Origin of the sequence: Methanoculleus oceani, assembly GCF_023702065.1 — an archaeon.
GTDB classification, from domain to species: Archaea; Halobacteriota; Methanomicrobia; order Methanomicrobiales; family Methanoculleaceae; genus Methanoculleus; species Methanoculleus oceani.
Genome location: NZ_QFDM01000001.1, coordinates 724,283 through 780,090 on the forward strand (window position 1 = coordinate 724,283; position 55,808 = coordinate 780,090).

The 55,808-nt window shown below is 61.3% G+C and carries 55 protein-coding genes, 2 tRNA genes and 1 pseudogene (2 of these 58 running past the window's edge); 24 read left to right on the forward strand and 34 right to left on the reverse strand.

Going from position 1 to position 55,808, the window contains the following annotated elements:
- On the reverse strand, window positions 1-244 hold the 5' portion of the coding sequence (locus tag DIC75_RS03750; protein WP_250986660.1) for a hypothetical protein. It extends 365 nt beyond the left edge of the window; the window shows 244 of its 609 coding nt (coding positions 1-244); it begins with the start codon at window positions 242-244; the stop codon falls past the left edge of the window.
- 346 nt (window positions 245-590) lie between these two features.
- Between DIC75_RS03750 and DIC75_RS03755 the strand changes: the two genes are divergently transcribed.
- The 4 genes from DIC75_RS03755 (at window position 591) to DIC75_RS03770 (ending at window position 6,457) form a co-directional block, all read left to right on the forward strand.
- Window positions 591-782 carry a hypothetical protein gene (locus DIC75_RS03755; RefSeq protein WP_250986661.1) on the forward strand — a complete coding sequence of 64 codons (192 nt, stop codon included), beginning with the start codon at window positions 591-593 and terminating at the stop codon, window positions 780-782.
- A gap of 234 nt (window positions 783-1,016) precedes the next feature.
- Window positions 1,017-3,041, forward strand: coding sequence for a monovalent cation:proton antiporter family protein (locus DIC75_RS03760; protein ID WP_250986662.1), 2,025 nt, complete (start codon window positions 1,017-1,019; stop codon window positions 3,039-3,041).
- Window positions 3,042-3,266: 225 nt separating this feature from the next.
- Window positions 3,267-3,713, forward strand: a complete 447-nt coding sequence (locus DIC75_RS03765; protein WP_250986663.1) for a CGGC domain-containing protein — start codon at window positions 3,267-3,269, stop codon at window positions 3,711-3,713.
- A gap of 395 nt (window positions 3,714-4,108) precedes the next feature.
- Window positions 4,109-6,457 (forward strand): arylsulfatase, encoded by a 2,349-nt coding sequence (locus tag DIC75_RS03770; RefSeq protein ID WP_250986664.1) that lies wholly within the window; start codon window positions 4,109-4,111, stop codon window positions 6,455-6,457.
- A 103-nt stretch (window positions 6,458-6,560) separates the two neighbouring features.
- On the opposite strand, the gene DIC75_RS03775 is transcribed toward DIC75_RS03770, so the two are convergent.
- The 8 genes and pseudogenes from DIC75_RS03775 to DIC75_RS03805 all read right to left on the reverse strand — a co-directional run bounded on the left by DIC75_RS03775 (window position 6,561) and on the right by DIC75_RS03805 (window position 13,856).
- Window positions 6,561-7,436, reverse strand: a complete 876-nt coding sequence (locus DIC75_RS03775) for a hypothetical protein (RefSeq protein ID WP_250986665.1) — start codon at window positions 7,434-7,436, stop codon at window positions 6,561-6,563.
- A gap of 92 nt (window positions 7,437-7,528) precedes the next feature.
- A pseudogene (locus DIC75_RS12330) lies at window positions 7,529-7,597 on the reverse strand (SEC-C metal-binding domain-containing protein); the annotation flags it as partial.
- A gap of 342 nt (window positions 7,598-7,939) precedes the next feature.
- Window positions 7,940-8,332, reverse strand: coding sequence for a hypothetical protein (locus tag DIC75_RS03780; RefSeq protein ID WP_250986666.1), 393 nt, complete (start codon window positions 8,330-8,332; stop codon window positions 7,940-7,942).
- A gap of 617 nt (window positions 8,333-8,949) precedes the next feature.
- On the reverse strand, window positions 8,950-10,251 hold the full coding sequence (locus DIC75_RS03785) for an anaerobic sulfatase maturase (RefSeq protein WP_250986667.1): 1,302 nt from the start codon (window positions 10,249-10,251) through the stop codon (window positions 8,950-8,952).
- Window positions 10,252-10,428: 177 nt separating this feature from the next.
- Complete coding sequence (locus DIC75_RS03790) at window positions 10,429-10,845, reverse strand: hypothetical protein (protein WP_250986668.1); 417 nt, start codon at window positions 10,843-10,845, stop codon at window positions 10,429-10,431.
- A 221-nt stretch (window positions 10,846-11,066) separates the two neighbouring features.
- On the reverse strand, window positions 11,067-11,618 hold the full coding sequence (locus DIC75_RS03795; RefSeq protein WP_250986669.1) for an HdeD family acid-resistance protein: 552 nt from the start codon (window positions 11,616-11,618) through the stop codon (window positions 11,067-11,069).
- Window positions 11,619-11,842: 224 nt separating this feature from the next.
- Window positions 11,843-12,808: a sensor histidine kinase gene (locus DIC75_RS03800; protein ID WP_250986670.1), complete on the reverse strand. Its 966-nt coding sequence runs from the start codon at window positions 12,806-12,808 to the stop codon at window positions 11,843-11,845.
- A gap of 382 nt (window positions 12,809-13,190) precedes the next feature.
- Window positions 13,191-13,856 (reverse strand): dihydrofolate reductase family protein, encoded by a 666-nt coding sequence (locus tag DIC75_RS03805; RefSeq protein ID WP_250986671.1) that lies wholly within the window; start codon window positions 13,854-13,856, stop codon window positions 13,191-13,193.
- Window positions 13,857-14,028: 172 nt separating this feature from the next.
- Between DIC75_RS03805 and DIC75_RS03810 the strand changes: the two genes are divergently transcribed.
- From DIC75_RS03810 to DIC75_RS03820, 3 genes are all read left to right on the forward strand, one after another.
- Window positions 14,029-14,370, forward strand: coding sequence for a hypothetical protein (locus DIC75_RS03810; protein WP_250986672.1), 342 nt, complete (start codon window positions 14,029-14,031; stop codon window positions 14,368-14,370).
- Window positions 14,371-14,494: 124 nt separating this feature from the next.
- Complete coding sequence (locus DIC75_RS03815) at window positions 14,495-17,638, forward strand: DEAD/DEAH box helicase (RefSeq protein ID WP_250986673.1); 3,144 nt, start codon at window positions 14,495-14,497, stop codon at window positions 17,636-17,638.
- Between the two features lie 40 nt (window positions 17,639-17,678).
- Entirely contained in the window at window positions 17,679-18,563 is an 885-nt protein-coding gene (locus DIC75_RS03820) for an esterase/lipase family protein (protein ID WP_250986674.1), read from the forward strand.
- Here DIC75_RS03820 and DIC75_RS03825 read toward each other — a convergent pair.
- Window positions 18,517-18,807: a hypothetical protein gene (locus DIC75_RS03825; protein WP_250986675.1), complete on the reverse strand. Its 291-nt coding sequence runs from the start codon at window positions 18,805-18,807 to the stop codon at window positions 18,517-18,519. The two genes, DIC75_RS03820 and DIC75_RS03825, sit on opposite strands and share 47 nt — an antisense overlap.
- 126 nt (window positions 18,808-18,933) lie before the next feature.
- On the opposite strand from DIC75_RS03825, the gene DIC75_RS03830 reads away from it, so the two are divergent.
- Complete coding sequence (locus DIC75_RS03830) at window positions 18,934-19,503, forward strand: hypothetical protein (RefSeq protein WP_250986676.1); 570 nt, start codon at window positions 18,934-18,936, stop codon at window positions 19,501-19,503.
- 103 nt (window positions 19,504-19,606) lie between these two features.
- Window positions 19,607-20,398 (forward strand): 4Fe-4S binding protein, encoded by a 792-nt coding sequence (locus tag DIC75_RS03835; RefSeq protein ID WP_250986677.1) that lies wholly within the window; start codon window positions 19,607-19,609, stop codon window positions 20,396-20,398.
- Window positions 20,399-20,417: 19 nt separating this feature from the next.
- On the opposite strand, the gene DIC75_RS03840 is transcribed toward DIC75_RS03835, so the two are convergent.
- The 3 genes from DIC75_RS03840 to DIC75_RS03850 all read right to left on the reverse strand — a co-directional run bounded on the left by DIC75_RS03840 (window position 20,418) and on the right by DIC75_RS03850 (window position 23,875).
- On the reverse strand, window positions 20,418-21,086 hold the full coding sequence (locus DIC75_RS03840) for a mechanosensitive ion channel family protein (RefSeq protein ID WP_250986678.1): 669 nt from the start codon (window positions 21,084-21,086) through the stop codon (window positions 20,418-20,420).
- 147 nt (window positions 21,087-21,233) lie between these two features.
- Window positions 21,234-23,489, reverse strand: coding sequence for an efflux RND transporter permease subunit (locus tag DIC75_RS03845; RefSeq protein ID WP_250986679.1), 2,256 nt, complete (start codon window positions 23,487-23,489; stop codon window positions 21,234-21,236).
- Window positions 23,486-23,875, reverse strand: a complete 390-nt coding sequence (locus DIC75_RS03850) for a hypothetical protein (RefSeq protein ID WP_250986680.1) — start codon at window positions 23,873-23,875, stop codon at window positions 23,486-23,488. Before DIC75_RS03850 ends, DIC75_RS03845 begins: the two co-directional genes overlap by 4 nt.
- 231 nt (window positions 23,876-24,106) lie before the next feature.
- Here DIC75_RS03850 and DIC75_RS03855 point away from each other — a divergent pair, with 231 nt between their 5' ends.
- Both DIC75_RS03855 and DIC75_RS03860 read left to right on the forward strand, forming a co-directional pair.
- Window positions 24,107-24,790, forward strand: coding sequence for a helix-turn-helix domain-containing protein (locus tag DIC75_RS03855; RefSeq protein ID WP_250986681.1), 684 nt, complete (start codon window positions 24,107-24,109; stop codon window positions 24,788-24,790).
- Window positions 24,791-25,184: 394 nt separating this feature from the next.
- Complete coding sequence (locus DIC75_RS03860; protein ID WP_250986682.1) at window positions 25,185-25,940, forward strand: TrmB family transcriptional regulator; 756 nt, start codon at window positions 25,185-25,187, stop codon at window positions 25,938-25,940.
- A gap of 141 nt (window positions 25,941-26,081) precedes the next feature.
- Here the strand turns inward: DIC75_RS03860 and DIC75_RS03865 are convergent, their stop codons facing one another.
- The 4 genes from DIC75_RS03865 to DIC75_RS03880 all read right to left on the reverse strand — a co-directional run bounded on the left by DIC75_RS03865 (window position 26,082) and on the right by DIC75_RS03880 (window position 28,448).
- Complete coding sequence (locus DIC75_RS03865) at window positions 26,082-26,429, reverse strand: HepT-like ribonuclease domain-containing protein (protein WP_250986683.1); 348 nt, start codon at window positions 26,427-26,429, stop codon at window positions 26,082-26,084.
- Window positions 26,422-26,715 carry a nucleotidyltransferase family protein gene (locus tag DIC75_RS03870; protein ID WP_250986684.1) on the reverse strand — a complete coding sequence of 98 codons (294 nt, stop codon included), beginning with the start codon at window positions 26,713-26,715 and terminating at the stop codon, window positions 26,422-26,424. The genes DIC75_RS03865 and DIC75_RS03870 overlap by 8 nt, the downstream gene beginning before the upstream one ends.
- Window positions 26,716-26,850: 135 nt before the next feature.
- The gene (locus tag DIC75_RS03875; protein WP_250986685.1) at window positions 26,851-28,155 is read right to left on the reverse strand and encodes a serpin family protein; all 1,305 of its coding nucleotides are present in this window, start codon (window positions 28,153-28,155) and stop codon (window positions 26,851-26,853) included.
- Between the two features lie 220 nt (window positions 28,156-28,375).
- A tRNA-His gene (locus DIC75_RS03880) sits at window positions 28,376-28,448 on the reverse strand.
- Between the two features lie 361 nt (window positions 28,449-28,809).
- Between DIC75_RS03880 and infB the strand changes: the two genes are divergently transcribed.
- Window positions 28,810-30,591, forward strand: a complete 1,782-nt coding sequence (gene infB, locus DIC75_RS03885) for a translation initiation factor IF-2 (protein ID WP_250986686.1) — start codon at window positions 28,810-28,812, stop codon at window positions 30,589-30,591.
- A gap of 120 nt (window positions 30,592-30,711) precedes the next feature.
- Window positions 30,712-31,110, forward strand: coding sequence for a 30S ribosomal protein S6e (locus tag DIC75_RS03890; RefSeq protein WP_250986687.1), 399 nt, complete (start codon window positions 30,712-30,714; stop codon window positions 31,108-31,110).
- Between the two features lie 77 nt (window positions 31,111-31,187).
- On the opposite strand, the gene DIC75_RS03895 is transcribed toward DIC75_RS03890, so the two are convergent.
- The gene (locus DIC75_RS03895; RefSeq protein ID WP_250986688.1) at window positions 31,188-32,186 is read right to left on the reverse strand and encodes a radical SAM protein; all 999 of its coding nucleotides are present in this window, start codon (window positions 32,184-32,186) and stop codon (window positions 31,188-31,190) included.
- A 443-nt stretch (window positions 32,187-32,629) separates the two neighbouring features.
- On the opposite strand from DIC75_RS03895, the gene DIC75_RS03900 reads away from it, so the two are divergent.
- A complete protein-coding gene (locus DIC75_RS03900; RefSeq protein WP_250986689.1) occupies window positions 32,630-33,130 on the forward strand; it encodes a GNAT family N-acetyltransferase in 501 nt (166 codons plus the stop codon).
- A 16-nt stretch (window positions 33,131-33,146) separates the two neighbouring features.
- Here the strand turns inward: DIC75_RS03900 and DIC75_RS03905 are convergent, their stop codons facing one another.
- Both DIC75_RS03905 and DIC75_RS03910 read right to left on the reverse strand, forming a co-directional pair.
- Complete coding sequence (locus DIC75_RS03905) at window positions 33,147-33,614, reverse strand: DUF2240 family protein (protein WP_250986690.1); 468 nt, start codon at window positions 33,612-33,614, stop codon at window positions 33,147-33,149.
- Complete coding sequence (locus tag DIC75_RS03910) at window positions 33,611-34,033, reverse strand: hypothetical protein (protein WP_250986691.1); 423 nt, start codon at window positions 34,031-34,033, stop codon at window positions 33,611-33,613. The genes DIC75_RS03905 and DIC75_RS03910 overlap by 4 nt, the downstream gene beginning before the upstream one ends.
- 90 nt (window positions 34,034-34,123) lie before the next feature.
- Here DIC75_RS03910 and DIC75_RS03915 point away from each other — a divergent pair, with 90 nt between their 5' ends.
- Window positions 34,124-35,563: a bifunctional metallophosphatase/5'-nucleotidase gene (locus tag DIC75_RS03915; protein ID WP_250986692.1), complete on the forward strand. Its 1,440-nt coding sequence runs from the start codon at window positions 34,124-34,126 to the stop codon at window positions 35,561-35,563.
- Window positions 35,560-35,898: a DsrE family protein gene (locus DIC75_RS03920; RefSeq protein ID WP_250986693.1), complete on the forward strand. Its 339-nt coding sequence runs from the start codon at window positions 35,560-35,562 to the stop codon at window positions 35,896-35,898. The genes DIC75_RS03915 and DIC75_RS03920 overlap by 4 nt, the downstream gene beginning before the upstream one ends.
- Window positions 35,899-35,913: 15 nt before the next feature.
- Here the strand turns inward: DIC75_RS03920 and DIC75_RS03925 are convergent, their stop codons facing one another.
- Complete coding sequence (locus DIC75_RS03925) at window positions 35,914-36,291, reverse strand: 30S ribosomal protein S8e (protein WP_250986694.1); 378 nt, start codon at window positions 36,289-36,291, stop codon at window positions 35,914-35,916.
- A gap of 106 nt (window positions 36,292-36,397) precedes the next feature.
- Complete coding sequence (gene hypB, locus DIC75_RS03930) at window positions 36,398-37,045, reverse strand: hydrogenase nickel incorporation protein HypB (RefSeq protein WP_250986695.1); 648 nt, start codon at window positions 37,043-37,045, stop codon at window positions 36,398-36,400.
- A gap of 55 nt (window positions 37,046-37,100) precedes the next feature.
- On the opposite strand from hypB, the gene DIC75_RS03935 reads away from it, so the two are divergent.
- The 4 genes from DIC75_RS03935 to DIC75_RS03950 all read left to right on the forward strand — a co-directional run bounded on the left by DIC75_RS03935 (window position 37,101) and on the right by DIC75_RS03950 (window position 39,456).
- Window positions 37,101-37,373 carry a signal recognition particle subunit SRP19/SEC65 family protein gene (locus DIC75_RS03935; RefSeq protein ID WP_250986696.1) on the forward strand — a complete coding sequence of 91 codons (273 nt, stop codon included), beginning with the start codon at window positions 37,101-37,103 and terminating at the stop codon, window positions 37,371-37,373.
- Between the two features lie 2 nt (window positions 37,374-37,375).
- Entirely contained in the window at window positions 37,376-38,020 is a 645-nt protein-coding gene (locus tag DIC75_RS03940) for a histidinol phosphate phosphatase domain-containing protein (protein WP_250986697.1), read from the forward strand.
- Between the two features lie 338 nt (window positions 38,021-38,358).
- Window positions 38,359-39,372 (forward strand): transcription initiation factor IIB, encoded by a 1,014-nt coding sequence (locus DIC75_RS03945; RefSeq protein ID WP_011843316.1) that lies wholly within the window; start codon window positions 38,359-38,361, stop codon window positions 39,370-39,372.
- Window positions 39,373-39,384: 12 nt separating this feature from the next.
- A tRNA-Ala gene (locus DIC75_RS03950) sits at window positions 39,385-39,456 on the forward strand.
- A 163-nt stretch (window positions 39,457-39,619) separates the two neighbouring features.
- Here the strand turns inward: DIC75_RS03950 and DIC75_RS03955 are convergent.
- Together DIC75_RS03955 and DIC75_RS03960 are read right to left on the reverse strand one after the other, a co-directional pair.
- Window positions 39,620-41,383, reverse strand: a complete 1,764-nt coding sequence (locus DIC75_RS03955; RefSeq protein WP_250986698.1) for a CotH kinase family protein — start codon at window positions 41,381-41,383, stop codon at window positions 39,620-39,622.
- Window positions 41,384-41,578: 195 nt separating this feature from the next.
- A complete protein-coding gene (locus DIC75_RS03960) occupies window positions 41,579-42,751 on the reverse strand; it encodes a WD40 repeat domain-containing protein (protein WP_250986699.1) in 1,173 nt (390 codons plus the stop codon).
- 136 nt (window positions 42,752-42,887) lie between these two features.
- Here DIC75_RS03960 and DIC75_RS03965 point away from each other — a divergent pair, with 136 nt between their 5' ends.
- Window positions 42,888-43,358, forward strand: coding sequence for a C-GCAxxG-C-C family protein (locus DIC75_RS03965; RefSeq protein WP_250986700.1), 471 nt, complete (start codon window positions 42,888-42,890; stop codon window positions 43,356-43,358).
- On the opposite strand, the gene DIC75_RS03970 is transcribed toward DIC75_RS03965, so the two are convergent.
- Window positions 43,330-44,436: an acyltransferase family protein gene (locus DIC75_RS03970; protein WP_250986701.1), complete on the reverse strand. Its 1,107-nt coding sequence runs from the start codon at window positions 44,434-44,436 to the stop codon at window positions 43,330-43,332. The two genes, DIC75_RS03965 and DIC75_RS03970, sit on opposite strands and share 29 nt — an antisense overlap.
- Before the next feature lie 69 nt (window positions 44,437-44,505).
- Here DIC75_RS03970 and DIC75_RS03975 point away from each other — a divergent pair, with 69 nt between their 5' ends.
- Window positions 44,506-45,288 carry a YhfC family intramembrane metalloprotease gene (locus tag DIC75_RS03975; protein ID WP_250986702.1) on the forward strand — a complete coding sequence of 261 codons (783 nt, stop codon included), beginning with the start codon at window positions 44,506-44,508 and terminating at the stop codon, window positions 45,286-45,288.
- Window positions 45,289-45,343: 55 nt separating this feature from the next.
- Here the strand turns inward: DIC75_RS03975 and DIC75_RS03980 are convergent, their stop codons facing one another.
- The 6 genes from DIC75_RS03980 to DIC75_RS04005 form a co-directional block, all read right to left on the reverse strand.
- A complete protein-coding gene (locus DIC75_RS03980) occupies window positions 45,344-46,417 on the reverse strand; it encodes a hypothetical protein (RefSeq protein WP_250986703.1) in 1,074 nt (357 codons plus the stop codon).
- Window position 46,418: 1 nt separating this feature from the next.
- A complete protein-coding gene (locus tag DIC75_RS03985) occupies window positions 46,419-46,979 on the reverse strand; it encodes a DUF3368 domain-containing protein (protein ID WP_250986704.1) in 561 nt (186 codons plus the stop codon).
- A complete protein-coding gene (locus tag DIC75_RS03990) occupies window positions 46,976-47,533 on the reverse strand; it encodes a UPF0175 family protein (protein ID WP_250986705.1) in 558 nt (185 codons plus the stop codon). Before DIC75_RS03990 ends, DIC75_RS03985 begins: the two co-directional genes overlap by 4 nt.
- Before the next feature lie 194 nt (window positions 47,534-47,727).
- Window positions 47,728-48,588 carry a thiamine-phosphate kinase gene (gene thiL / locus DIC75_RS03995; protein ID WP_250986706.1) on the reverse strand — a complete coding sequence of 287 codons (861 nt, stop codon included), beginning with the start codon at window positions 48,586-48,588 and terminating at the stop codon, window positions 47,728-47,730.
- Window positions 48,581-50,539: a DUF460 domain-containing protein gene (locus DIC75_RS04000; protein ID WP_250986707.1), complete on the reverse strand. Its 1,959-nt coding sequence runs from the start codon at window positions 50,537-50,539 to the stop codon at window positions 48,581-48,583. Before DIC75_RS04000 ends, thiL begins: the two co-directional genes overlap by 8 nt.
- Window positions 50,536-51,393 (reverse strand): serine/threonine-protein kinase RIO2, encoded by an 858-nt coding sequence (locus tag DIC75_RS04005; RefSeq protein ID WP_250986708.1) that lies wholly within the window; start codon window positions 51,391-51,393, stop codon window positions 50,536-50,538. The genes DIC75_RS04000 and DIC75_RS04005 overlap by 4 nt, the downstream gene beginning before the upstream one ends.
- A gap of 49 nt (window positions 51,394-51,442) precedes the next feature.
- Between DIC75_RS04005 and DIC75_RS04010 the strand changes: the two genes are divergently transcribed.
- Complete coding sequence (locus tag DIC75_RS04010; protein WP_250986709.1) at window positions 51,443-52,354, forward strand: TIGR00269 family protein; 912 nt, start codon at window positions 51,443-51,445, stop codon at window positions 52,352-52,354.
- A gap of 73 nt (window positions 52,355-52,427) precedes the next feature.
- Here the strand turns inward: DIC75_RS04010 and DIC75_RS04015 are convergent, their stop codons facing one another.
- Together DIC75_RS04015 and DIC75_RS04020 are read right to left on the reverse strand one after the other, a co-directional pair.
- Complete coding sequence (locus tag DIC75_RS04015; RefSeq protein WP_250986710.1) at window positions 52,428-53,150, reverse strand: glucose-6-phosphate isomerase family protein; 723 nt, start codon at window positions 53,148-53,150, stop codon at window positions 52,428-52,430.
- Window positions 53,147-54,406 carry a COG1361 S-layer family protein gene (locus tag DIC75_RS04020; RefSeq protein WP_352151465.1) on the reverse strand — a complete coding sequence of 420 codons (1,260 nt, stop codon included), beginning with the start codon at window positions 54,404-54,406 and terminating at the stop codon, window positions 53,147-53,149. Before DIC75_RS04020 ends, DIC75_RS04015 begins: the two co-directional genes overlap by 4 nt.
- Before the next feature lie 91 nt (window positions 54,407-54,497).
- On the opposite strand from DIC75_RS04020, the gene DIC75_RS04025 reads away from it, so the two are divergent.
- On the forward strand, window positions 54,498-55,289 hold the full coding sequence (locus DIC75_RS04025) for a TrmB family transcriptional regulator (protein ID WP_250986712.1): 792 nt from the start codon (window positions 54,498-54,500) through the stop codon (window positions 55,287-55,289).
- On the opposite strand, the gene DIC75_RS04030 is transcribed toward DIC75_RS04025, so the two are convergent.
- Window positions 55,283-55,808: the 3' portion of a DUF128 domain-containing protein gene (locus DIC75_RS04030; RefSeq protein ID WP_250986713.1), read on the reverse strand. The gene runs 221 nt beyond the window's last position; only the last 526 of its 747 coding nucleotides appear in the window; its start codon lies beyond the right edge, outside the window; its stop codon occupies window positions 55,283-55,285. The two genes, DIC75_RS04025 and DIC75_RS04030, sit on opposite strands and share 7 nt — an antisense overlap.

The following is a 55,808-nucleotide window of genomic DNA, read 5'->3' on the forward strand; positions in this document are numbered from 1 at the left end:
ATGCGATCACATTTCTCGTGTCCTGCTGAGCGTGAAAGGGAAGCGACAATGAAAGCAGAATTTCAGGATCTACAATACTTAAAAAGGCAATGGATGCCGAAAAGAACAGAATGGAAAGCGATAGACCGCTGGAGATCCATTTATATTTCCTGCACTGGTATGCACAGATTTCCCTGATCAACCCGGCCTTGTCCGCTAACTTGTTAATCTCGTTAACGCAGTCCTCTACTGTTTTCACACCCATTGGAGTTCCTCACAATTAATAATTCACGAAATACGTTCCATATCGTTTTTAAGTGCGCTCTGCCCCGGATCAACGTAAAGTGACGTAACGGCAAAACCTGCCGACAAAAAATGGTGCAACCAGGCAGTGGGATCAATACCTCCGCTGAAGGGGAGCAGGCACCGTTTTAACATTGTTGAACCATTTAAAGAAAATAATCAAATGGATATATACGTTTCGAAACTTCTTTCTTTCCAGATCGTCCAGAAAACGGTTATCCGTTGCACCGAGTTCGAAAGGGTTCACCCCCAAACAACAGGCAATCCAAAAACGGATAACCCATCCCCACCCACCCTGATCCGAAACCATGGCAAACAATATCGGCACACTGGCAATCACCATCTCTCTCCTCGGCATCGCGTTCGTGCTGCACTTCTCGGCAGCACCCTACTACTTCATCGGCTCCCCGCCGACGGGGCTCAGCACCGGGACGCTCGGCCTGGTCCTCTGCGTCATCGGAGTGCTTCTCGCCGGCTTTGCTGCCGCGAAGAAGGAGTGAACCAGAGCGAGATGGCCCCGCCCCTCGACCCGGACCGTTTCGCCATAGCGCTCGACGAGGATCTGCACGAGATACGGCCCGAGCCCCTTGCTTCTACTGCTCGTAGCGGTGAAAGATCTCCTGCTTCTCGTCGTCCGGCACGCCCGGATCGGTATCCTCGACCGACACCGGACAGCCCGATATCTACATGAGGCTCAAACTGAAAACAGGTAGAACGAAGCACGGGAGCCGGAAATGGAACTGCAAATCCTGAACGCCATTGTCCTCATCTTCGGAATCTCCCTCATCGTCGGACTGCTCTTCAACCCGTTGCGCATCCCGCCGCTGGTCGGGTTCATCCTGACGGGCATCATCGTCGGGCCGAATGTGCTCGGCATCGTGCAGTCACTCGAAGAAGTCAACATCCTTGCCGAGATCGGGATCGTCCTGCTGCTCTTCACCATTGGTCTCGAGTTCTCCTTCGCCCACCTCTGGCAGATACGGAAGATGCTCCTCGTCAGCGGGTCGATCCAGGTCTTCCTGACGTTTCTGGTCTCCTTCTTCATCGCGACGCTCATCGGGCTGCCGTTTGCAGAAGCCGTCCTTCTGGGTTTCCTCTTCGCCCTCTCCAGCACCGCGGTCGTGCTCCGGATCCTCCACCAGCGGGGGGAGATGAGCACCCCGCACGGCAACATAATCCTCGGGGTCCTGATCTTCCAGGACATCGTCGCCATCCCGATGATCATGGCCATACCGTTCCTCGCGAGCATCTCCGCGCCCGCGGCGGTGCAGGCGTTCAGTGTAGAGTCCCTCTCGTCGATGCTCACCGTCGACATCCTGATCCTGGTTGTCCTCGTCGTGGCCGCAAAATGGGGAGTTCCCTGGTTCCTTTACCAGATAGCGAGAACGAGGAACCGCGAACTCTTCCTTCTCTTCATCGTGGTGACATGTTTCGGTGTCGCCTGGCTCGTCTCGCTCGCCGGGATTTCGCTTGCGCTGGGCGCTCTCCTCGCCGGCCTCCTGATCTCCCGGTCGGAGTACAGCCATCAGGCCATCGGCAGCATCGTACCGTTCCGCGACATCTTCACGAGCTTCTTCTTTGTCTCGGTGGGGATGCTGCTTGACGTGGGGTTCTTACTCGAGCATCTCGGACTGGTGCTTCTCCTGATCGTGGGCGTGATCGTCGCAAAGGGGCTGATCGCCGCCGCGGTCCCGGTGGTCCTCGGCTACCCCATCCGCACCATCACCCTCGTCGGGCTCGCCCTTGCCCAGGTTGGGGAGTTCTCCTTCATCCTCTCGCGGAGCGGTCTTGATTACGGCATCCTCTCCCCTGAGATCTACCAGCTCTTCCTGGTGACCGCCCTCATCACGATGGCCATGACGCCTTTCGTCATCGGCGGCGGACCGATGCTCTCCGATCGCCTCTGCCGCGTCGGCTTCCTCAACCGGACTCTGGAGGCCCGCCGCCCCGTGGAGGAGCCCGAGCGCCAACCTCTCAGGGAACACGTGATGATCATCGGCTACGGCGTGACGGGGAGGAACCTTGCGCGGGCGGCGAAAGCCGGCGGGATCCCGTACGTCATCATCGAGATGAACCCCGTGACCGTGCGAAAAGAGCGGGCTCTCGGCGAGCCCATCCACTACGGTGACGCCACCACGGAGACGGTCCTGGTGCACGCCGATATCGAGTCCGCCCGTATTGCCGTGATCGCGATCAACGATCCCGTCTCGACCCGACAGATCGTGGAGGCCTGCCGCCGCTTGAACCCCTACCTCTACATCATCGTGCGAACCCGCTACCTCATCGAGGTGGGGCCCCTGCAGGATCTCGGAGCCAACGAGGTGGTCCCGGAGGAGTTCGAGACGTCGCTGGAGATCTTCACCCGGGTGCTGAACAAATACCTCATCCCGAAGGACCGGATCGAGGGACTGACGGCTGAGATCCGCTCGGACACCTACCAGATGCTCCGCAACCCACAAGAACATCCTCCGACGCTCACGGATCTGATCTACCGGCTCTCCAACGTGAGCATCGTCACCTACACGATCGACCCGGCCGCCCCGGTGGCGGGGAAGACGCTCGGGGAGATCAACCTCCGCAGAAGACACGACGTGCTGGTCCTCGCCGTCCTGCGGGGAGAGGAGACGATCACGAATCCGGACGGGGAGACGAAGATCCTGCCCAACGATATCGTCATCGTCCTGGGCACGCCCGAGCCTGTGGCACGGGCGTCCGTCCTCTTCCAGGCGCCCCCGAGAGAGGAGGGGACTCCGGCATAGGGACGTTTTGGGGTGTACCGCGAAGAGGCGATTCGTTGCCTCCGGATCGGATCATCCCCGAACCGTTCCATCCCGTAACCGGCAGGGCTCAAATGTTACCGGTATACGTTTGCCCATTGATACAACAATTGCACTACCGGCGTCATGCAGACGCCCTTCACAGCATATTTCTCTCATGAACCACAGAGTTGCTATCTGAATATCCTGCATCCCGGAGAGACGCCCATGGGAGATCCGATCAGACTGGGAATCATCATCTGCGACCGGTACCGGACCTGTGCCGGGGGAAAGTGCCTGCGGGCACTGCGCGACCGCGAAGGCGCTTTTGAACGCTACAAAGGAAAAGATGTTGAGCTTGTCGGGTTTGCAACCTGCAACGGCTGTCCCGGCGGGAACATCGAGTACGTCCCGCAGGAGATGAAGAACAACGGTGCCGAGGTCGTACACCTTGCCACCGGCATGGTTGTCGGGTATCCACCCTGTCCGCGGATCTCGTACTTTTCCCGGTTCATCAGGGAAAAATACGGCATGGACGTGGTTGTGGGAACTCACCCTATCCCGGAGAAGTACTACGCCACGCACACGAATCTCGGCTCGTGGGATTCGGAACTCTGGAAAGACCTGACCGCCCCCACCCTCACCGATAAGAAAACCCGGTTATCCTACGATTAAACCCCTGTCAGTGGTGCGCCGCCGGCCTCTTCGCGAGCCCGCAGACCGCCTTCTGCTCTTCTTCGCATCATGGATATCACCCTCTGGCTGCCGTCGCCCCCACCCGTACCCCTGCTGTCTCCCCCGAGATTGCCCGACCCGAGGACCGGACGGTAAGAGTCGCCGGGCAGACGGCTGCCTGCGCCAATCACATTAACCGCACATTATACTTACTACGAAATGCAGGCCTGCGGTTCCGCAGGCCGGGACAGGTAGATCTCGCCAGAACGGGCAAGAGCCGTCCAATTATCAATACGCCGCCGGCCGGGCATGATCCTCCGGCAGGGTTCGGGGGATCGAAAGAGATTAATCCATGACGGCACCTGACACGGCGCTCACAACATGGAGAGTGCAAGATGTCCGAGAGATGGAAGGGCACGGTCAATCTCGATATCCGGGATTCGGTGCCTGACTGGGAACCCTACCTGCAGCCGCAGGCACCGGCAGATGCCCCCAACATCCTGATGATCGTCTGGGACGACGTCGGCTACGGGGCCATGGACGTATTCGGCGGCCCTATCGAGACACCCACAATGCAGCGTATCGCCGATATGGGCATACGCTACAGCAACTTCCACACCACGGCGCTCTGTTCGCCCACCCGGTCGAGCCTGCTCACCGGGCGCAACGCAACCAGCAACAACATGGCCTGCATCACCGAGGCGTCCGCCGGTTTTCCGGGGCTTTCCGCCCGCATTCCGTTCGAGAACGGGTTCATCTCGGAGGTGCTCAACGATCGGGGCTGGAACACCTACGCCATCGGCAAGTGGCACCTGACGCCGGGCGAGGAGACCGATATGTCCTCGTGGAAGGGACGCTGGCCGCTCGGGCGGGGGTTCGAACGCTACTACGGATTTCTGGGCGGGGAGACCAACCAGTGGTACCCCGATATCGTCTACGACAACCACCCCATGGACCAGCCCTACCGCCCGGACGAGGGCTACCACTTCTCCAGGGATATCGCCGATCGGGCGATCGAGTTCGTCCGCGACTCGAAGATGATCGCCCCCGAAAAGCCCTGGTTCATGTACTTCTGCCCCGGCTGCGCCCATGCCCCGCACCATGTCTTCAAGGAGTGGGCCGATAGGTACAGGGGCCGGTTCGATGAAGGCTACGAGAAGATACGGGAGCAGATCCTCAAGAACCAGAAGAAGATGGGACTGCTGCCGGAGAATACCGGGCTCTCGCCCATCAACCCCCACGGTGAGCCGGCAACGGCCGGGCCGGACGGCCAGCCGTGGCCGGCTCTGGACTTCGTACCTCCCTGGGACTCGCTGAACGAAGATGAGAAGAGGCTCTTTGTCCGTATGGCCGAGGTGTTTGCCGGCTTTGTCACCTACACCGATGCCCAGGTTGGGCGGATCCTCGACTACCTCGAAGAGTCCGGGCAGCTCGAGAATACCATCATCGTCGTTGTATCCGATAACGGCTCCAGCGCCGAGGGCGGTCCCAGCGGCTCCTTCAACGAGAACAAGTTCTTCAACAACGTCCCCGACACGGTCGAGGCGAACCTGCCGCACATCGACGAGCTCGGCGGCCCCGGCGCATACAATCATTACTGCACCGGCTGGGCGTGGGCGTTCGATACCCCGTTCCCCTACTGGAAGCGGTTTGCCGGATACGAGGGCGGGATTGCGGACATGTGCCTGGTTGCGTGGCCCCGCGGCATCAGCGCCCGCGGAGAGATACGCCGCCAGTACGTCCACGCCGTGGACATCGTCCCGACGCTCTACGACCTGCTGGGGCTTGAGCCGCCGAAGGTGCTGAAGGGCTATACCCAGAGCCCGCTCGAGGGGGAGAGCTTCAGGGCCAGTTTTGATGATCCCGATGCGCCGGGACGGGAGACGCAGTTCTACGCGATGCTCGGCCAGCGGGCGATCTACCACCAGGGCTGGCTGGCAAACACCATCCACCCGCCCCTCTCGGGCTGGGGCAACTACGCACACGACGCCTGGGAGCTCTACAACCTGAAGGAGGACCGGGCCCAGATGCAGAACCTTGCCGACGAGAAGAACGACATGCTTGAGCTCCTCAAGGGGCTCTGGTTCTACTATGCGGGCATTTACCAGGGTATGCCCCTCGATGACCGCAGCGCACTGGAGATTGTCTCGACACCACGTCCCCAGCCATCCAGACCCAGGAACCGCTACGTCTACTACCCGGGGACCGCCGAGGTTCCCGAGTCGGTGGCAGTCAATATCCGGGGGAGATCGTATGCAATCGCGGCCGGCGCCGTCATCGATGGGCCGGAGGCGCAGGGGGTGCTGTTTGCCCACGGAGGTGTCGGCGGGGGGCACAGCCTCTACATTGCAGACGGGCGGCTTCACTACGTCTATAACTGGCTCGGGGACGCGATCCAGAAGATCTCCTCAAGCAGCACCGTGCCCGCCGGCCGTCACGTCTTCACCGCGGAGTTTGCCCGGGACGGAGAGGATACGGAGACGAAGAGCGCCATTGGCACCCTCGCCCTCTACATAGACATGAAGAAGGTGGGCGAGGGACGGATCAGGACCCAGCCCGGATTCTTCGCCCTCACCGGCGACGGTCTCTGCGTCGGCCGGGATAGCGGGTCGCCGGTATCGCCGGACTACTCCGCACCCTTCGCCTTTATGGGTGGGACCATCGACCGGGTGGTGATCGATGTCAGCGGCGAACATTATGTCGACCACGAGAAGGAGGTGGCCGCCTGGATCATGCGGGACTAACACCCCGCTTCCGACATTGAAAGGAGGGCGGATCGGGCGAACGGAGCCATGCCTGCCATGGGATTCTCCCTGATCCCTGCGGTGCCTTCGCAGCCATCTCGTCTCAGGTGGACCCCGATGCCGCCTCCGCCCGCTTGCCCATCTCCTCGCCGATGAACATCAACAGCGTGAGACCGACCATTGCTACGACGAGGATCATGATCATCACATCCGGGTCGGTGAAGTTGAGGGCGGCGATCGCCAGCGCCGCCGAGAGGTTGCGCTGTGCCGTCCCGACGCCGAGCACCCGTTTTACACCGCCGCCCGGGCCGCCGGGGACGTAACCGATGGCAAGCGAGACCGTCACGAAGATGATCGTCACGAGGATCGCGGTTGTGCCGATAGCCCCGACGAGGTCGGTGAAGTAGACCACGAAGAACGCCACACCCAGCGTGAGCAGTGATAGGCTGGTTGCCTGGTTCATCAGGGGCAGAAGCCCTGTGGCAACCTCCCCGTACCGCGCTCTGACGAAGAGGGCGGTTCCGAGCGGTATGAGCATCAGCAGGATGAGCGACCGGGCGATTGCCCAGGGATCGATCGCGACCCCGGGAAGCAGCAGTGGCAGGACGACCGGCACGTAGGCGATCGTCACCACCATCAGGAGCACCATCAGCCCCACCGCAAAGGCAATGTCCCCCTTCGCCGCCTGCGCAAGTTTCGGCAGGAACGGTGCTCCTGCAGCGGCCCCGAGGATGAACAGGCCGATGGAGAGGCCTTCGGAGAGAGGGAAGACGAGCAGGAGAACGAGCGCGAGCAACGGTACCAGGACGAAGTTCGCCACAAGAGAGAGGATGACCAGCCGCAGATTCTTCAACGGTTCGACGATCTCGCGCAGGGTCAGGGAGAACCCCATGGCAAGCATGCTCGAGAGCACGAAGACCACCGTCGCGAGGACGCCGATCGTCTCGAGGAAGACTGTGAACGATACGGTTTCTACCATACGGTTACTCCGTTCCGCCGGATTCGCGTCAGGTAATAAAAGAGTATCTTGAGAAGAAATTGTGCCGGCGAACCTGCCCCGGCAGCGCGTCGTTAACGGTTCCCGTGCCCGCAGCACCTCTTATATTTCAAACCGCTCCCGCACGGCCAGGGGTCGTTCCGGCCGACGTTTTCCGGCCTATCAGACGCCTTCGGCTACCAGTCTGTTCATCCCTGGTATTTCGAAACGCGTATCTTCCGGACATGGGGGATTCCAACTTCGCCGAAAGCCGTATCGTCCCACATGATGTGGATGATGTTGGGGGGACTGCCGTGTTTTTCGCGCAATCCGGGGAGCCTCCTGTCGAGTTCGTCGTCCCCGGCAGCCCCCCCTTCCTCATGGCGCGCCTCAAGGATGCACTACTCGGCGTCGTAGACAATTCCGTTCTTCTTTTTCACTATCCTCACCATCTTTTCTTTTCACAACTCGTCGCATTCCCATCCCTTCTGATGAAAATCCAAGCCTCAATCCGTCCCGAACGCCCTCCTCACCCCCGGCAGCATGATGTAGATCAGGATCAGGGCGCTCAGGAGTACGGCCACGTTATTGTCGTACCATGAACCGCCGGTGAGCATTGTGATGAAACTCATGAGCAGGGTGAAGGTCGTGATGATCAGCAGGAATATCCAGCCCTGGCGCTCAACCTGCCAGAGCATCTGGGCAACCCAGAACCAGATGTAGGCGAGCAGGCCGTAGAGCAGCGCATACCAGAGGTTGAAGATGCGTATGTCCAGCAGTCCCAACCAGGGGAAGAATCCCAGAAACCGCAGCGTGATGATGACATTTATTACCGCTAAAATTCCGGCCAGTATGGCCAGGATGGTGACCCCGAAGGGTCGTTCTACATATTCTGCCATTACATTCTCTCCTTTTCGAAGTACTACTCGGTGTCGGGGACAATCTTCCGGTTTGCCATGATATACCTCCGATTGAAGCGTGATTGAGTCCCGATAGCCACCCCTGCATCTGCCGGAGGTTCGATGCAATGAGAGATGATCGCTTGAGGTGACCATTCAGCTGTCACTGATGTCCTGGCAATGTCTGTTGGCGGCGGATGCGATGCGGAAGGAGGCAGGTCAGTAATATTTAATCCTTTATATATACGTTATCAGATGAGGAAACCGCCAGATAAAATGGTCAAAATTCGCTGGTCTGGCCTTTTATTCCTTCGCATCCTCCAGATCATATCTTTCCGATCGTTCACTCGTCAGCGAAGGACCTCATGCTCACGGTTTGGATCATGGGGATCGGACTGGTCCGAAAACGATGAGAAAGATATCGATAAACCGTTAAATCAGCGAGAGTATTCTCCTTCCGGCTGCAGATCCGGCCTTCAGGACTGTCGGCCAGGCCTATCGTCTTTCTATATCGAATCCGGGAACGTACGCCTGATGGAGAATGGAGATTTACGATATTTTCGCCAAGAAACGTGTTTCAAACCTGATGAAGAGGCAATCGACCTGACATCGCATCGTTAACGGCCCCTGCCCCCGCAGCACTTTTTGTACTTCAGCCCGCTCCCGCAGGGGCAGGGTTCGTTCCGGCCGACTTTTGCCGGCATTTTCCCGGTTCTCTTCTCTTCTGCAGCAAGCATCGGCATCACCTCATCTGCAGACCGCCCCTGCCGGAGCAGGTCGGCCATCATCCGCATCGGGCGGTCGGCATGGGAGAAGAACTTCCGATAGCCTTCGCAGAGGTAGTTCAAACCCGATTCCCCGCCCGGCGTTTCAATGAACCGGTTCTTTGGGCACTCCCCATTGCAGATGGCGAGGAAGTCGCATTCCCGGCAGTACCGGGGAAGCGTATCGCGCTTGGCCATCCCGAACACCTGCTGTTTTTCGGAGTTTACGAGATCAATCAGCGGCGTCGTGAGGATGTTGCCGAGGAAGTGGTCCGGTTCGACGAAGTGATCGCAGGAATAGAGGTCTCCGTTGTGTTCGAGCGCCACCCCTATGCCGCAGGTGGGCCCGAAGATGCAGACCGTCCCCGCTCTACCCAGCCAGCCCGCGAGCGCCCCGTCGAAGTTCAGGACAAACATCCGGCCGACGTCCCTCCTGATCCACTCATCGAAGATCGCGACCAGGAACCGTCCCCACTGGTCCGGCCGGACGGATCGGTCGGTCACCGTATTCCCTTCCTGGAACCCGGTCTCGTTCGCCCGTTCCACGATGGGAATGAACTGGATATACGGCGCACCGAGCTCATCGCGGAAGAACCGGTACACCTCCAGCGGATGGTCGGCGTTCGTCCTGTTGACCGTGCAGAGGATGTTGAATTCAACATGATGCTTCTGGAGGAGGCGGGCGGCTTTGAGAACGCGGTCGAACGTGCCGCGGCCCTGCCTGTCTCTCCTGTAGACGTCATGGAGTCCCCCGGGGCCGTCCATGGAGAGGCCGATCAGAAAATTGTTGTCGTGGAAGAACCGGCACCATTCGTCATCGAGAAGGATGCCGTTTGTCTGAAACGTGTTCTCGATACGGGTTTGGGGCCTTGCATACTTCTTCTGCACCTTCACGGAGCGCCGGAAGAACTCCAGCCCCATCAGGGTCGGTTCCCCTCCCTGCCAGGCAATCGTCACCTCGGGCACGCGATGCCCCTCGAGGGTCTGGCGGATATACTCCTCCATCACCTCATCGGTCATCCGGAAGTTGCTGTCCGGGTACAGCTGCTCTTTCTTTAAGAAGAAACAGTAGGCACAGTCAAGATTGCACCGTGCGCCGGTCGGTTTTGCCATGACATGGAAGGCGAGGGGTACCTCGCCATCATACCTGCGCATCAGGCCACTCCGTTCTCGTACCTGCGATCGGAATTGCCGGATATCTTACAGGCAAAAACTCGGGTAGACCGTTGCAGTGACAGCCGTCATCAGCGCACGGCACCCCCGCGCTTTTCAGTTCAGCCGCTATGTGACACCTCCTGATCTGCCCCGATTCGGTCGATTCCCCTGCCGGTATCACTGTTGCGGGCAGTTCAACTCCGTCGTGAGATTCTGGCGTGCATCCCGCACGGCCTGTACCTGCGGGCGGATGGTCTGGATGGCTTCAACGACGGTCGCATCGTCAGGGAGGTCCTCCACGGACCGGTCGAGATCTTCAGACGCCGCGTTGAGCTCGTCGACCCGGATATTGGCGACCTGGCCTGCGGAGCTCCTGACATTCTCCATGGCGGACTGCACCTGATCCCGTCCCTCCCGGATATCTCCGACAGAAGATCTCAGACTGGTGTTCTCCATACTCTCAAGCGCTACCCCGAGTTCCTCGAGATCCTGGCAGAGCTGCGCCTCCGCCTCTTCCTCGGACGGCTGGACGCACCCGGCACCCGCACAGGCCAGGATGAGGACTATAGCGACAAAAAGGATCCACGTTTTCATACCTCCCTCCCGAGCAGAATGACTGCTCGGGGCCGGATAATAATGGAGATTATATAAAATTATCGTGATGCTTCACGTCGATCCGGGGGCCGGCGCTCCGGGCCGTTGAGCAAAGGCACTCTCGCGCCCATCATACGGCGAAAACAACGTGCAACAATACGCTTCTTTACGGAAAGAGAGGGGTGAGGCAGTGCCCCGGTACCGGACGGCTCCTTCCCGGATCACCCCGGCATCCGGAGAGCAAGGATGACGGCCGCGATCCCGCCGACGATGGCGAATCCCGCAAGGAGCAGCACCAGGCCGACGGCGGCGATGAGCGGGTCTGCGATCAGGATCAGCCCGAAAATGATGCTTAAGATGCCGAGAATCGCCGTTCCCCACCCTTCGCCGGAGAACCCCTGCACCAGGTAGACCGCCCCGATGATCAGCCCCTCCACTCCGATGATGATGGCAAAGACGGTCGGGATGAGAATGGCGCTGTAGAGAGGATAGGTGAGCACGAGGATTCCTGCGAGGATGCCGAGGATACTGACGAGCAACTTCCAGCCCCGTCCGGTTGTATCCTGGAACAGACTGATGAACACGACGATACCGTTGAACAGCCAGTAAAAGCCGAGGACGGTGACAAGGAGAGTCAGCGTCTGGACGGGGTAGATAAAGAAGAGGACGCCAAGGAGGATCGCGATAATCCCGAGGAGCAGCACGAGCCAGCGTGGCGAAGCCGTAACGGCGCCGGACTCAGGGGAGCCGGTACCGAACTGTGCGTCAACCATAATAGCACCGTGCGACGTGTTCACCGGCCACTATAAATACATATACGCGTCATGCCGATCGAGAAAATCCCGGCCTGCTTTCGGATGAACGGTTCAGTGTTGGTTTGGAATCAGAAATAATCCGGCGTCTCAGATTTTCCGGTGAATGCTCGCATCACGTGCGGCCGCCCGTAATCCCGCACCGGAAGCCCAGGGCTCGACCGTGTGCTTTCCGGCGGGTCTGTCTATCCCCCGCCCGTGGTCTCCCGGAGCGTGAACCGGAACGCCGCCCCCTCCTCCGGCCGGCCCGGTACCCGGTCCTCGACCCAGATCCGTCCCCCGTAGCGTTCGACGAGGATCCGGACGAGATACAGTCCGAGCCCTTCTCCAACACCGCGTTTTTGCTGCTCGTAGCGATGGAAGACCGCCTGCTTGTCCGCATCCGGGATGCCGGGTCCGGTGTCCTCGACGGACACCAGCACCTCGCCGTCCCGCTCCCCGACCCGGACGGCGATCTCGACCCCCGGGCCGCCGTACTTGACGGCGTTGCCGATGAGGTTTCCGAAGATCTCGCTGAGGAGGTCGTCGGCAAGGATCTGCCGGGGAGCACCCTCGTAGCGGATAAGGGCCTCCGGGAAGTTGGTGATCTCCGCCCTGATGGCCTCATCGAGATCGGTCGGCCGGAGGAGGGGCAATCCTGCGTGAATTCGCCGGATCTTCGAGACGATGCCGAGGATCTCGATGCTCTTTGCTATGCTGCGCTTCAGTTTCTTCGCGTATCCGGCCGGCTCTCCGTCCAGCGTCCCGATGAGCAGTTCGGCGTAGAGGTTCGAGACGTTCTCGGTGTTCCCGATATCGTGGGTCAGGATATCCAGGTACAGGTTTGCCTCCCGGTGCGAAGCCTCCAGTTGCCGATGCACCCGGGCGAGCTCGTCGGTGCGGTTCCGGAGTGCCTCTTCCGCTCTTCTCCGTTCATACACTTCGGCCGTCATCGCCTTGAGAAGTTTCTGCTGGTTGCGAAAAACGAAGAACGCGGCGAACACGGCGAGCAGGGTGGTGAAGGCGACGGTGCTGATGTGCGTCTCTATGATCGTGATATTCGGGTAAAAGAGTGTCTTGACGAACTGGAACGCGCTCATCAGCAGGAGCGTGATTGCGGCGACCTTTCCGAGCGCAAGGAGCATGCTGGCCGATTTGAATTCTTCGTTCAAGGCTACCCTCCGCAAAAGAACTGCACCTTCTCAAGTATCGTGCGATACTGGCGTGATATGGTCGGATGATGTGTGAGGGGACATGGTTTGCCGAAGATGGAGACCCCGATCACCGTTCAGCAGGCGAGATAGGCGTCCCGGCGGGCCCTGATATCTGCGAGTTATCCGAACGTAGCACTTTCTTCGCAATAAAACAATCCCCGGCTGTCTGTAGGGCGCACCGGCAGGGCGTGGCAATGCTCTCTGGATCCCGGAGAGCATCTCTGAGGCTGGTTTCCCGGCCGGCACGAGCCGGTGTCGTGCCCGGGCGGGGCCTTCGCAGTGGTCCGGCCCCCTCTCAGACCTGATCCCGGCCGGGTACCAGACCTCCCGGAACCTCCCTCTACTTCTTCACGGCATACACCAGGTGAACCGTACCCTGCTCCATCGGCACGGCCTTCCGGAGTTCCAGCGCCACCCGCCCCCCGACCCGGCCGAAGAGCTTCTTCTCCCCTTCGCCGGCGACGACCGGGTGGACGATCAGGCTGATCGTGTCCGCGATTCCCTCCCGGACCAGAACATCGTTTAAGTCGGGGCCGGAATCGGAGACCACCCGCGTTATGCCGAACCGCTCCCCGAGTTCCCGGAGAGCGCCCCGGAGGTCCACCCGCTCCGCCCCGCGCCGGATGAAGGGGTACTCCCGCTCGCGGAGGTAGTCGAGGTAGTCCTCCGGCGTCGTCTCCGAGACGAGGACGATCACGTCTTTCGTGTGCTCCATGTTCCGGTAGAAGTGGAGCAGGTTCTTGAGCACGCCCCTGCTGTCGACGATAACGCAGACGGGGCGGGGGTCATCCGGCCGGACCTCGGGCCGGTGCCGGTCGGACTCCTCCTCCGGCTGGGTAATGTCCATGAAGAGCTCGATCCCGGACTTCGCCGTCGCCGAGCCCGCGAGGACCGCCCCCGCCTCGAGGGCGAGAAGTGCGCCGTAGTGCAGCCCGAGGTCGACGTCAAAGCCCCTTACCGCGTGGTCCAGGCTCACGCTGTTGTGGATGATGACTTCAGGATACATGCAGAAAGATTACGGACACCCGGGATATAACACGCGTGGATCCGTCTCTGCTCCGGCCTCTTCCGGCCGAGATGCCCCCTGACTCGGAGCGACCGGCAATTCCGTTTTGGCCCGATGGCTGTAACCTGTCGGTTCCTATGAATTCATATGGCGTTACCCGGTTAAGCTCATTATGAGCAAGCGAATCCTCATTCCGGGCCTGGTCGTGGTTCTTGTTCTGGCAGCCGGTTGTATTGGGTTCGTCGGCCCCGACCCGACAGTCGTGCAGGACTCTGCAACCAGGGATATCAGCCTCTCAAAAGGCCTCGTGTACAACGTGAACGCGGAGATCCAGAACGACGGGAGTGACGGAGACGTCATCGTAACAGCGAGGCTGATCGATGAAGAGAAGGGATTTACGCGTGATCAGGTCTCGGTGCAGGTCTTCATCCCCGCAGGAGAGATAAAACGGGTCAGCATCACGCTGGATGGGGACGTCGGCAGGACGTACCGGCACAGTGTCGAGGTGCGTTAACCGGCGCGTTTCTTCCTGAACCGGGCCCCCGGCCAAAATTGCGGGGCGTCTGGACCCCTCCCCCTGCTGCGATAAAGTCGGAGCATACCAGAGCCATTTTTAACCCCTCTCCCAAATGGGAAGTATGGAACTGTTCCCGGGGATCTACGAGCAGGTTATCAGCGAATATCTCGCATCAAAACTCTCCGACCCCGAAAGGGAAGGGAGGGTTCTTAAAGATCCCCTTGCACGCTTCGACCCCCAGAACGTCCTCGCACGACACATCGCAAAAATTCTCAGGAATGCTCTTCTGTCCGCCGATGAGCGGCGTATCCCGCTGGCAGAGCAGGTCCGGATATGCAACCGTCTCATCGGCCACCTCGCCGCCGAACTGCAGGATAAAGCCCTTGAACGGTGTGCGATCACGCCCGACGCGGAGGTCCTGCTCGCCCTTGCGGAGCGCAACCCCTCTGCGAACCCCTCTGCGCTCAGAATCGTTGCACCCACCCGTCCCGAGACCTCTATCGCGCAGAGCAGCCTCTTCACCGGGTCTCCCGGAGAGCCCGGGCTCGTGGATGAACTCAGGAAGGAGATTCGATCCGCCGATCGTGTCGATCTCCTCATCTCGTTCATCAAGTGGAGCGGGCTTCGCCTGATTCTCGACGATTTAAAAGAATTTGTCCAGCGTGGAAAGTTGCGCGTGATCACGACCTCGTACACCGGGGCAACCGATATCAAGGCGGTCGAGGCTCTTGCAGCCCTCCGGAACACCGCCGTCCGGATATCCTACGATACCGACAGAACCCGGCTTCACGCGAAGACCTACACTTTCCACAGGGACAACGGCTTCTCCACCTCCTATATCGGGTCATCTAACCTCTCGAACCCCGCAATAACGAGCGGCCTTGAGTGGAATGTCAAGGTCACCGAGCAGGACTCGTATGATATCGTACAGAGGATCGAGAAGACGTTTGAGACCTACTGGAAAGACCCGGAGTTCGTCGAATACACGCCGGAGAGCCGGGAGCGGTTGCGTCGTGCCCTCTCAAAGGAGAGACGGAGCGAGATAGACCTCCGCCCGGTCTTCGATATCAAACCCTACTACTACCAGAAAGAGATCCTCGAACGGCTGAAGGCGGAGCGGGAACTGCACAACAACTACAAGAACCTCATAGTCGCCGCCACCGGGACGGGGAAGACGGTCATATCTGCGTTTGATTACAAAGGCCTCATCCAGAGGGCGGGGGAGTATCCCCGTCTGCTCTTCGTTGCTCACCGTGAGGAAATCCTGAAACAGAGCATCCAGGTCTTTCGGGGGGTTCTCAAAGACCAGAATTTTGGGGATCTTCTGGTCGGGGGGACCGAGCCTGCGCAGATCGAGCACCTGTTCACCTCAATCCAGAGTCTGAACAGCAAAAACCTCCCGAAGATCACGCCTCCGGACTATTACGACATGATCATCGTCGACGAGTTTCATCATGCCGCTGCGCCCTCATACCAGAGACTGCTCACCTACTACACCCCGAAGGTCCTCCTCGGACTCACCGCAACACCGGAACGCATGGACAATCTTGACATCCTCGAGTATTTCAACGAAAAGATCTCTGCTGAGATCCGACTTCCTGAGGCAATCAACCGGAAGTTGCTCGCCCCATTCCATTACTTCGGTGTCACCGATGTTGTCGACCTCGATACCGTGCCCTGGAAGCGGGGAACCTATGATCCCGCCGAGCTCTCCAGGCTCTACACCGGGAACCAGCAGCGGGCGGACCTGATCATCAGGGCTGTGCAGGACTACACGACCGATCTCCACGACATCATCGGGCTCGGGTTCTGCGTCTCCATTGAGCACGCTGAATACATGGCTGCAGCGTTCCAGGAGGCGGGTATCCCTGCGGCCTGCCTTCATAGTGGGAGTTCACGGGAAGAACGTTTCACCATCCAGAAGCGGCTGGTCGCTCGGGAGATCCACTTCATCTTCGCTGTCGATCTCTACAACGAAGGCGTTGATATTCCCGAGGTGAACACCATCCTCTTCCTGCGTCCCACCGAGAGCCTCACGGTCTTTATCCAGCAATTTGGGCGGGGGCTCCGTCTCTCGGACGGGAAAGAATGCCTGACGGTCCTTGATTTTGTTGGCCATCACAATAAAAACTTCCCGTTCGGTGAGAGGATTTCAGCACTTCTCTCTCCTGGCGGGAGAACCCTGGTAGAACAGGTCTCTCGTGACTCCTATTCGCTTCCGAAGGGCTGTTATATCCACTTCGAGGAGAAGGCCCGGGAGAGGGTTCTTGCAAACATCAGGGCAAACATAACAAATAGAGCCACGCTCATCCGCAAGATTCGTTCGTTTGAAGATGAGACCGGCGAACCCCTCAGTTTCAAGAAATTCCTTCAGCGTTACAGCCTGCAGCCTCTCGATGTTTACCGGAGGGGTACATTCTGTTCGTTGGCCGCAGAGGCGGGCGTATACCCGGAGGCCTACACCGATGAACGCCTCTTTCCCAGGACCGCCGCAATCAGACTGGCGACACTGAATTCGCCGGAAGCAATCCGCTTCATCAGGGCCGTGCTCTCCGACCCCTGCCATTACTCACCGGCGCCCCTCTCGAACCGAGAGAAGAACATGCTGGCAATCTTCTACTACTCGCTCAACGATGTATCTTTTCGTGACGAGAATATGGGTATTGAAGAGATTTTCTCCGATCTCTTCGCATATGATGGAATCCGGCGCGAGATCTGCGACCTCTTGGAGTATAACGGGGCACATATCGAGTTCCTCCCAAAACCTGTCGACCTTGGTTTCGAGAACGCCCTCGAACTGCACTCTACGTACACCCGGGCCCAGGCTTTTGCAGCGCTCGGCCACTATACCCTGACCCGGAAGCCGGCAGGGGGCAGTCGGGAGGGGGTTGTGTACCTGGAGGATAAGAAGGCCGATGTGTTCCTGGTCACCCTGAATAAGACCGAGGAGCACTACTCGCCCACAACGATGTACGAAGACTACGCGGTCAACGAGAACCTCTTCCACTGGCAGTCCCAGAGCACCACTTCGGCATCTTCACCGACCGGCCAGCGCTACATCAAGCACGAACAGCAGGAGAGCAAGGTCCTCCTCTTCGTCCGCGAGTACAACAGGGTCGACGGCGTCACGCAACCGTATCTCTTCCTCGGGACCGCCCGGTACCTCTCCCATGAAGGGAGCAGGCCGATGAGCATCACCTGGGAGCTCGATCACCCGATGCCGCCGGGCTTCTTCCTGAAAGCGAATAAGATGGTGGTAGGATAACCCTGCCGAAACCTACATCGCAGCTGGCATCGGATCATGAATGGATGAACCGCTGCTTGCCGGGAGGAGGCGTGATACCATCCGGATGAACCACAGGTGCCCGGCCGTCCTGGTCCACGGGTGGCGGAGCCATCCCGGCATCTGGAACCGTCTCACTCCCGGGCTCACGGAGGCCGCGGTCCCCTTCTGGAGGTTCGACCACACCGCGATGCAGAGCGCCGGGACGGAGACGATCGCCCTCGCTCTCCGGGACTACATCCACGAAAAGCGGGAGGAGACCGGGTACGACGGCCCGGTCGACATCGTCTGCCACTCGATGGGGACGTGCATCGCCCGGTACCTCCTCGAAGTCCTCGACGGCGACGACCGGGAGGAGCAGGTCCGGCTCCTGGTCGGGATCGGCCCGCCGAACAACGGCTCGGCCATGGCCGAACTCTTCAACGACCCCGAACGGGGTCCCGAGGTTATCCGGCGACTTAGCGGGGTCTTCGTGCCGCAGGACTACGACCCCGGCGAGGATACCATTGTCCAGGAGTTCCGGCCCGGGAGCAGAACCGTCGCGGCGCTCCGGGACGCCGGAACCCGCGACGATATCGCGTACCGGATCATACTCGCCGCGAACCTCACCGGGACCCCGGCATTCTTCCCGGCCTTCGACGGCAGGACCTGGGAGATCGCCCCGGACGGGGGGTGGCGGACGACCTACGCCGGCGACGGCATCGTCCCCCACACCGACTCGCTCCTTCCGGGGGCGGGCGTCGACGTGCTTCCGGCAGACCCCGGGAACCTGGCCCGGCACCCGGAGCACTACTGCCACATCGGGTTGCCGAGAAACCCCGAGGTCGTCGCCCGCGTCACGGAGTACCTCTCGGGCCCCCTCACTCCCTCCGCAGGGCCTGCCGTGCGGACTCAGCCCAGGCGTTGATCGCCCGTTCCAGATCCTCCCCGGCCTTCCGTGCCGCCTGCTCGATACGCTCGTGCCCTTCCGGCGTCCCGAAGAGGTGATGGCCTGCGTTCACCACGTCGTTGACCGCCTTCCGGACCGATTGGGATGCCTCGTGCACATGCTCATCAACGGTAGGGGCTGCCGGTGCCGGCTCCTCCTCCGGTGCGGGGGCAGGGTCGACGATCCACCGCCCCCGCTCGAAGCGACCTTCTGTCTCGCTCATACGCGTGGGTGTAGGTCCGCCCGGGATAAAAACCTGGCTTTTTTGCACTACACTTCCGGTGTCCGGCCGGTCCCGGTTGCAGGGAGTGCGCAGGTTCATCTACCTCCGGGGTACAGGAAAAGAACAATGGTCAGGGTTGCCGCCATCGAGGCATGCGGGCGGGCGCTCTCCCCGGGCACCTGCCGGGTCCGGATCGCACGAGCAGCCGCGTTCGTGTTCCTCTTTATCCTGGTGATTCCGCTCCTTCTCGGCCTCGCCTTCGGTGTCCCTCCGCCGGCGGTCCTCGCCCTCATCGGATCGACCCTCCTCCTCCAGGCGGCCGCGGCCGTCGTCGGCCTCTCGCTCGGGCTGCACCCTGCGGTCGTGCTCGTCTTCCTGACGTCGGTGGCGGTCGCCGTCATGATCGGCATCCTCGAGGTCTGCGACCTCTTCGCCGGGACCTCCCGGAGGGTCCAGGGGCTTCTCCTGAAGATCGATGAAAAGGCAGGGAATATCGATTACCTGAAGCGCTACGGCGCCCTGATGCTGATCCCGATCATATGGATCCCCGGGATCGCCCTCTACGGGGCCCCCGTCGTCGCGTGGCTCTTCCAGTACCGGCGGACCACCTCTCTCCTCTGCATGATCGCCGGATGGATGGTTGCGGTCATCGCGGTCATGGCGGCGGCAGTGGGGTTCGTCCGCCTGGCGTTCTGATCGCAGGAATAGTCCCCGGTTCGGCGACCCATGCGGGTCCCCTGTCGGGATGGGATCAGGGGGTGAATCTTTTTCTCCCGCAGCCCCCAAGAGATCGATACCCATGAACGACGACCTGAAGGCAGCCGTCCGGAGCCGGTGCCGGAAGATGGAGATCCCGCTCGTCGGGGTCGCGGGGACGGACCGGTGGGAGAACCCCCCGTTTTCGCCCTGGATGCCGGAGGAGTTCTACCCGCAGTCGATCTTTCCCGAAGCCCGGTCGGTGATCGTCATCGGCCTCCCGGTCCACCTCCCGGTGCTCGAGACCTCGCCTTCGATCTACTATCACGAGCTCTATAAGACCGTCAACACCCTGCTCGACCAGTACACCTACCGGCTCGCCTCATTCCTCAATGACTGCGGCTACCCCTCGGTCTTCGTCCCCCGGGACGGCTACGGGAGCATCGAAGTCCTCCAGAAAAACCCCATCGCCTTCTTCTCGCACCGTCACGCCGCGCTCCTCGCGGGGCTCGGGACCTTCGGCGTGAACAACACCCTCCTCACGCCGGAGTACGGCCCCCGGGTCCGGTTCGGCTCGGTCCTCACCGCCGCGGACCTCCCTCCCGACCCTCTGCGGGAGGAGAACCTCTGCACCCGGTGCATGCTCTGCGTCAGCGCCTGCCCCGTGGGCGCGCTCGATGATCTGGACTATCCCGAGGGGCTCACGGACAAGGCCGCCTGCGCGCGAAACAGCGCCGACCTCGCCCGGCGCCACATCTCCCCCTGCGGTATCTGCATCAAGGTCTGCCCGGTGGGGGAGGACCGGCGGCACTACGGCCGCAAAGCCCCTGGAGGAGGCGAAGACCCTCGCCACCGCCGGGCCCGCGAGCATGTCGGGAAATTCGGCGGGCTATAGGCCCGCCACAAAAAAGGGGTTATTCTTTTTTCACCCTGCCCATCAACTGGTCCATCATCTCCGGCGCCCGATCGCGCAGGCCGAGCCCGACAATGATGGCGATCGCCGCACCGAGGCCGAGCCCGACTCCCCAGGCGACCGGGACGACGAAGACGTAGATGATCGAGAGGTCGATCAAGAGCTGCTGGAGCGCGAGGATGGCGACGACGAAGTAGAGGAACGCCCGCAGCAGCATCGTGATCAGTCCGAAACCCTGGATCTGCTGCGTCTCACCCATGTTCTGGAGGATGTCTATCAGCCAGTCGATCAGGATGATCCCGATGACGAGGATCAGGATGAACGCGACGATGTTCGGGATGTAGGCCACGATGGCCGCGACCGCCGCTGTCAGGGTCGGGATCTGCAGGACGCTGACCGCTGCGAGGATCGCGATGAGGTAGATGAACCAGCGGACGATGAGGTCGAAGAGGCGGCTTATGTTCATCGTGGATCGTTCAATCTGTTTGCCGGCCGATGTCTTCCGGAGTGCGTCGTCGACACCGAGCCGGTCGAGGAGCTCGGCAACGACTCTGCCGAGGATGCGTCCGATGATCCAGCCGATGATGAGGATGATGATCGCTGCAATGAGGTTTGGTAGAAACAGAATGACGTTACGGGCCAGTTCTTCAACCGGCTCAAATGGCGCCAAAATTTGCGCCGTGAGGTCTCCATTTGCCACGGTATACCACCGGGGAAGGATATGGCAGGTACTATATAAACTTTGATGTGCCCGCTCTCTCCCCGGAGTCCGGGAGCTCCGGCCGCGGAGCCCCTGTAATTCCGGTATCCGGGGGATCTACTCCGTGATTCCCGCAGCCGCCGGGACGCGGGAGTGCCCGGTGTAGCGGTACATGAGCGCGAGAACCGCCGGCATCACGACGATCGCGCCCACGAGCGAGAACCCGACGGTGATGACCGTCACGATCCCGAAGTTGCTGATGATGTTGAATGTCGAGAGGGTGAGCGCCGAGAACCCGAAGACTGTCGTCAGCCCGGATACCGTGATGGCCGTCCCGATCTTCTGCACGGCGGTCTGGATGGCGTCGAGGAACTCCATGCCCCGGGCGAGTTCCTCCTCGCACCGTTCCATGATCAGGATGGTGTACTCGGACGCGACGCCGATCGTCATCGACCCGAGGACGGCCGTCAGCGGGGTGTAGTCGAGGCCGAGGAGATACATGATCGCTCCGTTCCAGCCCACGATGAAGACGATCGGAATGACTGGCGAGACGGCGCCGAATTTCCGGTAGACCAGGAGCAGGAACCCGAGGATGAAGGCGAACCCGAGCACGGTCATGAACGTCTTCGACTCGCTGATATCGTCCATGAGGGCAGCGAACATCTCCAGCTGGCCGGTGACCTTCACCGTCACGCCGGCCGGCGGGTTGTTCCACGCAACGTCGCCCTGTATCCTCCCGATGAGGTCGCGGGCGACGCTCATCTCCATATCGACCGTCGAGAACTCGAGCACCGCCTCCATGTTCCCGTTGAGGTAACGCTTCAGGGTCGACTCCGGGATCCGGGCGGTGACCTCGTCGATCTCTCCCCTGGTTGAGGGCAGCACCCCGTCGTTGTGCTCCCGGATCAGGGTTGCGATGCTGGTGACGCCGGTGATCTTGTCGTTATGCTCCTGCTCGTAGACCCCGAACCGATCTATCCAGGCAAGCGTCTCCGGGCTCCGGACGTCGTCTGCGGTCACGACGACCGGGATGGTGCTTGTTGCCCCCATTGTCCGGGTGATCTTCCCCAGATCCTGGAGGGCGGGCATATCGTCGGGAACGAAGGTCTTCTCGTCCGCGCTGATGGGGACCCTCTCGTCGAGGTAGTAACCCCCTGCCGCGACCACTGCAAAGAGCATGATGACGGGAAGCGGGTACTTTGCGACGGTGTAGGCCAAACGTCCGAGGAAGCGGTCATACCGTTCGATGAAGACGTTCCCGGGCTTTGGGGCGGGGTTGGAGGCCGTAGCCGCCTTCGGCCGGTAGCGGGTGGCGATTGCAAAGACCGGGACGATGATGAGCGCCGCGGTGTAGCAGGAGACGACTCCTATGGTGCAGACGATACCGAAGTCGCCCACCATCGGCACCGGCCCGAAAAGCATCGCGATGAATCCGAGCGCCGTCGCCGACATCGCGACCAGGACCGAGGGCCCCATCTGCGTGACGGTGGCCCATACGGCCTCCGGAATCGTGCCGTGCCGGATCTCCTCGTCGAACCGGGCATGGAACTGGATCGCGTAGTCGATCCCGATCCCGATGAGCACCGGGAACGCCCCGATCACCACCATGCTGACCGGGATGCCGAAGAGGCCCATGAACCCGAAGGTCATGATCAGCCCGACGGCCACGATCCCGACGGGGAGGAGGCTGTAGCGAACGTGGGAGAAGAGAAGCATCACCGCGAGGACCATGAGAAGCATGGCCGCAAGGATCAGCATGCCCATCTGCCCCCCCATCTCTTCTTCCATCTCCTTTGAGAATGCCGGGTTCCCGGAGACCGTGACCGCGAGGCCGGGCGGGGGCTCCGATATGCCGATGGCGGACTCGATGTTCCCGAGGATCTGCATCTGGGCCTCCAGGGAGACACCCGGCTCGAGGGCGATGACGCTGATCGTCATCAGGTCCGAGGGCAGCATCCTCTCGACCATCTCCGGTGGGGCCTGTCCAATGATCCCGTCGATCTCCGCTTTGGACGACGGCAGGGTGCCGCCGTTGGCCTGTTTGAGGAGATCGACCACACCGGAGACTTCGTCGACGTAGCGCTCGTTCCTGAGGTCTTCCTGGAGATTGTCGATATACCTGAGGACATCGGGGTTCCGGACGCTGTCCGCCTCGTAGATGAGCATGATCGCGTCGGAGCCGTAGGTCTCGGTGTAATGGTCCAGGAGCGCGCCGCGTGGGGTGGACTTGTCGACGTAGGTGTCGTCGCCGGTCTGCATCGTCACCATCGAGAGCCCGAAGAACGCCACGATGAAGACGGCCGCGGCGACCCCGGCGACGGTCCAGGTGCGGTTGTTGATGGCTGCGGCGAGCCACTCGTACGGGTTCTTCATCTGCGCTCCTCCTGCGTGCTCGCCCCGTACTCGCCGACGATCGCGAGAGTCACCGCATGGGCGATCTCCGTGTCGTTCCTGCCGGCGGGCTCGATACCGTACTCCTCTGCGATGCGCCGGAGCTTCGCGGGGTCGAGAATCCGGTATCCCCGGGCGGAGGTCTCCGCCGCTACCGTGAGAACGGACGAGAGCAGGGATGTTGTGATCTCCCCGTCCATGGCGAGACGGTGGAGCAGGGCAACGGCCCGCCGGTAGTCTGCCGGGGGGAGGAACCCTGCTTCGGTCCAGACCTGGTCGGTCTCCTCGAAATGCGGCTCTTTACAGGGTATTTTGTGGTGGGTCGGCCTCCGGCAGGGTCCGGTACTACAGGTGGTTGCGCAGTTCACGTCTCTCCTCGTTATAAGTGGCTCATCTGTTGGGGGTACTGTTTCTGTGGGACCGGAGATGAACTTACTGCAACCCGGACGGGGACTGGTACCGGGATCCGGTGCCCGGACAGGATTCTTTGCAGCCGGTTCTCGTGTGCTTCCCATATCGATCAGTATTGGAGAGTCCGGGGGTTCAAGATTCTCCCGTATATGTACGGGTTTTATATGCGGCAGGGTTCCACACGATGTATGCGCAAGATGACCGTCGAGGTCTGCCTGAAGGATCCGCTGATGGGCATGCCCCCCGACGCAGAGGATCTCAACCGGGCGGTGAACGACCTCCTGGACAGGGTCGAATCCGTGAACGTCCTCGAGCTGCTCAAGATGAACTTTGAGCGGGGGGAGGAGACGGTGGTCGCCGAGATCACGATGAAAGAGGGATACACCGCGGACGACCTTGAGTTCCCGGAAATCCTCGGGTCTCTTGAGGTGCTCAAGGCCGACGGCCGGACCTACACCTGTCTTGTGCGGTACGTCATCCGGGACGAGTTCCTGCTGGAGAAGATGCGCGAATTCGACCTGGACGTCATCTGGGCCTCCCCCATATACAAGTCCCGCGACCTGTTCGTCCACACCTGCATCGGCGACGCCGAGAACCTGAACAAGATCCTCCGTCTCATGTCCACCTACGGGGAGGTCCGAAACGTCATCTTCGAGGAGGCAACCTTTTCCGGGAACGATCCGCTCTCGCGGCTCACTCCCCGGCAGAGGGACCTTTTGATCGCGGCAAAACAGTATGGCTACTACGAGTATCCGCGCAGGATCAACAGCCAGCAGCTCGCGGAGAAGGTGGGCATCAGCAAAGCCACCGCGATCGAGCACCTGCGAAAGGCAGAGGCACGGCTCATCTCCACGCTCCTTGCAGGGTACTGACGGCAGGCGTCGCCTGCCCCGATACACCATAGAAACATCCCCGGGAAAGCGGTTCGGGCGGCGGCTCGGCCACGCACAAGCCCGCCGCCGGATACGTTCCAGAGCATGTTGATGACCTATCTTGGTCTTCGTAGGATATTCCTATCCGGATCTGTTCGTTTGGGTGGTATCGCTCTTGCGTGCTGCTCTCATCCGTCCTCGTCAGAGCAGCCTTTCTCGAAGGCGGGTATGGCCCGGCCCGGCGTTCCGGCCCGTTCGGTGTGGGGCGGTGTATGCCCGGCCTCTGGCGGGCGGTTGCTCCGGTGGACGGTCTCGCGAGGAGATGGTTCTCTCTCGCTGTTCTAGCCGTCTCTCTTCGGAAACCATAAGTGTGTTGCAACTCAATAGAGGTGCAATGACTTCGGAGATTGTCCCCGGGCTCCGGGCTCTCGGAATGAACGAGTACGAGGCGAACGTCTACTCCACGCTCGTCGGGTTGCAGAAAGCGACCGCGCGGGATATCCATGAGGTGAGCGGGGTCCCCAGGGGACGGATCTACGAGATCTTGAACGACCTGGCCCGGCGGGGGTTCATCGGTGTGGAAGAAGGTTCTCCGGCCTCCTACTACGTGCTCGACATCGACGTGGTCTTCGATCGGCTCAAAGACGATTACATCCGTTCTCTCAATGAGACACGCGAGGCGTTGAAGAGCCTCTCGGTCAAACCGCGCCTCCCCCCTGTCTCGTTCTTCATCCTCCGGAGCGGCTGGGCAATCGACAACCATATCTCCTCGCTCTTCCGCCGGGTGAAGAAGAGCATGGTGATCCTCTGCCACAACCCCGAATTTCTCCAGAGATACTACACGGTCATCAAGCCGCTTGAGAGGAAGATCGATCTCTACGTGGTCGTACGGAGAAAGGAGGACTACGCAGACATCAACCTTCCCATCTACGAGGCCGGAGGAGCCGTCATCGACCTCCTGGACGTCCGGCCGGTGAAAGAGTCCGTGGTAGACGGCGTGAGGACGGACGAGTGTGCGATCCTGGCCGACGGCCGGGACTTCCTCGCCATCGCCACCGCGGGGTCCGGGCGGCACGCGGTGATCGGCTCGGAGATGCCGCTCATCAACTATCTGCAGAAGACGATCGTCGAGCGGCTCACTGAGACGTGAGGGGGCGACCGGCCGGGCCGGACCCTCTCTGCATGAGGGTGCCCGGCACCGTTCTGCAATGGCAACCCTTCAGGCCCGGGGAATAGGCGTGCAACCGTCCGGACGTATTTGCCACCTGCACTCTGTTCAGCAGTTCCCGTCTCATTCGTCCGGGATCCGGACTGTCTTCAGCCGTTCCCGTAGCACAGGTATATCGGACCGTGCCGTCTCCCAGACGATCTCAAGACTGACACCGAAATAGTGATGGATGAGTTCGTCCCGCATTCCGGCGATGAACCGCCACGGAACCTCGGGGTGCCGCTTTTTAAACGACTCAGGGAGGCCCTTTACCGCTTCTCCGGGGATCTCCAGGTTCCTGACGACCGCATCCTGTGTCCTGATATCGGCAATGAACTCGTCGTATGTCATCTCAGAGGTGTATAGAAGGATGCGTTCGACGGCCTCAGTGATGTCACCGCAGAGGGGGCGGATCTCCGATCGTTCAGGCATAAGCGACCTCAGTGGCCACCCGGTCACGGATCAGCGGCTTGAGGGCATCGGGGGTCACCAGGTCGACGGGGGCATCGAGTGCGGCTGAGAGGTACTCTTCGAGCTCGATGAAAGTGAAGAACCCGACCGGCCGGGAGAACTCAACGAGGATATCGATGTCACTCGTCTCGGTCTGCTCGCCACGTGCGACCGAGCCGAAGATGCCGATCCGGCTGACGCAGAACCGTGCAGCAATATCACCCTTGAGGCGCTGCAGGGTCGCGAAGACTTCTTCCCGGGATTTCATGGATACTGATATTCTGGTGGGGAGGTATTAATGGGTTGCTGCGATGTGAGAGGACGGCGTCCGGGCCGCCCCCGGGCATCCGCTGTCGCCGACAGGGGGGTGTAGGGGCGGCCCGTCCCCCTCTCCTTCCGCACCTTACGGGCTCTCCGGGTTTGCGACCCGTCCCATAAAGAGGATCGTGCCGGAATCCTCCTCGACGATGAGGAAGACGAACGGGTGGTCCGCCCGGAAGACGGGTGTGAAATCCTCGACCGGCGCGCTCTTTAAGTTCACGACGACCCCGGTTGCCGCCGCGGCCTCGGTGCCTTCCTCGTTCACGTCGACGAACGCCTTATGAACGACCTCGCTGATGAAGAGCATATCCGTGCCGTCCATCCCCGAGAGGTCGGCTTCACCGGTGAACGCCGTCGGCATCCCCATCGCCGCAAGCGTCGGCGGGAGGCTGTACTCCGTCTCAAGCGTGAACTTCGGGAAGAAGACCCTGACGCGCTCGCGGACCAGCGACTCCCGCAGTTCGGCGAGCGTCTCCGCGTCCAGCGCCTCCTCCGCAGCCGTCAGGTTGTCTTCCTTTGGGAGGAGGACGAGCATCGAGAGTTCCGTTCCGTTCCCGTGCGCGTACGGCATCTCAAGCGCCTGGAGGGTGTCGGTCTGTGCATACCCGTAGACGGCGTCCTCGTCCGTCCGCTGCATCATCCTGACCTGCACGGTCTCGTTTTCGGCAACCCGGAACTCCTCTTCCGTTGTCTCGTTTGCGTCGAACTGTTCGACCCAGGTACCCTTGAAGTAGATCGCGTTCGTGATCACGAGCCGGGTCAGCGGGTTGATCGAACCGGCTGGGAGGAGGTCGCGGATCTTATCTTCGGTCCGCTCCTCCACCCAGCGGTTGATCGTCTGCCGTGACGCTTCGGGGTTGTTGACGAAGTCGAGGTTCGTGGCGTTTGCCGAGTACCACCGCCCGGCGGTCTCAATATACTCCGGGAGGAACGGGTAAGTCTCCTCCGCCCAGAGGGCGTTTGCCGTGCGGAGAGTGTAGTTCGCGTCCCCGCTGTTCAGGGCGGCATCAAGCCCGGCAAACCCCGCCCGCCGGAGGCTCTCGTTCTCCGGGAGGTGCAGCACCGATCCGATCTCGTCGGCGGTCGTGCCCCGGGCGCCCTCGTAGGTGATCGCGAGGGCCGACGAGATGCTGTAGGGCGAGAAGAAGAGGTTCTGGCCCGCGTATTGCGGATCGCCTGCAAGTTGCCGGTAGAGGTCGGCCGCGAACCGGTTGTTTCCCGCCGCCACGCTGCCGTCCGGTGCCGTCCGGTTATCCGGCGTCTCCTGCCCCTCGACAGGGGCGGAATCCGCAGATGTCGTCCCCGGCATATCGGTGCACCCCGCGGCGATACTGCCGAGCGCGATGAATGACGCCAGGACCAGTAGGCCGATAACGTTTCTGTCCATGGTGTGCGTTATGGGATGCCGGATAGTTATACCTGGCGTTGACGACGAATCGTTTCGAAGTCTTGCGTCCGGCGAGTTCCGCTGCCCGGCCACCCCCTCGGAACCAGAATGGCAAACCCGGCTGCAGGTCCGGAAAGGTACTTTCTGGTCCCTCTCTCCTGGTGAGAGGATCAGGAGTATTCGGAGATGATCTGGATAAGTTCGAACGTAAAATAAAGAAGGCCAGGGCCGAGATTCGAACCCGGGTCGAGGGATCCACAGTCCCTTAGGATAACCGACTACCCCACCCTGGCAAGGTACTCATTATAGTTGGTAGCCGGATTTGATTAAGGTATCTCTCCATCATGCTGTACAATATCCCGTTCCGGGGGTCGCGGACGCACCACCGGCCCGGATCGCCGGCGGCCCCGCGATTCGCCGGGCATCCTGCTGCCGCAGTGCCGGTTCGACTGCCGTCGTCCGTAGCAGGACACGTGTCGGGGTGAATTATTAATAGACTCCATGTTCTATAACGTACCAGTGTTCCGGGTGCCGGACGGCGCCCCGGGGGTAGGGGAATCGCCCATTCTATGGCGTGGTTCAGCAAAAAACGGTCAATATTCCAGGTTTTTTGGGTTTATTCGTCCATACTTTATATACCGGAAGGTGATTATCATGGCAAAGCAATCAGCGATCAGGACCCCCATCGTCTGCGTGATGGGCCACGTAGACCACGGCAAGACATCGCTCCTGGACAGGATCCGGGGCTCGTCCGTGGTATCCACCGAGGAGGGCGCGATTACGCAGCACATCGGCGCCACGCTCGTTCCCATCGACGCGATCACCCGCATGGGCGGAGCCCTGAGTCAGGTCAGCGTCAACATCCCGGGCCTCCTCTTCATCGACACCCCCGGGCACCACGCCTTTACCACTCTCCGTGCGCGCGGCGGGGCGCTCGCCGATATGGCGATCGTCGTGGTTGACATCAACGAGGGCTTCCGCCCCCAGACGATCGAGGCGCTCCAGATCCTGCGCAACTACAAGACGCCGTTCGTCATCGCGGCGAACAAGGTCGACCGCATCCACGGATGGCGCGTCCAGGAGGGCCAGCCGTTTAAAAAGACGTTTGCACAGCAGAACGAGCGCGTCCAGGGCATGCTCGAGACGAAGGTCTACGAGCTCGTCGGTAAACTCTCCGACCTCGGGTTCAGCTCCGAACGGTTCGACCGGGTCTCGGACTTTGCACGGAACATCTGCATCGTGCCGACGAGCGCCATCACCGGGGAAGGCATCTCCGACATCCTCATGGTGCTGATCGGGCTCGCCCAGCGTTACATGACCGAGAACCTCAAGGTCAGCGCCGACGGCCCCGGTGCCGGCACCGTGCTCGAGGTGAAGGAGGAGCGGGGGCTCGGGATGACGCTCGACGTGATCCTCTACGACGGAATCCTCAAGGTCGGCGACGAGATCGTCGTCGCGGGAAACGACCAGATCATCGAGGCCAAAGTGCGTTCGCTCTTAAAACCCCGGCCCATGAGCGAGATCCTGATCGAGGAGCGGTTCGAGCGGGTCAAGTCCATCACCGCCGCTGCGGGTATCAAGGTCGCCGCCCCGAAACTCGACGGGGTCATCGCGGGCTCCCCCCTCCGGGTCGTCCGGGGTGGAAACCGGGACGAGATGATCGAGCGGGTCCGGCATGAGGTCCAGGACATCCAGGTGAACCTCTCCGATATCGGCGTCATCATCCGGGCGGACACCATCGGCGCCCTCGAAGCGCTCTCCAAGGAACTCGAGAGCCACCAGATCCAGGTGATGCGGGCCACCGTCGGGCCGGTCACCCGGCACGACGTCATCGAGGCGGGGACGATCAAAGACCCCCTCTACAGCGCGATCATCGCCTTCAACACCCCGGTTCTGCCGGACGCTGTCGACACCCTGGCGGACACCTCGATGTCCCACGTCAGCATATTCGAGGGTGGGGTCATCTACCAGCTCCTCGACGACTACGTCGAGTGGCGCGAAGAGAAGAAACAGGAGCTCGAGCGGCAGAAGTTCGAGAAACTGATCATGCCCGCAAAGATCCGGATCCTCCCGAACTGCGTCTTCCGGCAGAGCAACCCGGCGGTGGTCGGCGTCCGGATCCTCGGGGGAAAACTCCAGAGCGGCGTCGACCTGGCCCTCCCGAACGGCAAGAAGGTGGGCCGGATCAAACAGATCCAGGCGAAGAACGAGACGGTCCAGGAAGCGGAGGCAGGCAAGGAGGTGGCGATCTCGATCGAAGGCCCAACGGTCGGCCGCCAGATCAACGTCGACGACGACCTCTATGTGGACGTTCCGGAGCGGCACGTGAAGGTGATCGAGCGGGAGATGATCAACCAGTTGAGCCCGAGCCTGCGGGAGACCCTCGAGGAGTTCACCACCTTGAGGCGCCGGGAAGACCCCTTCTGGGGCAAGTGAACTGCCCCGCCTCCCCGGTGCGGGGCTTCTCCCGCCCGGCATTCTCCTTCAACCCCGTAAAGGTAGTCTTTTAATACCATATTCTCAAATTGTATAGGTACTTTCGAAGGAGTCGTCAACATGGCAGATTTCAAAATCATTCTATCAGAACCGGAGACCGGGCGCTCGTATAAGGTTGATGCGACCGGCCCCGCCGCAGGAGCGCTCATCGGCAAGCGCATCGGTGACGAGATCGACGGGGGCATCCTCGGCTTCGCGGGCTACACGATCCAGATCACCGGCGGCACGGACAAGACCGGCATTCCCGCACGCCGCGACCTTCCCGGACCCGCAAGGAGGAGACTCCTCCTCTCCGAGGGCGTCGGGTTCCACGCGACCATGGACGGAGAGCGCCGCAGGAAGTCGGTGCGGGGCAGCGAGATCAGCGCCGATTTCGTCCAGATCAACGCCGCCGTGAAGCAGAGCGGCGCAAAACCCCTGGCCGAATACTTCAGCCAGCCCGAGGCGGCTGCTGAATAAATCAGCACCCTTTTTTCCGGAAACCTTTCGTTCCCGCAGAGGCCCCGGGACGCTTCGCCCGGCAAGGGATAGTTGTTCTACCGGCCGCGCCAGGGTTCCCTGAGCGTGGCGGGACAGCGGTCGCGGAGGGGGCACGCCCCGCAGTTGCGGGGGTGAGTGGGGCACCCGCACGCCGCGGCATACGCGGCGGTGAGCGCCGCTCCCGGCTCTCCCCCGTATGCAGGGGCGAGCCGTGCTGCCTCGACGGCTACCTCGTCCGGCACCGCCTCGGGGTAGTAGCCGCTCCAGGCCACGTCCTCGAGCCCCGCCTTGCGGCAGACCGTGCAGAGGTGCTCCATTTCCCCCCTCGACGGCCCGGGGTGGTAGTAGAGAACGTTGTTCGGCCGAAACCCGATGAGCCGGTAGGGCACGCCCGGGTCGAGCGAGGCGATGAACGCTGCGATTTTGCCCGCTTCCCTGTCGGTCATGCCGGGGATCACCACTGTCCGGAAGACCCTGATGCGGTCTCGCCCCTCGTGCACGAGGTACTCTGCGTTCCTGAGCACCGGGCCCACCGGCGATCCCGTGAGGGCGCGATGGACCGGGTCCGACCATGCCTTGATCTCGAGGGTGATCACCCGGCAGAGGTCGACGATCCGCTCCATCGTTGCCTCCGTCGCGAAGCCGCCGGTCGAGATCCCGATTCCGAGATCGAGCCCCTGCCGTTTCACTTCGGCCGCCACCTCTTCGATGTATGGGAGGTGGATGATCGGGTCGCCGCCCGTAAACCCGATCGTGCGGATACGCCGGCCCCTGTAGGCGGCAATCCGCTCCCGGGCTTCGGCTACCAGCACCGCCGCGGGCACGTGACCGGCGTAGTGCCAGCCGGGGTCGGGGTACTGCGAGATCCGGTAGGCGTTGCAGTGGAGGCAACGGTAACAGCACCCGAGCAGGGTGACGATGTAACTCGCAAGAGAGCCCGAACACATCGTCGCCGCCACCTCCGCCCGGCCGACGCGGCATACCCCACGCTCTCCCCGGAGGCGGTTGACGCCGCACTTCCACTCGCAGAGGCGGCAGGACTCGAGATCTCCCATATCATTCCCTGGCTGTACATGCACGATAACCTTTGGGACGTTGACATGGCCTCAAAGGTGACGTGCGGATCCCTGCTTGGATGGACCGGCTTACGAAAAAAAGTGGGCGAGCGGCAGGCGTGAGTCTACAGAGATACATCCAGTTCCCTGGCGGCCATGGGTGATCAGCTATCCGACATGGGAAGAGTTACGGTTCCCGGGACCCTACCTGATGTTAAAACCTCCTGACACAATGTTAAAGTTATATGACATAACAATGAAGTAGCATGATGTCGTCGGGTGGAGAATATTTCCCCTTCTGGTAAGGTTTTAGGATGAGATCGTTATCTGTAGCTGCCCGGGGTCCGCGGGAGAGGGGGCTCAACACAGTAAGAGGTGCCGTATATAAGGTGGTTTCCCTGGGAAAGCGTCAGATACGGATGGCTTCCGATTATCTCGGGAGCATGATGGTCCGAAACTGGGATAAAATCCCCGGCGGCTACGTCACCACGATCGACCCGGCCGCGCTCCCGGAGGTCCTCAGGATCTACAACGATTTCTGCGGTTGTGGATCGAACGGGTTATTCGGCCGTTACTCAGAGATCTTTAACCAGATCTTCTATGTTGCAAAGTTTGATAGGGAGGTCGTCGGATACTCCACCTACTACGTCAAACCTTCGTTAACGCTCGGCGGTTTCAGGAAGTGCGCCGTACTCTACTCGATGGCTGTTGATAAGGAGCACCGAAGGCAGGGTATCGGAAGACATCTTCTTACCGTCAGCCTCCGCGAGATGCAGTTGAACGGCATCTACGAGGTCGCTCTGTATGTCAGCAAAAAGAACGTCCCTGCCCTGTCGCTCTATACAAAACTTGGATTCGCCGTAGTCGGCGAACTGCAGGATATCTGCAAGGAGGGGGAATCCTGCTATAAGATGCGGTTGGGGCTGCCGACCGCCCTGACCTGAAGGCCGGAGACCTTGCCTACCGATTCTTTGCGGCCGATTTTTCCAGGGCGACCAGTTTGTCCTCGAATGCCACCCCGTACTTCTTCGCGAGGATGACCACCGCCGCCTCCACCCGGAGGTTGCCGTCGAAGTTGTCGGTGACGACCTGGTGGAGTTCGGCGACGACCTCCTGCGGCGGCTTTTCGGTCGCGGCGGCGATCCGCCCGATCAGCTCCTCGTAGGGGCTCTCCGCCGCTGCGAGGACGTCGGAAGTGGGCTTGAACCCGAGCGGTATCGAGACCTCCGCGACGTCGAAGAGCGGCCGGATGGCTCCCCCGTCCACCTCGATGAGCCCTTCCGACTTCGCCCGGTCCAGGAGCTGATTCGCCTGCTCCTTGTTCATCCATTTCCGGTCGATGGCGATGTAGAAGACGAACTCGCTCCTCTGCAGCCGATCTTTGCGCATGTGCTTGAACGGCGCGGCAACCGCAATCTTGACACTCACTCGCAGGCACCTTTAAGCATCTTTCGCAGGTCCATCGCGTCCAGGTCCCCGAGGCGCCCCTCCTTCGCGACGTAGCACTCCGTCACCGGACCCTTGTCGACGATCCGGAGGAAGAAGACGTTCTCCGAGACCGGCAGCCTTGCATCGGGGGTAAGCAGCGTCCTCTGCAGGTCGATCCGAAAGTCCGCCACCTCGGTGACCTTCTCGGCGAGCGGCACCAGGGTGTCGAGATCCAGAAACTGCGTCCGTCCGTCCGCGACCTGGACGAGGGTCCGTTCCTTGACGAGACCTTCGGCGCCCCGTACGGTCGTGTGGGTGTCGTGCATCCGTGCGATGCAGGCAAGGACCTCCCGGAACGGCCGGACGAGTTCGAAATCGAGGTCGATTGATTGGGGGAAACGATGGTATATCCTGCGCATCACTAGAATTGAGGTCCGCGGAACGTAAAAAGGATGTGATCCCGCCGGAGACACAAACGTTTTTTTGCACATCTTCCCCTCCCTGCATCCATGACCGACCACCTCACGCTCCTGCAGATGAACGACTCGCACGGGTATCTGGAATCGCACCAGGAACTCTTCTATGCCGGCGGACCGGCCGGGTACCGGGCGGCAGGGGGGTATGCCCGGATAGCCGCGCTCCTTGAGGGGATCCGTGGTGCGCGACCGGGAAGGGTGCTCGCGTTCGACTGCGGCGACACCATCCACGGGACCTACCCTGCCGTCGAATCGAAGGGCGAGGCACTCGTCCCGGTGCTGAACGCCCTCGGGTTCGATGCGATGACCGCCCACTGGGAGTTCGCCTACGGCCCGGAGCAGTTCCGGAAGGTGGCCGGGAGGCTCGACTACCCGGTCCTCGCCGACAACTGCTACGACGACGCGACCGGGGACCCGGTCTTTCCCCCGTACACGGTCTGCGAGACCGAAGGACTGCAGGTGGGCGTCATAGGGATCGCCGCCACAATCGTCGACAAGGTGATGCCGGAGTCCTTCTCGGAGGGGATCCGGTTCTCCCTCGGGAACGCCGAACTCCCCGGCCATATCGCCCATCTCCGCGACGAGGAGGGGGTGGATCTCGTCGTGGTGATATCTCACCTCGGCTTTCCCCAGGAGGTGAAACTCGCCCGGGAGGTGGACGGGATCGACGTCCTCCTCTCGGGGCACACCCACAACCGGCTCTTTGAGCCTGCGGTCGTCAACGACACCGTCATCATACAGTCCGGCTGCCATGGCTCCTTCCTCGGGCGGCTTGACCTCACGGTCGAAAACAGGCGGGTGACACGCTTCGACCACGAACTCATCGTCGTCGGCGAGGAGATCCGGCCCGATCCCGGCGTCGAGGAGATGGTCGAGGGGATCATGGAACCCCACCGCGAGTACCTCTCCCGGGTCGTCGGGGAGACCCGGACGGGTCTTAACCGGAACACGGTTCTCGAGGCCACGATGGACAACCTTCTCCTGCAGGCGCTCATCGACGCCACCGGTGCCCAGATAGCGTTCTCGAACGGCTGGCGCTACGGCGCCCCGGTGCCGCCCGGCCCGGTCACGGTAAACGACCTCTGGAACATCATCCCGGTGAACCCCCCGGTCTCGACGGTCGAGATCACGGGCCGGGAACTCAAGGCGATGATGGAGGAGAACCTGGAGCGGACCTTTGCGCGGGACCCCTACGAGCAGATGGGCGGCTACGTGAAGCGGTGTATGGGGGTCAACCTCTACTGCAAACTTGAAAACCCGCCCGGGCTCCGTATCCAGGAGTTCTTTGCCGGGGGGAAACGGCTCGATCCGGACGCCGTCTACCATGCGGCGTTCGTCACCGGGCAGGGCGTGCCGCCGGCCTACGGGAAGACCCGCCAGGACCTCGATCTCCGGGCGATCGAGGCGCTCGAACGCTACCTGGCGAAAGGACCCGTCAGCGCCGATCTCCGCGGGAGCGTGACGGCGATATGACCCTCTCCCCGCGGGTCGTCATCCACCTGGACGAGCGCCAGAAGGCGACCCTGGCCCTGAGGAGCGCGAAAAACCTCATCACCGATCTTGCGGGTGTCGAGGTCGAGGTGGTGGTCCACGCCGACGGGGTGGAGGGACTCCGTGCAGGCGGCCCGAACACCGACCTCATGGGCCTGCTCGCGGGCCAGGGGGTCCGGTTCCTTGTCTGCGAGCAGGCGCTCCGCTCCCGGAATTTAACCCCGGAGAACTTCCCCGGCTACGTGGAGACCGTCCCGTCCGGCATCGTGGAACTGGTCGTCAGGCAGGCGGAGGGCTGGTGCTATCTCCGGCCGTGAAAAAAGAAAGGTATCTTATGCCAGCAGAACGGCGTTGACCACGCCGTCCTGGCTCGGCCTGCTGACGATCCGTGCGCGTCCCATTTCGGTCTTGATGATGGCGCCTCTGGTCAGGAGGTTCCGGCGGACATAGTTCGGGTTGGCGCTGTTTGCCTCGACCGTCTCGATCTTCGCCTTCCTGGTCTCGCCGGTTGCGGGGTTCGCGACCGTCGCGTATTCTACCCGGAGCGCCCGGACCTTCTGGTTGCCCCCGTAGGTGCGGACAACTTTCCTGCGTTCTTCACCGATGTGCGTCTCTGCCGGAGCTCTTCCGATCTCCGACCTCTTCTTGCCCTGGGAGGTGTGGTAGCGTCCACCCGACGGCTTCCGTACTGATCTTCCTTGCCACTGCATATGACCACCGAAATACTCTGTTGAGGACGCGATACCCTTTCGAGGGGTAGCAATCTCTCGTTAAAGTGCTATAACTATTCGAGACCGGGATATTTAACTCTGCTGATCAGGCGAGGATCGCGTCCAGCAGCGCCTCGAGCCCTTCCCCGGTCTTCATGTTCGTCCGGAAGACCTTCATCTCCGGGTTGTAGCGGTGCATATCCTCTTCCATCCGGTCGAGGTTGGCGCCGACGAACCCGGCGAGGTCGACCTTGTTGATGACGCCGATATTGCTGCTGCGAAACATCATCGGGTGCTTGTTCACCACATCGTCCCCCTCCGTCGAACTGACGACGACGATCCTCTTCTCGGCGCCCAGCCGGAAATCGGTCGGGCAGACCATGTTGCCGACGTTTTCTATGAAGAGGATATCGATCTCATCGAGCGGCAGGTGCTCGATGGCGTGCTCCACCAGGTGGGCATCGAGGTGGCACTCCTTCCCGGTGTTTGCGTTGTAGGCCGGGACGCCGAGGGCCACGATCCGCCTGAAGTCGTCGTCGCCGTAGACGTCCCCGGCGATGGCGCCGGGGCGGAGGCCCCGCTCCTGAAGCCGCGGCACAAGACGCTCGATCAGGGCGGTCTTCCCCGACCCGATGGCGCCGAGGAGGTCGAACGCCCGGATGCCGTGGGCCTTGAGGAGGTCTGCGTTGGCGTCTGCGATGCGGTTGTTGACATCGTAGATGTCCTTCTCCACATGGACGTCGATATGATGCATGGTACGTACTGTGATCATGATCTGTTTATAGGTTAACCACCCAAACCGTACAGCAATGAGCGCTGAACGCATCCTGTACCCCTGTTACTTCGACGTCACGTTAGAGCGGCGGGAGGGGCGTCGCGTCGCAAAAAATCTCGGCGTGAAGTCCCCGGATCTTCCCGCCATCGAGGCCGTTCTGCGGAAGATGAAGGTCCCGCACCGGGTCGAGGAGCACCACCACCCTGCCCGGTGGGCGGAGCGCGAAGGCCGGATCGTGGCGGAATGGGAAGGGAGCAAGGAAGACCTGATCCGGAAGGTCGCGAGCGGTCTTGCCGGCCGGAAGTGATCATGTACGACCTGCACACCCATACCATCCTCTCCGACGGCGAACTTCTCCCGACGGAGCTGGTTCGCCGGGCTGCCGTGCTCGGCTACGACACCCTCGCCGTCACCGACCACGCGGACGCCTCCAACCTCGCGCATCTGGTGGAGGCTGTGGGAGAATGCCGGGAATCGGCACGATGTTACGGCGTGAACCTGCTCGTCGGGGTGGAGCTCACCCACGTCCCGCCGTCCCTGATCCCGGTATTTGCGCGCGACGCAAAACGGCTCGGAGCCGATATCGTCGTGGTCCACGGCGAGACGGTGGTGGAGCCGGTCGCCCCCGGAACCAATCACACCGCATGCACGTGCGAGTACGTGGACGTGCTCGCACACCCGGGGCTCATAGCGGTCGAGGATGCCCGCGCAGCTGCGGAGCGCGGGGTTGCGCTCGAAATAACCTCCCGGGGAGGGCACAACCGGACCAACGGCCACGTGGTGCGGGTGGCCCGGGAGGCCGGCTGCCGGCTTGTAGTCGATTCCGATACGCATGCACCGTCCGATCTGATGTCAAAGGAGGCACGGTGGGCGGTCGCGCTCGGCGCCGGGCTGACGGAGGCGGAATCGCGGGAAGTCCTCTCTGTGGATAGAAATCGGCTCCTTCAGAAGTGAGATGAAGTATTTATAATTTAGCAAAATGTTTTTATACCCTCAGGGTCAATATATATATGTTACTAAATACTTCCAACTATAGTATCCCCTAGAGGTTGCAGTTTGCGGTTAATCGGACGTTCTGTAAGTGTTTGTGGCAATCGCTTGTTAATCTTGCGATGTGATGCTGCACAGTTGCCCCGCCTCTACGGTGAGGCTGTGGATCGCCGGTTAAAACCCGTAGGGAAGGTAGTTGACATCTTTGGGAATATATCATCTCCCTATGCCGTAGTCCTCTGCTACAATGACTGTCCCGTGCAGGCTGGCGAGAAGATATTTGCAAAATAGGTGAATAATCGATGGCAGAAGTAGAAAAATTGAAGCAGCTGCAGTTGCAGCGTGAGGCCCTGAAGAAGAGAGGGGAGCAGAAGGTCAAAGAGACGGAGAAGAAGCGCACCGAGGAGAGCGTCCAGTCCGTCTGCCCCGAGTGCGGCAGCCGCCAGCTCGTTCACGACTACGAGCGTGCCGAACTCGTATGCCAGAACTGCGGTCTCGTCCTCGACGAGGAGTTCATCGACCGCGGCCCCGAGTGGCGTGCATTCGATCACGACCAGCGCATGAAGCGCTCCCGTGTCGGCGCACCGATGACGTTCACGATCCACGACAAGGGTCTCTCGACGATGATCGACTGGAGGAACCGTGACTCCTACGGCCGCGCGATCTCGAGCAAGAACCGCGCCCAGCTCTACCGGCTCCGGAAGTGGCAGCGGCGCATCCGTGTCTCGAATGCGACCGAGCGGAACCTGGCGTTCGCGCTCTCGGAACTGGACCGGATGGCGTCTGCGCTCGGTCTGCCCCGGAACGTGCGCGAGACCGCTGCGGTCGTCTACCGCGACGCTGTGGACAAGAACCTGATCCGCGGCCGGAGTATCGAGGGTGTCGCGGCAGCGGCGCTGTATGCGGCATGCCGCCAGTGCAGCGTTCCCCGGACGCTTGACGAGATCGCCGAGGTCTCCCGGGTATCGAGGAAAGAGATCGGACGCACCTACCGGTTCATCTCCCGTGAGCTCGGTCTGAAACTCCTGCCGACGTCGCCGATCGACTACGTACCGCGCTTCTGCTCGGGCCTGAACCTGAAGGGCGAGGTCCAGAGCCGGGCGGTCGAGATCCTCCGGCAGGCAGGCGAGCGCGAACTTACGAGCGGCAGAGGCCCGACGGGCGTCGCTGCGGCCGCCATCTACATCTCCTCGATCCTCGGCGGAGAGCGGCGCACCCAGCGCGAGGTCGCCGAGGTTGCGGGCGTAACCGAGGTCACGATCAGGAACAGATATAAGGAACTGGCAGAAAAATTAGATATCGAGATCATACTCTGATCTCCTATCTTTGGGCTCGTAGATCAGGGGTAGATCGCTACGTTCGCAACGTAGAGGCCGCGGGTTCAAATCCCGCCGGGTCCATTGAGTGTCTCTTTTTTTACTGACTTCTTTAAACGTTCATAGGCGACCGCAGGTCGCCGGGGGTTTCGAAAGGGGCGAAGCCCCTTCGGTCTGTTCACCCCCGAAACCCTGGCCGACGGATTCCCGCAGCCGGTTCTCCTTGAACCATACCGGCCCTGCTCGTTCATCCTGTGACGGGCACCGCCTGATCCGGCAGCACCAGCATGAACCCGGTCGTTCCCTGCAGGGAGACGTCTGCGGATGCTTTGTTCGAGTACGGGTTGACGTAGGTCTCAAGCGTCGTCCGGTTCCCGGACCCGTCCTCCCGGGCGATCCGGAGATCCCACTGAGAGTAGTCGCCGTCCCTGACCGCCGCGTCGACGACGAACCAGTTCTCCGCCGGGAAACAGCATGACTCGACGTCGTTCCTATAGTAGAGGGTCAGTTCGCCGCGGACCTCGGCGTCGCCCGCATCGAATCGCCAGCGCCGATCGATACCGGGATTGATCCCGGTCCGGTTCACCGTCGCGGCGATCGTGCCCGGCTCCGTCACCTCCGCGACCTCGAGGGTTGCAATCACCCACCCGCCGGGGTCGGTGAAGTAGACGGTGCTCCCCTCCGGCTCTGCCGGTATCGCTGCTGAGGCAGTATAGGGCTCCCCCGAGCCGGGCGCAATCGCTCTCTCGATGAACCGGTACCGGAGCCGTACGAAGTCCAGCACCGCTTCGGTGTGGTATGCCGTGTAGCCGAGGTCGCCGTGATGGTTCTGCGGGTGCAGTGCGAACGCGTCCTCCCCCGGCGTGATGTTCAGTCTGTCCCCGATCGCCTCCTCGTGCGCATCAAGCTGCCCGGCATAATACTCTTCGGTGAAGACCTCGTTCATCAGGAATGCCATGCGGAGATCGAGCCGCTCACGGAGCCCTGGAGTCTCGAGGAACTTCTCCACCAGGTCATTGTCCCAACCGCTCGCTATCGGTGACTCGTACCCGAAGTAGTCGTTGACCGTAGCGCCTCTCCGGGTGTGCGAGCCGAACGTCAGGTCCTTGTCCCAGGGTATGACCATCCACTCCGCATCCGGATTGTCCGCGTCCAGGTAGAGCCAGTAGTCATCGCCGAAGGAGTCGACATCGCCGATGAGGTAGTGAATCGCCAGCCAGTCGATGAAGTTCTCCTCATCGAACCGTTCGAGAAAGCCTTCTTCGAACTCCGGGCCGGCAGGAGTCCGGTAGACCCAGCCGACAAGGTCCCGGAACGCTCCCCAGTCCGGTTCGCCCCGGCTGTCCATGGTCGCTTCGAGGAAGGCTTCCGGATCGTCCTGCTCGTCAATGGGATATCCGAAGACCGAGGCGCGGTTGACCTCCGGCAGGTGGAAGTTGCCCCGGAAATCGTCGGCAACCAGGGTCCCGGCAGGGTCCAGGCCGTTGCTTTCGAGCAGATCGCCGTCGACCCGCTCCACGTGGACGTAGAGGCCTTCGTAGATGCCGTTGATGTACAGGTCGAAGTACTTCGTTCTCGGTGCCGGCTGCCCGAGAACGTGGAAGAGGTCCATCGACAGCCTCTCCCGCATCATCGTGGGATCGGTGTAAGTGGCTTTCAGGTTCATGTCGTTGCTGCCGAACAGGAACTCCTGAGGTTCGATGAACCGGATGTCGAATGATTTTTTCGGCAGCTCCCGTGAAGAGGTGCCCCGGAAGCGCACCCCCTCCAGTTCGATATCCTCGCCGTCGGGCGAGAGCCGTGCTGAGCCGTTCAGCCGTTCTTCGGATGCGTCTCCGCGGGTGTACAGGTCGACGAGATCCTCCTCCTCCATGAAGAGATACAGGTCCTGCACGCCGGAATCCGGACTGCTCACGTTTTCCTGTCCCGCTGCCGTGGGTATGACGAAGGCTATTAGATACAGCACGATGAGCATGCCGGCCACAGCCCGGGCTGCTGAATCCATTGCCATGGCCCGCAGTCATGCCGTCAGACGGCATTAAGGTTCCCCGGCAGGGAGATCGGGCGAAGCAGCACCGTGTACACGCTCATCCACGCCGACAGTCATGGCCGATAGGGCTGTAACACCGTTTCTAAAAGCCACTGAATGCAGGGGAACATCGACGTAAAAAATCTGCAGAACAGGGGAGTCCCCCGTTCTCCCGGGTCACCTCCGCCGGAGACGGCCTGCAGCACCGGCGGCAGCAACGGCGAGGAGCCCGATGAGCGCACCCGCCCCTCCGGCCCGGGTCGGCTCCGTCGTGGCGTTCTCGGTCTCTTCCGCCGTCACCGGCTCGTCGGCCGTCCGGAAGATGAATGCCCGCTCACCGGCACCCGCGGCAAGGTAATCGCCGCCGTCCGAGAGGGCGACCCCCCTGACGGGGCCCCCGGCGTCAAACGACCAGCGCACGTCACCGGTGTTGCTCCAGAGGCGCACGGTCCCATTGGCGGTTCCGGCCGCGACGGCCTCGCCCCGCCGGGATACGTCCACGCCGAGGACGTCGCTTCCGGTCCGGTCCTTCCAGAGAATCGCGTCGTTCGGCCGGTAGCAGTCTACGTCGCCGCCCTCCTTGCCGACGACCACGAACCGTCCGTCCCCGGAGAGGGTAAGCGCGAGGATCGGCGCTCCGGTGGGCATCGCCCAGGGGAGGCTTCCCGCCCGGCCGTAAATCTGAAGGGCGCGGTCCCGGCTCCCGGCAGCGATGATCGACCCGTCACGGGAGACGTCGACCGCGGTGACGGCACTACGGGCAAGCCCCTCCCAGATCAGGTTCCCCTGCCTGTTCATGAAGAGAATGGCACCGTTGCTGCTCCCGGTGACGATGAATTTGCCGTCGTTGGTGAAAGCGACGGACGTAACGTACGGCCGGGTGTCGCCGGAGCGGGCGCCCGGCTGCATGGCGCGGTTCCACTCCTCCTTCCCTAGGTTGGTGAAGAGGACGATACGATCGCCCGCCACCGCGATCGACCGGCCGTCACCCGCGAAGGCAAGGTCGCGGACGGGTCCCGTGACGCTCTTCGTCCAGTAACGGCCGCCGTTGCCGTCGAGGAGGAGCACGTCGCCCCTCTCGGTCCCGGCGGCGATGTAGTCCCCGGCGTCCGCGACGGCAACCGCGGTTACGGCGCTTCCGGCGCTCACGTTCCAGGGGACGGTGCCGTCCTGCTGCAGGCAGACGATGCTCCCGCTTCCCGCCCCCGCGACCATATACCTCCCGTCAGCGGTGATCGCAACGTCGTTGACGATACCCCCCGCCGATACGCCATGATAGGAGGTCTCCGCCCCGGCAGCCGCCGGAGCCAGGGCGACGATCAGGGCGATGATCAGTGCTGTTCTTTTCATGGTTAACCCCTCCCCGGGTGAGTATCCCCGGAATACGTCTACTTTCTCGGGTGGGTTCTTAAACCATTCCTGCACCGGGCCCTGCCGCGGAAACTTGAAGCCTCCAGGAGCGCAATCATCCCATCGGGTGAATTCTATGGAGAATCGGTCGGAAGAGGCGGTCTCCCGCTTCATGCAGGGTTACAACTGTGCACAGGCGGTTAGTTCGGTCTTCGCCGGCGATGCCGGGGTGTCCGAAGAGGTCATCCTCCGGGCGGCCACCGGGTTCGGTGCCGGGGCAGGGCGTACCGGGGGCATGTGCGGAGCGGTTTCGGGCGCGGTTCTCGCCATCGGGCTCTTATTCGGGAGCACTGATCCCGGCGAGAAAGAGGCAAAGGACCGGACGTATGGCCTCACGCAGGAATTCATCGCCCGGTTTGTCCGGAAGAACGGCACCGTCTCCTGCACCGGGCTCCTCGGGTGCGACATCTCGACCAACGAAGGGCTCGCCCGGGCCCGCGAGCAGAACCTCACCCGGACCCTCTGCCCCCGCTACGTCAAAGACGCGGTCGAGATCCTCGAAGAGGTTCTCGCATCCGTCACTTCCGGGCGACCCACCATGCGGTGAGGGGTGCGGGCAGGGACGGCAGCCCGAGCACCCGCCGCAGGTCGGCGGTGCCGAGGCTCTTTGCTGCAAGAGCCCGCTTCTCGACGGCGTGCCAGGAGAAGAACGCGAGAGCAAACGTCGCCAGGAACGAGAGCCCGCAGAGCGCCGGGAAGAGGAGCGCGTTCCCCGTGACCTGGATCAGCACCTGCTGGACCGGGTAGTGGTAGATGTAGATGCCGTAGGAGAAGTCTCCCGGTCTCCCGAAGGTGTTCAGGAACGGGACCGGGAGGTGCGCGGCGTAGATGACGAGGTAGGGGATGCAGATCACCCCGGCGACGGTCACGTAGGGTGTCAGGACCGAGAGCCCGAGGAGCAGGAGCAGCGCCCCGGCGATAACCGGCCGGTAGGCGATCCGCTCCCGGTGAAGGTAGAGGTAGGCCCCGACGAGGAAGTAGAGGGTGAACCGGACCTTCGACATCCGGGGGTCGTCGAACCAGTATATCCAGACCAGGATGTTTACGGCGGCGAGGGCGGAGATGGCGCCCCACCGGTGCAGGAGCCCGGCGATACCGAGAGCCGCGACGACCCCGTACATCATGACCTCGACGGGTATCGTCCAGAGCGAGCCGTTGACGTACGTCCACGGGTTATCCTGGAAGAGGCCTATCGCCGATCCGTCTTCAAAGAACGGGACGGTCGCGAGACCTGCCGGGGAGAAGAGGGTGCCGAAGTACTCTCCCCGGGGAAGGGACGTCATCAGTGGGCCGATGACGAAGAGCGTGACGAAGATCGCGATGACGAGAGCCGGAACCACCCGGAGGAACCGTTTCCAGGCAAACCGGAGCGGGGATGCGGTCGACTCCCAGCTCGCCGCGATCAGGTAGCCGCTGGTGACCAGGAGGGCGGCAAGCGCTGCCTGTCCGATGAGTATGACCGGGTCGTACATCCCCATCCCTGCGTAGCCGATCCTGAGCGCGTAGGCGTGCGTGACGACGATCACCGCCGCCGCGGCGAACCGCAGGAAGTCGAAGTTGTTCGAGAACCGACCCCCCGAAATGTTCCCCCCTTCAGTGACCGCCCCCGGGTGCTCTGTTTTCATGGCTATCGGGATCCTTTCCTCACTGTACAGTGACAACTGTTAAATATTTAGTCAAAATAGTCTTCCCCAATGGATCCGCTGGTTGTCGCCACGTTCGCCGTCGTCGCCCTGCTCGAGATCATCGTTCCGCTCGTGCTCGGTTACTGGATCGTCAGAAAATTCGGCGTCCCCTGGCGAATCTTCGGGCTCGGCGCCCTCTTCTTCATCGTCGTGCAGGTCGTCCACGTGCCGCTCGTCCTGGTGACGCAGACCCCACTCTACTTTGCTATCCTGCCGTTCGGGACAACGGCGGCCGTCGCGGTCATCGCCGTCTACCTCGGCCTCCTTGCCGGCCTCTTTGAGGAGATTGGCCGCTATCTCGTCTACCGCTACTACTTCCTGCGCCGGGATATCGCCCTCACCCGTGAGAATGGCCTTCAGTTCGGGGCCGGCTGGGGCGGCGTCGAGAGCATCTTCGTCGCGCTCCTGGTGCTCACGAGCATGGTCTCCTATATCGTCATCACGAGCGACGGGTCGATGTTCCCCCTGCCCGACGACCCCGCCGTCCAGGGACAGATCGAAGCCGTTCGGGCCCTCGCCCCACTCGACATCCTGCCCGGGCTTGCCGAGCGGATGATGGTCATCCCCCTGCACATCGCCTGGTCGCTTATGGTGCTTGCCGCCGTCGTCTACGGCAGAAAGACACTCCTTGCGCTCGCCATCCTCTGGCACGCCGCCGTGGACGCTGCTGCCGTCTACCTCGTCCAGATGTACGGCCTTTTCGTGACCGAGGCAGCGGTATTCGTCTTCTCGGTCATCGGCGTCGCGTATATCTTCTGGGAGTGGCGGCGGATGGGGACGCGGGCAGTTTAAAATCTCATCATAATAGGCTGCGCCCCAAGGATCCCTAAAACAAGAGAAATAAGATTTACTTGTCAAACAAACTCTTTTGTCGACCCGGTGACAATACAAATTTTCTAATCTCAGCGCCCTTGCTGATGACATCGTTCGCTGCAATCTGCTCTTTTTCGCGAATATAGTCGACAACGGTGTTATGCTCATGCAAGATTTGCTTAACCTGTTGGGTCTCGTTGTATTTTCTTACAATATTGATTTTCTTTGCATCAGGGAGCGATATGTCCGGTTTTCGTACGTAACCATAGGTTATGGGATCAAAGAGTCTGGGACCATGATTTCTGCTCTGCTTTATTTTAATCCATCCGTCTGTGGATACTGGGGGCGGGATATGATTCGTGCCGATGACGTCAATACCCATTGTAATTGCTATGAAGTCTTTTGCAAGAACTGTATTGGCGTTTTTCAAGAACTTACCTTCTCCTGAATTAATGTTATACAAAAATCCCTCTTCCAAAATACCTAAGTCATATAATTTTCTCTGTAGCGACTTTAACCATGATAAGTTACTATACAAAGCAGATCCATCTGAATCTAACACAAATGATGTTATATCATGAGTATAGTAGATATCGAGAATTCTTGGCACATATTGTCTTGGGAGCTTTGTTGGAATCAGTCCCAAGACAGATTTATTGTTTAGAGTCTCGACAATACGTAGATATTCCCGAACGAAATCAGTGAACTTGCAGAAGAGGTTTTCACCGGTATTTTTGCTGATTATCCTTGGGCATAACGGGACAATAGCAGCATCGCTGTAGGCATACTGCACATCTGCAATGACCTCCATATCCTCACTGTTTGGGATTATCTCGTCACTGTATGAAATAAAGGCGAAGTTCAAGGATTCATTTGAGCAAGAACTTAAGATGCCTTTGTTAAATTTCTGCTCTTCAGAAGCATCACTTTTAATTTTGTGAATCTTCTTGAGATCTATATTTTTAAAAATCTCGTTGAATCCTTCTGCAGCAAGCGCTTTATTTATAGATTTTGTTGGGGTCTCTACCCTTTTTCCTGCCAGAGTTATCTCGCGATGTTTTAACAACAGTTCTTCATCAGCATCTCTCACGCCGACACTTATTTTCATATTAACATCTCTTTAACTCTTTTAAGAGTTCTTCTGTTATATAAAAGGTGCTTTCCCGCAAATTGGCAATTATCTCATCGATTTCCTCATTTGAAAGACATCGTTTCTGATACAATCGTCTAATGAGGCCTATTGTACCTGTATGGTTGAAACTCTGGATCTGCATCTGACATACATTGGTAATCTGCGGGGACGCTATAATCTCGTCAATTCGCCTTCGCATTGTCCTATCATCGGTGACGAAAAAATAACTCTCCCCAGAACAAGCGTAATCAAGAAGTGCAAGGGTGAAGGCAGATAATTCTCCCTCGTGTAGGTATGGATATCTGTCACACAAATATGAGATAATCTGTGTGAATTTCTGATCCTTTGCTTTATCTCGTATCTCTATTTGGCACTCTTTTGTTACCCGATGTCGGTTGCCTCCACATGCTTCGTGGAACACTTCCATGCTGGTGACCATTGCATAGTTTTCGTTGCAGATAGATAGCAAATCAACTGCCTTTATCTCATTAATGGCTGCAGATATTACGGTATTGTCCAGTATCTTTGTTGTCTTCAAGAGCGCCACCGAATCCCTTGACTGCACAAGGTTTCACCAAATTCGATAGGATCCTGACCTGCAATCTCTGCAGCTTTGGAGAAACTCACTTTATTCTTTTTTAAGAGGCCTATTGCGAGTTCTAGCCTCTGCGGTTTTAATTCATCCCATTTGATTGATTCACTTATGTAGTCAGGGTAAGATACATATATGAAGGTAAGCACTTCTTCGTCCGATAGGTCGTGCAAAAACGCTTTAAAATCTTCAATCACACGAACTAAGTCCGGTTTAGGATCGAGTGCATTGAATATGCGTAACCCGTTCTGAGATAGTTGATATTTAGACCCTCTCTGCTCCACTAACTCCAATTTTACCAGAGACTCTAGAACATCATTTACCGTCTCACTATATGGTCCCAGTAGGTGGGGTTCAAATTTTAACAACCCCTGAAAGCCTTTGAACACGTTGGAGACGAGAAACAGCAACTTCTGGATCTTGACTTTGCTTCGTAATGGGGTGTTGTCGAGAGCGCCCAACGAGTATAGTATAAGCTTCTCCTCATCGTTGAGATCCATGTGCGCTGAAAGGGTCATACCAGATTCCATCAGAGTGATTGTTTGAGCACTATACTACGGACACTATATACCTACGCCATACGCGGGGCGAAAGTGTTGCTTGGGTGACTTCTCCTTCCAGTAGCAGTGCTTTGCACATAGTGTTTACTGCTATCTGTGATAATGTCACCTTTTGATTATTCAGCGCAAGGAATTCACCACTCGTGCAGGTAGCCCCGGCGATCGAGCGGTTTTCCGTCCGCGAGGATCGTCCGCTCTACTATGACCCTGCCGATGACGTGCGCCTCGACCCCCGGGACCGGGAGGATGCCCGGGGGGGCGCAGAAGAGGAGTTCGAAGTCCCCCCCGCCGTAGAGCGCAAGCTCACGCCCCTCGTCCTCCGGCACGCCGGCAGGGAGCGGGAGGCGGCCGGTGTCGATGGAGAAGCCGCAGTCGTTCACCGCGAGAAGGTCATGGAGGGAGAGTGCAAGACCGTCGGAGATGTCCATCATCGCCGAGACCCCGGCACGGCCGAGCCCCAGCCCCTCTTTCACGCGGGGCTGGGGCTCCAGGAGTTCTTTCCTGTGCCGGTCGTAGCCGTTCAGGGCGGCCTGCGCCTCCCCGAGCGGCCCGGTGACCGCAATGACGTCGCCCGGCCGTGCTCCCCGTCTCCGGACGAGGCGCTCCGGGGCGACCGTCCCGAGCCCCGTGCTCACGATCGTCAGTTCCCGGTGGGCGTCGAGGTCTCCTCCCACGAGTTCGGCACCGAACGCCGTGCAGCAGTCCCGGGCGCCCTCCATGATCCCGCGAAGCCGTTCCGGCTTATCAAGGCCGACCGCGAGGAGCACCTGCCCCGGCGCCGCGCCCATGCTCGCGATGTCCGAGAGCGTGACCGCCGTCGCCATCCAGCCCGCCTGCCAGTCGGTCATCCCGGCGGGGAAATCGGTCGTCTCATGGAGCATATCGGTGCTCGCGACCATGAGGCGGTCGCCGCAGGGGATGACGGCGCAGTCGTCCTCGAGCCGTTCCGGGGCGATGATCGTCCCGATCAGCCGGTGCAGGCTCCGTTCATCCACCGCGGCGCACCTCCTTCTCCCGCTCGCTCCGGTACTCCTTGAAGAGGTATTCGACCCGCTCGGCCTCCTGCTCGCGCCGGAACTCCTTCTGCTCCTCCTCCCATTCTCCGATAGCCTCCTCGACGGCTGCTGTCCTTGCCGCTCCGGTCCTGCCCCGGATATCCGGCCTGACGACCTCTGCGGAAAGGAGTGGGAGGGCGGCTTCCCGGGCGACCCGGACCAGGTTCGGGTCGGGGGGTTCCTCTGGCCCTCCGCCGACGACCAGTGCCCGGACCCCCGTCCCCGCGAGGTCCTTCACCACGCCCCGTCCCCAGCCGTGGGCCCGGGGGACGTAGAGGACGTCTCCTTCGGCGATGCCGACCCCCTCCTGGAGGTTCCGCACCCCCTCCCGGGTGAGGGAGTCGAGCACCTTGAGCGGGGTGTAGTCCTCGGAGACCTCGATCTTCGCGACGGTCTCTATCCGCTCCAGGCGTTTCTTCAGCCGCCGCGACCGCCGCCGTTCGCCGCGGAGTTGCTCGCGCAGACTCTCGATGGTCGCGTCCTTCGTCGCCAGTTCAGCATCCCGGCGGACCTTCCGCTCGGTCGCGGAGCGTGCCCGGCGCAGGCCCTGCCGCAGCCGCTCCATCTCCCGGTCGCGCTCCCGGAGATCCTCCTGCAGTTCCTGCACGTAATTGCGGAGCCTTTTGACCATCCCGTCGAGCGCCATCACCCGCTCGTCCTCGACCGGGCGCTCCGGGGCGGGCGCCTCAGGTTCGGCCTCCTTCTTCGCCGCCGGAACTCCCTGCAGGTCCGCGAGGACCGTATCGAGCGGCTGGCCGCGGAGCACCCGTGCCCGCACCTCGTCGAGGTCGAACCCCGGCCCCACTCTTTTGGCGATGTTCCGAAACTTGTTCTGGAGGCTCCGGTAGGCGTCCAGCGCCGCCGAGAGAGCGTCGCGCTCGTGGTCGTTCGTGTAGGAGAACGGGGCGGTCAGGTCGTACTTCGCCTCCACCGAGAGCGACTGCTTCGGGGTGTAGGGGATGGCGTTGAACGCCCGGCGGATCTTCTCGACCGAGTAGGGCATCTGCTGGACGTCGGAGGCGACGATGAGCGGTTTTCCGGCACGGTAGAGTTCCTCGACGATATCGGACATCGTCATCTGCCGCGAACTCGAGAGGAGGACGAGGTTGCCGTCGAGGTCCACGGCGGCGATGCCGGTGGTCGTCCCGGGGTCGAGCCCGACGATCAGGTAACGGGGGCGGCTGGAGAGCGGTTCGAACCGTATCCGGTCGAGTTGCCTCCCCATCACCCGGACCTGGACGTCGGCGCCCCGGGAAGAGTGGACCGGGACCATGTCCCGGGGGGCGACGACCCGGAAGGCGACCCTTGAATACCCGCCGAAGGCTTTCGTCTCCTTCTTCTCGTAGTCGAGGCCGGCGCCCCGGAGCCGGGCCTCGATCTCCCGGGCCTTCTGCATCACCCCCCCGTGGATCTTCCTCACATAACGGTTCTGGCTCCACCCGCCCCGTCCCGGCGAGCGGTGCCTGCTCACCACGACGTCGGTGGTGTTCTCGAACGCTATCACCTCGACTCCCGCCCCGAGGGAGGCGACCCGGGCGGTGGTCCGGGCCTCGGCGTAGGGGTCGAACCTGTTGAAACTGATGTTGTAGCGGGCGGCGACTTTCCCGAGACTCTCTTTCTTCTCGCCGCCGGTTACCTGGACGAGTTTTGTTGCGGGCGGGAGCGCCTGCAGGAATGCATGGAGTTCGCGCTGGTCGGTAGCGATCTCCTGGAGGCTGTCCACCGCGAGGATGTCGGGCTGCTCGGCGGCGAGGAGGCGCTGGAGCCGGAACCCGGTGACCTCCTCGACACCCTGGACCTCGCCGTCTTCCACCCGGCAGAGGGCGTAGACGGGCCGCCGCGTACGGGAACGAACCGAACCTTTGATGATGTCGATCCCGAAGACCTTCACTCCACCACCCTTGCCAGTGCTTCGTCGAAGGCGTATTCGAGGCCGTATTTCCGTTTGAAGTACTGGAGGATGTTCTCGATATCGCGGGCGAGGATCTCGCCGGCGTTCGGGTGGGCGGTCTCCACCCACTGGGGCCAGTCGATCAGCCAGCACTGCCCCTCGTCGACCATGACGTTGAACTCGCTCAGGTCCCCGTGGACGATGCCGAGGCGGTAGGCCTCCCGGACGTTATCGAGGATCTCGTCGAGGATAATCTCCGGCTCCGCAACGGTTGCCCGCGAGAGGTTGACACCCGGCACAAACGACATCGCCACGACATGCCGGTTCTGGTCGATGGGGAGCGGCACCGAGACGGCGGGGTGGAGGGTCTTTAGAGCGTCGTACTCCATCTTCGCCGAATTGCTCGAGGCGAATATCCAGGGGCAGTGCCCGGCCTCCGGCATGTAGCCCCGCTTCACACGGGCCGACTGGAACGACCGCTGCCCGACCCGGTGGAACTTCAGCACCACGACGCCGAGCCCCATCGCCTCGTAGACCTCCGACTCTTTCCCGACACCGATCAGGGTCCCGAGCGCCTGGATGGTGCCCCGGCGGGTGAGGGTGTGAAGGGCCAGGCTGTCGTAACCGTTGAAGACGAGGGCGTAACCCTCGTAGGGGACCTTCTCGTACCTGACCATGTCCATGGCCATCAGTCTGCCCAGCCGGTAGGAGAGCTCGGACTCCGAGAACCTGGTGGCCGACTTGAGCACCTCGAGCGGCACCCACCGGTACCGGCGCATGAGGCGTTCGAGGGCGAGCAGGATCCGGAGTTCGTAAGCATGCAGGGATCGCACGTATTCTGCAGGAACAGGCATCTTCTACACCATTTATGTGGCGCGGTGATAAAAGAATGATCGAGACAGCATGCAGTGCAGCAAGTGCCGCCGCGACGCGGTCATCTACCAGCGATACTCGGGGCTGCACCTCTGCGAGCAGCACTTCAACCGGGATTTCGAGGCGAAGGCGAAGCGGGCGATCCGGGAGCACCGCTGGATCGAGTCGGGCGATACGGTGGCGGTGGCGCTCTCGGGGGGCAAGGACTCGAGCGCCGTCCTCTTCTTCCTCCACCGGCTCCTCGGCGAGCGCCGGGACGTCCGGCTGATGGCGATCACCGTGGACGAGGGGATCTCCGGCTACCGCGACCCGAACCAGGCCCGGAAGATCGCCGACAGCATGGGCGTCCCCTGGGTGACGGCCTCGTTCGCCGACGAATACGGGATCACACTCGATGAGATCGTGGGCCGGAAGGGGACGGGGCTCTCCTGCTCCTACTGCGGCGTGCTGCGGCGGGCGCTGATAAACCGGATTGCCCGCGAAGAGGGCGTCACGAAGTTCGCCTACGGGTTCAACCTGGACGACGAGGCCCAGTCGGTGCTGATGAACGCCCTCCGGGGGGATGCGGACCGGCTCACCCGCCCCATGCGGGAGGTCGAGGGCATGGTCCCCCGGATCAAGCCGTTCACGTACATCCCGGAGCGGGAGGTGGCGCTCTACGCCTTCCTCCACGTCGAGGGGTTCGACCTTGCGGGCTGCCCCTACGCGGGCGACGCTCTTCGGGGGGACGTCCGCGGCATCCTCGACGACTACACCTACCGCCACCCGGCGACGAAGTACTCGCTCGTCAACCTCGGCGAGGCCCTCCGGGGGGCGGAGAGGGTTACCGGCGAAGGGCTCCGGGTCTGCGAGCGGTGCGGCGAGCCGTGCGGGAGGATCTGCCGGACGTGCCAGATTCTCGATGAATTGCGGGATGCGACTGCCCGTAGGACAGGACCTTGAGAAGACCCGAGGTCTTCGAGGTGCGACGAGCCTGAAGTGTAGTCGTCGAGGGTCCTCCGGACGCCCCGTCTCCCTACCGCATCACAAGACATCCGCCGGTCACGTCGGAGAAGATCTCCATGAACTGTTCGGGGTGGTTCAAGAACGCGACCGACCGGGGCCGCCCGATGAGTTCATAGAGCGCGACCTCTTTCTCGATCCCGAAGTCCGGGACCTCTACCGGGTTGCAGTAGCGCACCGGCGGGGCGTCGTGGTAGCGCGGGTTCTTCACCAGCGCCCCGCCCTCCATCTCGTAGTAGGCGGCGCCCTGTAGTTCCGCGTAGGGGCCGTAGTTGCTGGAGAATTCCGACGAGACGAGGTTTGCCATCACGAGATCCTCCCTTCCGGGGTTGATCGTCACGTGGCCGTACCCCGGCGGGATCAGGATCTTGTCGCCGGCGGTCCCCTCGATCATCACCACGTCGTCGGCATTTTCGGTCTGGAGGAGGTAGTGCCCCGTCCCCTCGAGCACCTCGTAGATCTCCGGGTAAAGTTCACCTGCCGGGTTCACGGTGTGGTAGTGCCCCTTTGTCTTGACGTACTCCCCGCAGAGGGTCCGGGCGGGAATGACGGTGATATCGTAGCGGACGTGGTGCTGCCGGAGCCAGTTCCGGTCGCTCTCACTCCGGGCGAGATCCCGGTACATAAAATAGAGGGGCTGATCGGAGGTGCAGCCGGGATCTGCGAGAACATCCCGCATTTCCTCGATTGTCCTTGCCTGCGGCTCCGGTTTAGGGCCGTCCCAGTACCCGTTCATCTCTGTTTCTTACGGTACACGAATATATAATACCCTGCTCCGATGATGACGGCCGCAAGAACGACGAGGAAGGCCGGATTGGTGAAGATAGTGTCCTGTCTCCTCTCAAGCGCGACCCGTACTTTCATGGTATCCGATATCTTGCTGTTGTCGAGGTCGTCGCGGTAGCGGATCTCGGAGTCGATTCCGTACTCCTTCTCGGTACCGTCGCCGTCGACGTTCATCTCGAACCGTGCCGTCGCGGTCTCGCCCGGGGCAAGGTCGCCGAGGAAGGCGGTGTCGTCGCTGCTGGTGAAGGGGTTGACGGCGCTGATCCGGGCCTGGGCGTTATAGACCGTCGCCGCCCCGGTATTCCGGTACACGACCTCGAGGATGCTCTTCTGCCCCAGGTAGAGCACCGACGTCGGCGAGACGACCTCGAAGGCGATCTTGCCGCCGACGGGAAGACCGATCGTCGCCGACCGCGAGGTCACCGTCTTCCCCTCGTAGTCTTCGTAGGTGACCGCGACGTCGAGCGGGTACGACTGGGGCTCGGCGGTGTCGGCGACCGAGACCTTGAACTTCACGTCCACCGTCTCCCCCGGCTCGAACGTCCCGACATAGGCACTGCCGTCGGTGGGGATGAGCGGGCTCGCGCCGCTCCTCGTGACCTTCGCGATGGCCTTGTTCGCCGTGTCGTGCCCGATGTTCTTCAGGGTCAGGTAGACATAACCTTCCGTGCCGACGTTCAGCGACTCGGACCGCACGTCCAGGACCTCGACGCGGAGATCGGGCGTGACCCGCACCGTCAGCGGCAGGGTCTTGGTCGTCTTCTGGTAGTTGTAGCGGAGGACATCGCTCCCGTACTCTTCCGCATCCAGCAGGTAGGTGTAGGTCACCTCGAGCGGCAGCACGTACGTGCCCGGCTCCGCGGAGTCGGCAACCTTCACGTCGAACGTGGCGGTTCCTGAGGCGCCGCCCATGATGTCGCTCAAGAACTGGGGATCCGTCTTGATGGTAAACGGCGTATCGGTGCTCTTGAGCGCCACGGAGACCAGTTTCGCGGTGTTCGGCTGGTCGTCGGGGGTGATGAGCGTCGAGCCGACGATCTTGTGGGTGTTCAGCCCGCTATTGGATATGATGACCGCAAGCTGGGTCTCGGCACCGGGTGCGAACTCATTGGTGCCGGAAATTGTTGCCGATAAATCGGGACTTCCATAGAGGTACTTGGTGCCCTGCGCCGTCCCCGGCACAACCAGGAGTGCCAGCAGGAGCATCAATACCGGTACATGTTGCCAACGCATCTCTTCACCTTGTTGTTATATTAGCAACAACATTTATTGCTGAACCGTATATATACATAATGGAATGAAGGCTCCCCGGAATGTTCCAGATGCTCTCCTCGAATCACTTAAATCACTGGGGCTTACAAGATACGAAGCTCTCGTATACATCGGGCTCCTCAGGGTAGCCGGGGCGACCGCGACGGAGGTCCACGAGATCTCCGGCGTGCCGCGCGCGTCCGTCTACCCCGTTCTCGACCGGCTCGTCCAGAAGGAACTGGTCAGCGTCTCCCACACCACGCCCAAACGGTTTGACGCGGTCCCTCCCGACCAGGGCGTCGAGAACCTGATGCGCCGGATCGAGAGCGACGCCCAGAGTGCCCGGACAGCCCTCGATGCCCTCTACCGGGAGAAGAGGCCGGAAGGCCGGGGCGACCGGGAACAGATCTGGACTCTGTACGGGGAGGAGAACATCCGGACCCGCCTTGCCGATATGTTCCGGAGCGCGGAACGGAGCGTGGAGGTGCTGGCGGCGTGGGATCTCCTCCGGGAGAGCGTGCTCCCGCTGCTCGAAGCCGTCCCCGACTCCATACCGGTCGAGATCGTCACCGAGCACTGGGAGGGGGAGCAGCCTTCCCGGTTCCGGCTCCATATCCTTTCCCTCGCCGCGTTGCACGGGACTCATTTCCCGACGGAGAACCTGCTGCCGTATGAGAGGTCCGGTGTCTTCCTGGTGGACGACGCCCGGGCGCTGCTCTGGATGGAGGGGGCCGACGGGCAGCCCTCGGCCCTCTACTCTGAGTCCGCGGGGCTCGTCCTGTTTGTGCGGCGGCATATCACCAGCGTCACGGAATGGGCGAAGACCGCCGGTCAGTAATCCTCCAGGTAACCCATCTCCCGGATATCGATCAGACCTTTGAGCGCCCGTGTCACCACAGGTCTTCCTGCCTCTTTGACGGCCGCCATTGCATTGGTGCCCCCGACCATCGCCACGCCCACGTACTGCGGGCTCACCGGAACCCCGAGCAGGGGGAAGTTCGGCGCGCCGATGTCCAGAATGCCGGAGAACCCGATGGCCGTCAGTTCGTCGAGCACCGCGCCCATGAGCGGTTCGGCCTCCATGTGGCATTCCCGGATGTTTGCGAGGATATTGCCGTTCCGATGACGCATGACGTCGAGGATCGATGTGGCCTCCTGGGAGATCAGGACCTCAAGGGGGTCGAGCGTGGTATCGCGATAGAGGATCATGCTCGTGAACCGCCGCGGAACCCTTCCTTCGACCTCGACGATCCCTCCCCCGATCGGATTGATCGGGATGCCGCGCCGGAGAAGGAGGGCATCGAGCGTGATGCTGCACATCGTGCAGACGGCATGCTTGCCGTCCGGCACGGTGTAG

Bases quoted from the DNA above. Each gene is read 5' to 3' on its own strand.
- DIC75_RS03755 (WP_250986661.1), top strand. From the start codon at position 591: ATGGCAAACAATATCGGCACACTGGCAATCACCATCTCTCTCCTCGGC.
- DIC75_RS03760 (WP_250986662.1), top strand. From the start codon at position 1,017: ATGGAACTGCAAATCCTGAACGCCATTGTCCTCATCTTCGGAATCTCC.
- DIC75_RS03765 (WP_250986663.1), top strand. From the start codon at position 3,267: ATGGGAGATCCGATCAGACTGGGAATCATCATCTGCGACCGGTACCGG.
- DIC75_RS03770 (WP_250986664.1), top strand. From the start codon at position 4,109: ATGTCCGAGAGATGGAAGGGCACGGTCAATCTCGATATCCGGGATTCG.
- DIC75_RS03775 (WP_250986665.1), bottom strand. From the start codon at position 7,436: ATGGTAGAAACCGTATCGTTCACAGTCTTCCTCGAGACGATCGGCGTC.
- DIC75_RS03780 (WP_250986666.1), bottom strand. From the start codon at position 8,332: ATGGCAGAATATGTAGAACGACCCTTCGGGGTCACCATCCTGGCCATA.
- DIC75_RS03785 (WP_250986667.1), bottom strand. From the start codon at position 10,251: ATGCGCAGGTATGATGGCGAGGTACCCCTCGCCTTCCATGTCATGGCA.
- DIC75_RS03790 (WP_250986668.1), bottom strand. From the start codon at position 10,845: ATGAAAACGTGGATCCTTTTTGTCGCTATAGTCCTCATCCTGGCCTGT.
- DIC75_RS03795 (WP_250986669.1), bottom strand. From the start codon at position 11,618: ATGGTTGACGCACAGTTCGGTACCGGCTCCCCTGAGTCCGGCGCCGTT.
- DIC75_RS03805 (WP_250986671.1), bottom strand. From the start codon at position 13,856: ATGTATCCTGAAGTCATCATCCACAACAGCGTGAGCCTGGACCACGCG.
- DIC75_RS03810 (WP_250986672.1), top strand. From the start codon at position 14,029: ATGAGCAAGCGAATCCTCATTCCGGGCCTGGTCGTGGTTCTTGTTCTG.
- DIC75_RS03815 (WP_250986673.1), top strand. From the start codon at position 14,495: ATGGAACTGTTCCCGGGGATCTACGAGCAGGTTATCAGCGAATATCTC.
- DIC75_RS03820 (WP_250986674.1), top strand. From the start codon at position 17,679: ATGGATGAACCGCTGCTTGCCGGGAGGAGGCGTGATACCATCCGGATG.
- DIC75_RS03825 (WP_250986675.1), bottom strand. From the start codon at position 18,807: ATGAGCGAGACAGAAGGTCGCTTCGAGCGGGGGCGGTGGATCGTCGAC.
- DIC75_RS03830 (WP_250986676.1), top strand. From the start codon at position 18,934: ATGGTCAGGGTTGCCGCCATCGAGGCATGCGGGCGGGCGCTCTCCCCG.
- DIC75_RS03835 (WP_250986677.1), top strand. From the start codon at position 19,607: ATGAACGACGACCTGAAGGCAGCCGTCCGGAGCCGGTGCCGGAAGATG.
- DIC75_RS03845 (WP_250986679.1), bottom strand. From the start codon at position 23,489: ATGAAGAACCCGTACGAGTGGCTCGCCGCAGCCATCAACAACCGCACC.
- DIC75_RS03855 (WP_250986681.1), top strand. From the start codon at position 24,107: ATGCGCAAGATGACCGTCGAGGTCTGCCTGAAGGATCCGCTGATGGGC.
- DIC75_RS03860 (WP_250986682.1), top strand. From the start codon at position 25,185: ATGACTTCGGAGATTGTCCCCGGGCTCCGGGCTCTCGGAATGAACGAG.
- DIC75_RS03865 (WP_250986683.1), bottom strand. From the start codon at position 26,429: ATGCCTGAACGATCGGAGATCCGCCCCCTCTGCGGTGACATCACTGAG.
- DIC75_RS03870 (WP_250986684.1), bottom strand. From the start codon at position 26,715: ATGAAATCCCGGGAAGAAGTCTTCGCGACCCTGCAGCGCCTCAAGGGT.
- DIC75_RS03875 (WP_250986685.1), bottom strand. From the start codon at position 28,155: ATGGACAGAAACGTTATCGGCCTACTGGTCCTGGCGTCATTCATCGCG.
- infB (WP_250986686.1), top strand. From the start codon at position 28,810: ATGGCAAAGCAATCAGCGATCAGGACCCCCATCGTCTGCGTGATGGGC.
- DIC75_RS03890 (WP_250986687.1), top strand. From the start codon at position 30,712: ATGGCAGATTTCAAAATCATTCTATCAGAACCGGAGACCGGGCGCTCG.
- DIC75_RS03895 (WP_250986688.1), bottom strand. From the start codon at position 32,186: ATGGGAGATCTCGAGTCCTGCCGCCTCTGCGAGTGGAAGTGCGGCGTC.
- DIC75_RS03900 (WP_250986689.1), top strand. From the start codon at position 32,630: ATGATGGTCCGAAACTGGGATAAAATCCCCGGCGGCTACGTCACCACG.
- DIC75_RS03910 (WP_250986691.1), bottom strand. From the start codon at position 34,033: ATGCGCAGGATATACCATCGTTTCCCCCAATCAATCGACCTCGATTTC.
- DIC75_RS03915 (WP_250986692.1), top strand. From the start codon at position 34,124: ATGACCGACCACCTCACGCTCCTGCAGATGAACGACTCGCACGGGTAT.
- DIC75_RS03920 (WP_250986693.1), top strand. From the start codon at position 35,560: ATGACCCTCTCCCCGCGGGTCGTCATCCACCTGGACGAGCGCCAGAAG.
- DIC75_RS03925 (WP_250986694.1), bottom strand. From the start codon at position 36,291: ATGCAGTGGCAAGGAAGATCAGTACGGAAGCCGTCGGGTGGACGCTAC.
- hypB (WP_250986695.1), bottom strand. From the start codon at position 37,045: ATGCATCATATCGACGTCCATGTGGAGAAGGACATCTACGATGTCAAC.
- DIC75_RS03935 (WP_250986696.1), top strand. From the start codon at position 37,101: ATGAGCGCTGAACGCATCCTGTACCCCTGTTACTTCGACGTCACGTTA.
- DIC75_RS03940 (WP_250986697.1), top strand. From the start codon at position 37,376: ATGTACGACCTGCACACCCATACCATCCTCTCCGACGGCGAACTTCTC.
- DIC75_RS03945 (WP_011843316.1), top strand. From the start codon at position 38,359: ATGGCAGAAGTAGAAAAATTGAAGCAGCTGCAGTTGCAGCGTGAGGCC.
- DIC75_RS03955 (WP_250986698.1), bottom strand. From the start codon at position 41,383: ATGGCAATGGATTCAGCAGCCCGGGCTGTGGCCGGCATGCTCATCGTG.
- DIC75_RS03960 (WP_250986699.1), bottom strand. From the start codon at position 42,751: ATGAAAAGAACAGCACTGATCATCGCCCTGATCGTCGCCCTGGCTCCG.
- DIC75_RS03965 (WP_250986700.1), top strand. From the start codon at position 42,888: ATGGAGAATCGGTCGGAAGAGGCGGTCTCCCGCTTCATGCAGGGTTAC.
- DIC75_RS03970 (WP_250986701.1), bottom strand. From the start codon at position 44,436: ATGAAAACAGAGCACCCGGGGGCGGTCACTGAAGGGGGGAACATTTCG.
- DIC75_RS03975 (WP_250986702.1), top strand. From the start codon at position 44,506: ATGGATCCGCTGGTTGTCGCCACGTTCGCCGTCGTCGCCCTGCTCGAG.
- DIC75_RS03980 (WP_250986703.1), bottom strand. From the start codon at position 46,417: ATGAAAATAAGTGTCGGCGTGAGAGATGCTGATGAAGAACTGTTGTTA.
- DIC75_RS03990 (WP_250986705.1), bottom strand. From the start codon at position 47,533: ATGGATCTCAACGATGAGGAGAAGCTTATACTATACTCGTTGGGCGCT.
- DIC75_RS04005 (WP_250986708.1), bottom strand. From the start codon at position 51,393: ATGCCTGTTCCTGCAGAATACGTGCGATCCCTGCATGCTTACGAACTC.
- DIC75_RS04010 (WP_250986709.1), top strand. From the start codon at position 51,443: ATGCAGTGCAGCAAGTGCCGCCGCGACGCGGTCATCTACCAGCGATAC.
- DIC75_RS04015 (WP_250986710.1), bottom strand. From the start codon at position 53,150: ATGAACGGGTACTGGGACGGCCCTAAACCGGAGCCGCAGGCAAGGACA.
- DIC75_RS04020 (WP_352151465.1), bottom strand. From the start codon at position 54,406: ATGCTCCTGCTGGCACTCCTGGTTGTGCCGGGGACGGCGCAGGGCACC.
- DIC75_RS04025 (WP_250986712.1), top strand. From the start codon at position 54,498: ATGAAGGCTCCCCGGAATGTTCCAGATGCTCTCCTCGAATCACTTAAA.